This is a genomic window from Williamsia sp. z71 (assembly GCF_059553375.1).
Window position 1 is genome coordinate 1 of record NZ_JCANWX010000015.1, and the last position, 45,460, is coordinate 45,460.

The 45,460-nt window shown below is 65.2% G+C and carries 40 protein-coding genes; 25 read left to right on the top strand and 15 right to left on the bottom strand.

What is annotated here, in order from left to right:
• Positions 1-48: 48 nt before the first annotated feature.
• Positions 49-444, top strand: coding sequence for a hypothetical protein (locus tag AC51GR_RS25080; RefSeq protein WP_496324071.1), 396 nt, complete (start codon positions 49-51; stop codon positions 442-444).
• A gap of 122 nt (positions 445-566) precedes the next feature.
• On the top strand, positions 567-1,463 hold the full coding sequence (locus AC51GR_RS25085) for a transposase (RefSeq protein ID WP_496324072.1): 897 nt from the start codon (positions 567-569) through the stop codon (positions 1,461-1,463).
• A gap of 100 nt (positions 1,464-1,563) precedes the next feature.
• On the opposite strand, the gene AC51GR_RS25090 is transcribed toward AC51GR_RS25085, so the two are convergent.
• Positions 1,564-2,919, bottom strand: a complete 1,356-nt coding sequence (locus AC51GR_RS25090; RefSeq protein WP_496327373.1) for an ROK family protein — start codon at positions 2,917-2,919, stop codon at positions 1,564-1,566.
• Between the two features lie 443 nt (positions 2,920-3,362).
• Here AC51GR_RS25090 and AC51GR_RS25095 point away from each other — a divergent pair, with 443 nt between their 5' ends.
• Genes AC51GR_RS25095 through AC51GR_RS25105 form a run of 3 tightly spaced genes read left to right on the top strand, consistent with a single transcriptional unit; the run spans position 3,363 to position 6,917 of the window.
• The gene (locus AC51GR_RS25095; protein ID WP_496327374.1) at positions 3,363-4,541 is read left to right on the top strand and encodes an LLM class flavin-dependent oxidoreductase; all 1,179 of its coding nucleotides are present in this window, start codon (positions 3,363-3,365) and stop codon (positions 4,539-4,541) included.
• A gap of 34 nt (positions 4,542-4,575) precedes the next feature.
• Positions 4,576-5,694: a dimethylsulfone monooxygenase SfnG gene (sfnG, locus tag AC51GR_RS25100; RefSeq protein ID WP_496327375.1), complete on the top strand. Its 1,119-nt coding sequence runs from the start codon at positions 4,576-4,578 to the stop codon at positions 5,692-5,694.
• On the top strand, positions 5,691-6,917 hold the full coding sequence (locus AC51GR_RS25105) for an SfnB family sulfur acquisition oxidoreductase (protein ID WP_496327376.1): 1,227 nt from the start codon (positions 5,691-5,693) through the stop codon (positions 6,915-6,917). Before sfnG ends, AC51GR_RS25105 begins: the two co-directional genes overlap by 4 nt.
• A gap of 82 nt (positions 6,918-6,999) precedes the next feature.
• Here AC51GR_RS25105 and AC51GR_RS25110 read toward each other — a convergent pair whose 3' ends face one another.
• The 3 genes from AC51GR_RS25110 to AC51GR_RS25120 all read right to left on the bottom strand — a co-directional run bounded on the left by AC51GR_RS25110 (position 7,000) and on the right by AC51GR_RS25120 (position 9,674).
• On the bottom strand, positions 7,000-7,701 hold the full coding sequence (locus AC51GR_RS25110) for a hypothetical protein (RefSeq protein ID WP_496327377.1): 702 nt from the start codon (positions 7,699-7,701) through the stop codon (positions 7,000-7,002).
• Between the two features lie 86 nt (positions 7,702-7,787).
• On the bottom strand, positions 7,788-8,783 hold the full coding sequence (locus AC51GR_RS25115; protein ID WP_496327378.1) for a YihY/virulence factor BrkB family protein: 996 nt from the start codon (positions 8,781-8,783) through the stop codon (positions 7,788-7,790).
• 87 nt (positions 8,784-8,870) lie between these two features.
• Entirely contained in the window at positions 8,871-9,674 is an 804-nt protein-coding gene (locus AC51GR_RS25120) for a DUF72 domain-containing protein (protein WP_496327379.1), read from the bottom strand.
• 45 nt (positions 9,675-9,719) lie between these two features.
• Here AC51GR_RS25120 and AC51GR_RS25125 point away from each other — a divergent pair, with 45 nt between their 5' ends.
• The 5 genes from AC51GR_RS25125 (at position 9,720) to AC51GR_RS25145 (ending at position 14,023) form a co-directional block, all read left to right on the top strand.
• Positions 9,720-10,196 carry a nucleoside deaminase gene (locus AC51GR_RS25125; protein WP_496327380.1) on the top strand — a complete coding sequence of 159 codons (477 nt, stop codon included), beginning with the start codon at positions 9,720-9,722 and terminating at the stop codon, positions 10,194-10,196.
• Between the two features lie 56 nt (positions 10,197-10,252).
• The gene (locus AC51GR_RS25130) at positions 10,253-11,290 is read left to right on the top strand and encodes a sigma-70 family RNA polymerase sigma factor (RefSeq protein WP_496327381.1); all 1,038 of its coding nucleotides are present in this window, start codon (positions 10,253-10,255) and stop codon (positions 11,288-11,290) included.
• 60 nt (positions 11,291-11,350) lie between these two features.
• Positions 11,351-12,610 (top strand): sensor histidine kinase, encoded by a 1,260-nt coding sequence (locus AC51GR_RS25135; protein WP_496327382.1) that lies wholly within the window; start codon positions 11,351-11,353, stop codon positions 12,608-12,610.
• A complete protein-coding gene (locus AC51GR_RS25140) occupies positions 12,607-13,281 on the top strand; it encodes a response regulator (protein WP_496327383.1) in 675 nt (224 codons plus the stop codon). Before AC51GR_RS25135 ends, AC51GR_RS25140 begins: the two co-directional genes overlap by 4 nt.
• Before the next feature lie 82 nt (positions 13,282-13,363).
• Complete coding sequence (locus tag AC51GR_RS25145) at positions 13,364-14,023, top strand: NADPH-dependent F420 reductase (RefSeq protein WP_496327384.1); 660 nt, start codon at positions 13,364-13,366, stop codon at positions 14,021-14,023.
• 3 nt (positions 14,024-14,026) lie between these two features.
• On the opposite strand, the gene AC51GR_RS25150 is transcribed toward AC51GR_RS25145, so the two are convergent.
• Positions 14,027-14,641, bottom strand: coding sequence for a TetR/AcrR family transcriptional regulator (locus AC51GR_RS25150; RefSeq protein WP_496327385.1), 615 nt, complete (start codon positions 14,639-14,641; stop codon positions 14,027-14,029).
• Positions 14,642-14,855: 214 nt separating this feature from the next.
• Here AC51GR_RS25150 and AC51GR_RS25155 point away from each other — a divergent pair, with 214 nt between their 5' ends.
• Genes AC51GR_RS25155 through atzF form a run of 5 tightly spaced genes read left to right on the top strand, consistent with a single transcriptional unit; the run spans position 14,856 to position 21,697 of the window.
• Positions 14,856-16,442, top strand: coding sequence for an amino acid permease (locus AC51GR_RS25155; RefSeq protein WP_496327386.1), 1,587 nt, complete (start codon positions 14,856-14,858; stop codon positions 16,440-16,442).
• Positions 16,443-16,481: 39 nt separating this feature from the next.
• On the top strand, positions 16,482-17,342 hold the full coding sequence (locus tag AC51GR_RS25160) for an urea amidolyase associated protein UAAP1 (protein ID WP_496327387.1): 861 nt from the start codon (positions 16,482-16,484) through the stop codon (positions 17,340-17,342).
• Positions 17,342-18,031 (top strand): urea amidolyase associated protein UAAP2, encoded by a 690-nt coding sequence (locus tag AC51GR_RS25165; protein ID WP_496327388.1) that lies wholly within the window; start codon positions 17,342-17,344, stop codon positions 18,029-18,031. The genes AC51GR_RS25160 and AC51GR_RS25165 overlap by 1 nt, the downstream gene beginning before the upstream one ends.
• A 4-nt stretch (positions 18,032-18,035) precedes the next feature.
• Positions 18,036-20,039: a 5-oxoprolinase/urea amidolyase family protein gene (locus AC51GR_RS25170; protein WP_496327389.1), complete on the top strand. Its 2,004-nt coding sequence runs from the start codon at positions 18,036-18,038 to the stop codon at positions 20,037-20,039.
• Positions 20,036-21,697 carry an allophanate hydrolase gene (gene atzF / locus AC51GR_RS25175; RefSeq protein WP_496327390.1) on the top strand — a complete coding sequence of 554 codons (1,662 nt, stop codon included), beginning with the start codon at positions 20,036-20,038 and terminating at the stop codon, positions 21,695-21,697. Before AC51GR_RS25170 ends, atzF begins: the two co-directional genes overlap by 4 nt.
• Here the strand turns inward: atzF and AC51GR_RS25180 are convergent.
• Positions 21,669-22,556: a TIGR03621 family F420-dependent LLM class oxidoreductase gene (locus AC51GR_RS25180; protein WP_496327391.1), complete on the bottom strand. Its 888-nt coding sequence runs from the start codon at positions 22,554-22,556 to the stop codon at positions 21,669-21,671. The genes atzF and AC51GR_RS25180 overlap by 29 nt on opposite strands.
• Before the next feature lie 199 nt (positions 22,557-22,755).
• On the opposite strand from AC51GR_RS25180, the gene AC51GR_RS25185 reads away from it, so the two are divergent.
• On the top strand, positions 22,756-24,042 hold the full coding sequence (locus AC51GR_RS25185) for an HNH endonuclease signature motif containing protein (RefSeq protein ID WP_496327392.1): 1,287 nt from the start codon (positions 22,756-22,758) through the stop codon (positions 24,040-24,042).
• A 185-nt stretch (positions 24,043-24,227) separates the two neighbouring features.
• Here AC51GR_RS25185 and AC51GR_RS25190 read toward each other — a convergent pair whose 3' ends face one another.
• On the bottom strand, positions 24,228-25,283 hold the full coding sequence (locus AC51GR_RS25190) for a class I SAM-dependent methyltransferase (RefSeq protein WP_496327393.1): 1,056 nt from the start codon (positions 25,281-25,283) through the stop codon (positions 24,228-24,230).
• Positions 25,270-27,981, bottom strand: a complete 2,712-nt coding sequence (locus AC51GR_RS25195) for an HAD family hydrolase (RefSeq protein ID WP_496327394.1) — start codon at positions 27,979-27,981, stop codon at positions 25,270-25,272. The genes AC51GR_RS25190 and AC51GR_RS25195 overlap by 14 nt, the downstream gene beginning before the upstream one ends.
• A 192-nt stretch (positions 27,982-28,173) precedes the next feature.
• Here AC51GR_RS25195 and AC51GR_RS25200 point away from each other — a divergent pair, with 192 nt between their 5' ends.
• From AC51GR_RS25200 to AC51GR_RS25225, 6 genes are all read left to right on the top strand, one after another.
• Entirely contained in the window at positions 28,174-28,851 is a 678-nt protein-coding gene (locus tag AC51GR_RS25200) for a histidine phosphatase family protein (protein ID WP_496327395.1), read from the top strand.
• Between the two features lie 52 nt (positions 28,852-28,903).
• On the top strand, positions 28,904-30,259 hold the full coding sequence (locus AC51GR_RS25205; protein WP_496327396.1) for a DUF2867 domain-containing protein: 1,356 nt from the start codon (positions 28,904-28,906) through the stop codon (positions 30,257-30,259).
• Between the two features lie 49 nt (positions 30,260-30,308).
• Complete coding sequence (locus AC51GR_RS25210; protein WP_496327397.1) at positions 30,309-31,931, top strand: LuxR C-terminal-related transcriptional regulator; 1,623 nt, start codon at positions 30,309-30,311, stop codon at positions 31,929-31,931.
• 126 nt (positions 31,932-32,057) lie between these two features.
• Positions 32,058-32,489 carry an ester cyclase gene (locus AC51GR_RS25215; protein ID WP_496327398.1) on the top strand — a complete coding sequence of 144 codons (432 nt, stop codon included), beginning with the start codon at positions 32,058-32,060 and terminating at the stop codon, positions 32,487-32,489.
• Positions 32,489-33,664 carry an acyl-CoA dehydrogenase family protein gene (locus AC51GR_RS25220; protein WP_496327399.1) on the top strand — a complete coding sequence of 392 codons (1,176 nt, stop codon included), beginning with the start codon at positions 32,489-32,491 and terminating at the stop codon, positions 33,662-33,664. Before AC51GR_RS25215 ends, AC51GR_RS25220 begins: the two co-directional genes overlap by 1 nt.
• Positions 33,665-33,710: 46 nt before the next feature.
• Entirely contained in the window at positions 33,711-34,823 is a 1,113-nt protein-coding gene (locus tag AC51GR_RS25225; RefSeq protein WP_496327400.1) for an FAD-dependent monooxygenase, read from the top strand.
• Between the two features lie 27 nt (positions 34,824-34,850).
• Here the strand turns inward: AC51GR_RS25225 and AC51GR_RS25230 are convergent, their stop codons facing one another.
• The 4 genes from AC51GR_RS25230 to AC51GR_RS25245 all read right to left on the bottom strand — a co-directional run bounded on the left by AC51GR_RS25230 (position 34,851) and on the right by AC51GR_RS25245 (position 38,611).
• On the bottom strand, positions 34,851-35,594 hold the full coding sequence (locus AC51GR_RS25230) for an SDR family NAD(P)-dependent oxidoreductase (RefSeq protein ID WP_496327401.1): 744 nt from the start codon (positions 35,592-35,594) through the stop codon (positions 34,851-34,853).
• A gap of 11 nt (positions 35,595-35,605) precedes the next feature.
• Positions 35,606-36,628: a phosphotransferase family protein gene (locus tag AC51GR_RS25235; RefSeq protein ID WP_496327402.1), complete on the bottom strand. Its 1,023-nt coding sequence runs from the start codon at positions 36,626-36,628 to the stop codon at positions 35,606-35,608.
• Positions 36,625-37,839, bottom strand: coding sequence for an acyl-CoA dehydrogenase family protein (locus AC51GR_RS25240; protein WP_496327403.1), 1,215 nt, complete (start codon positions 37,837-37,839; stop codon positions 36,625-36,627). Before AC51GR_RS25240 ends, AC51GR_RS25235 begins: the two co-directional genes overlap by 4 nt.
• A 109-nt stretch (positions 37,840-37,948) precedes the next feature.
• Positions 37,949-38,611 carry a TetR/AcrR family transcriptional regulator gene (locus AC51GR_RS25245; protein ID WP_496327404.1) on the bottom strand — a complete coding sequence of 221 codons (663 nt, stop codon included), beginning with the start codon at positions 38,609-38,611 and terminating at the stop codon, positions 37,949-37,951.
• Between the two features lie 102 nt (positions 38,612-38,713).
• On the opposite strand from AC51GR_RS25245, the gene AC51GR_RS25250 reads away from it, so the two are divergent.
• Positions 38,714-39,985 carry an MFS transporter gene (locus AC51GR_RS25250; protein ID WP_496327405.1) on the top strand — a complete coding sequence of 424 codons (1,272 nt, stop codon included), beginning with the start codon at positions 38,714-38,716 and terminating at the stop codon, positions 39,983-39,985.
• On the opposite strand, the gene AC51GR_RS25255 is transcribed toward AC51GR_RS25250, so the two are convergent.
• The gene (locus tag AC51GR_RS25255) at positions 39,924-40,556 is read right to left on the bottom strand and encodes a TetR/AcrR family transcriptional regulator (RefSeq protein WP_496327406.1); all 633 of its coding nucleotides are present in this window, start codon (positions 40,554-40,556) and stop codon (positions 39,924-39,926) included. The genes AC51GR_RS25250 and AC51GR_RS25255 overlap by 62 nt on opposite strands.
• 111 nt (positions 40,557-40,667) lie before the next feature.
• On the opposite strand from AC51GR_RS25255, the gene AC51GR_RS25260 reads away from it, so the two are divergent.
• Complete coding sequence (locus AC51GR_RS25260; protein ID WP_496327407.1) at positions 40,668-41,549, top strand: oxygenase MpaB family protein; 882 nt, start codon at positions 40,668-40,670, stop codon at positions 41,547-41,549.
• A 74-nt stretch (positions 41,550-41,623) separates the two neighbouring features.
• Here AC51GR_RS25260 and AC51GR_RS25265 read toward each other — a convergent pair whose 3' ends face one another.
• Positions 41,624-42,940, bottom strand: coding sequence for an alpha-hydroxy-acid oxidizing protein (locus AC51GR_RS25265; protein ID WP_496327408.1), 1,317 nt, complete (start codon positions 42,938-42,940; stop codon positions 41,624-41,626).
• Between the two features lie 101 nt (positions 42,941-43,041).
• Between AC51GR_RS25265 and curA the strand changes: the two genes are divergently transcribed.
• On the top strand, positions 43,042-44,061 hold the full coding sequence (curA, locus tag AC51GR_RS25270) for an NADPH-dependent curcumin/dihydrocurcumin reductase (protein ID WP_496327409.1): 1,020 nt from the start codon (positions 43,042-43,044) through the stop codon (positions 44,059-44,061).
• A 78-nt stretch (positions 44,062-44,139) separates the two neighbouring features.
• On the opposite strand, the gene AC51GR_RS25275 is transcribed toward curA, so the two are convergent.
• On the bottom strand, positions 44,140-45,195 hold the full coding sequence (locus AC51GR_RS25275) for an IS110 family RNA-guided transposase (RefSeq protein ID WP_496323328.1): 1,056 nt from the start codon (positions 45,193-45,195) through the stop codon (positions 44,140-44,142).
• Positions 45,196-45,460: the final 265 nt, after the last annotated feature.

Here is a 45,460-nt window from a genome sequence, read left to right on the forward strand (position 1 = left end):
CCCTCCGTGTCAGCCTCAAGGTGAGTCACCGCACCGAGAGGAAGCCCGATGCTCGCCTTCACCACCGATGAGAAACGAGAGTTCGTCCTCGATTACCTGCAACAGCGCCACGGCAGCAAGACCGCCTGGCTGCAGGACAAACCGTTCAGCCTCCGACAGTTAGCACGCTGGCGCAGCGCCTATCTCCACGGCGACCTTGACCGCGACCTCGTACCTCGCAAGACTCGAGGAATGACCAGCCACCCTGCTCGACTTGAGGATCTGGAAAAACTCCTGACCCAACAACAACGCGAACACGACGCGCAACTGGCCGAACTCCACGAGGAAAACTCCTCCTTACGAGCGGCCAACGACGCGTTGGGAAAAGCTATCGGGCTCATGCACAAGTGGAGCGAGCACACGCCCGACGACACCCCCACTCCACCCGAGCCACCCAGTTCCTGACCTCCGAAAACATGCTGGTCACCCTACTTGCACAGTTACCCGGGATGAGCCAACGCAAAGCCCTTGCCGTACTGAATATTTCACGGTCAACCTGGCAATACCGCCAACGCCCCCGAAACCGGGTGAGCAACCCGATCTCACACCCCCAACGCCACCAACCACACGCACTGAATCTGACCGAGATCACCACGATCGAGGAGCACGTACTACGGGCCTGGACGCGCGGCGACTCCGTCGACCAGGCCTACGCCACCGCCTGGGACCAGGGCATAACAGTCGGCTCACGCCGCACCTGGTGGCGCTACGCCGCAGCCTTGGAACAATCACAGCGACCAGTCAAAACCCACCGCACCAAAACCGGGCCCCGCGAAAAACCTGTACTGCTGGCCACCGGACCGAACCAAATCTGGTCCTGGGATATCACCGACTTCAAAGCCCCTTACCGCGGACAAGCATTCAAGGTGTACTCAATCATCGACATCTTCTCCCGCAAGATCATCGCCAACCGCGTCGAAAACCGTGAACTCGACTACATGGCAGTGGAAATGTTCGAAACCGCATTCACCACAGAAGGAACCAAACCCCAATGGGTACACGCAGATTCAGGATCAGCGATGCGCTCCGATGCCATGAAAACCATGCTCGGCAACAACAAGATCAACGAATCGCACTCACGTCCCAGCGTCTCTAACGACAACCCGTACTCCGAGTCAGAGTTCCGAACCCTCAAACACCGCAAACATTTCCCCGGCATCTTCGAAACCCTCAACGACGCCCGCGACTACGTCACCACCTACACCGACTGGTACAACAACCACCACCGCCACAGCGGCATCAGCCTCTACACACCCAACGACGTCCACGACGGATCCTGGCGAGAAACCCACCGCCGCCGGCAACAAGCACTCGACGCCTACTACACCGAACACCCAGACCGATTCCGCCAACCACCAACCGCCCCACCCGCCCCGAACTGGTCAGGAATCAACTCCACCGGACCCCAACCCGCCACAAAATGACTCCACACAGGTTGACATCTACCGTGCACAGGTGATTTCGGCACGCTCGGCGGTTTTTTCGGCACGGTCGGCGGTTGTTTCGGCCCGCTCGACGGGGGGGTTATGCGGTGCGGGCGAGGGCTTCGATGGGGTCGCTGTAGATCGCATCGAGTGAGACCGCGCCGGCGGCCTGCTGCTGAACCGTTGCGCCGGAACGTGATACGCGCACGTCGCGTCGCGGGGCGACGGAGGTTTCCCGAACCGCCTGGGCAACCATCGGAAGCGTCGAGGGTGCATCGGTGAAGGCCTGGCCACCGAGGACGACGTGGTCGGGATTGAAGATGTCCCCGATCAGACCAACTGCGCGGCCCAGGACCGCAGCCCGCTCGGCCAGGATCGCCCGGGCGAGATCATTGCCCTCGGCCGCCAGCGAGTGCACCTCGTCGATGTTGCCGATCGCGAGTCCGGCCGCAATCGCGGCATCCACGATGCCGGTGTCGGTGACTGTCGATTCGAGTTGTCCGGTGCCCGACGGATCGAGCAGTTCGGTCTTGCCGACCGGGAAGTGCCCGATTTCCGGCGGGCCACCGGCCGGCGTGTAGACGCTGCCACCCACGGTGAACGCGATACCCACCGATTCACGGGCGTAGAAGTAGACGAAGCTGCCGCCTTCTTCGGCCGGGTCCACCAGCAGTTCGGCCTGGGGGTTGAGCAGCAATTCCGCGGCGGCCATGGCCTCGACGTGCGAGGCCACCGAGATCGGCAGTCCGATGACCGACGCCAGTACCTCGCCGACCGGGGCGGATTCCCACGGGAGACGCGGGTGGGTGTTTCGGCCGGCCTTGTCGACCCGACCGGCAAGCGCAACGCCGGCCCACAACATCTTCTTGTTCGGCCAGCGAGACAGGAAACGCTTGGTGCTCAGGCCGATCGAGGTCAGGGACTGTTCCGGTGTGTCCGCCACCGGCGTCGGGATCTGAATGGCACCGACCACGCGGTGGAAGAGGTCGTGGGTGGTGATCGAAGTGACCTTGAGGCCGATGTGGATGCCCACGGTCAAGAAGTCGGCGGTGTTCAGTTCGAAGGGCAACCGCGGACGCCCGATGGCGCCCGCCGGGGCCAGATCGGCGCGCTCACGCAGCAAACCGGACTTCAGCAGTGCACTGACCTGGCGGTTCACGGTCGAGATGCTCAATCCAGAGGCGCTCGATGCGGCATCCCGGAACACCGGTCCGTGAAGACGCGCAGCCCGGAGCACAACCGCTGCCGGCTTGGTCGAGAGATGCAGCTGCGGGTTCGCGATGTGAATCTTGGGTGCCTTCTTCGGGCCGGGAACACCCAGCGGACGGGCAGGACGCCCGGGCGCGGTGACGCGGGAGCCGACCAGGGGTCGCGATCCGCTTCGCTCGGACGGACGGGTGACGGTGGAGCGGGCGGTGGAGCCGGAAACAATGCGGTGATCAAGTGTTGCAGTCATTTAAATGTCCTCGTCGGATGATCCCACCCGAAGAACCCATGGGGGTTCCGGGGCGAGAAGTTGTCAGATTCGAAAATGCCGCGAGCGCGGCGAGATCAGATCAGGACATTCGACAACAGAGGACGCGAGCAAAAGGCAGACGACATCCCAACGCGGTGGTCACATAGGTGACCTCCGGGATGTGGTGACCAGAGCTCGACATAGGCGCAAACATAGCAGTGACACAACCCCGCTGCAAACGATCGACCAGTGGGTACGAGCCGAAGTGAACCGGTCGCACCCACCGGTCGAACCCGGGTCGGAGACGAGCTCACCGGCGACAATAGCCCCGGCGCCGACCTCCACGTCGACTTGAAATCACGGCGAACGAAATTGTGGAAAGGAATCCCGAATACAGCCCACACTGGGTTGCGTTCCTCGTTTCCCACAGAAAGGCACCCGCCGTGTCCCTGCATTTCCACTGGTTCCTGCCGACGTACGGCGACTCCCGGAATCTGATGGCAGGTGGTCACGGTTCGGACATGTCAGGCGATCGTCCGGCAACGCTGCGTTATCTGAACCAGCTGGCCGGGGCTGCCGAGGTCAACGGTTTCGAAGCCGTCCTCACCCCGACCGGCCTGTGGTGTGAGGACGCCTGGTTGTCGACGGCGATGTTGCTGGAGACCACCGACACCCTCAAGTTCTTGGTTGCGATGCGTCCGGGGCTGATCAGCCCGACCCTGGCGGCACAGATGGCGGCGACCTACCAGTGGCAATCCAAGGGACGCCTGTTGCTCAACGTCGTGACCGGTGGCGAATCGTCCGAGCAGCGCGCATTCGGCGACTTCCTGTCGAAGGACGCCCGTTACGAACGCTGCGGCGAGTACCTCGACATCGTCCGGCGCCTGTGGACCGAGGACGAGCCCGTCGACTTCACCGGCAAGCACCTGCGGGTGCAGGGCGCACAGCTCGCCCGGCGCCCCGATCCACTGCCCCCGGTCTTTTTCGGCGGATCCTCGCCGGCCGCGGGCGCCGTGGCCTCGAAGTTCGCGGACACCTACCTGACGTGGGGCGAAAAGCCCGACGCCGTCGCCGCCAAACTCGACTGGATCCGCGGACTTGCCGCTGCCGAGGGACGCGAGCTGACGTACGGCATCCGGCTCCACGTCATCTCCCGCGACACCTCCGAACAGGCCTGGGCCGAGGCAGATCGGCTTCTCGGAGCCCTTGACCCGGCGGTGGTGGCCGGTGCCCAGAAGAACCTCGCGCAGTCGGAGTCCGAAGGACAGAAGCGGATGCTCGAACTCCACAGCGGCGGGGCGGCTTTCAGTTCGACCACCGACGCCCGCTCCCTGGAGATCTACCCCAACCTGTGGAGCGGGGTGGGTCTGGTCCGCGGCGGCGCCGGAACCGCACTCGTCGGGTCGCACGACGAGGTCGCCGACCGGATCGAAGAATATGCCGCGCTCGGACTCGACCACTTCATCCTCTCCGGGTACCCGCACGTCGAAGAGGCCTACCACTTCGGTGAAGGCGTCCGTCCGCGTCTGGTCCGGCGCGGCCTGCTCGATGCCGGCGATCACGCCCACGAACCGGTTCGCGGCGTGTTCCTGAGTTCGTATGAACCGGCCGGCGCCTCGTAAATCTGCCTCCACCTCAACTTCTGGAGATGAACCCATGACCACCGAGAAGATCGCCGACCAGATCAAGTTCGCCTACTGGGTGCCCAACGTCAGCGGTGGCCTGGTCACCAGCGACATCGAACAGCGCACCGGCTGGGACTTCGAATACAACAAGAAGCTCGCCCGGACCGCCGAGAACAACGGTTTCGATTACGCCCTGTCCCAGGTGCGCTACATGGCGTCGTACGGTGCCGAATTCCAGCACGAATCAACCTCATTCAGCCTCGCACTGCTCGGTGCGACGGAAAAGCTGAAGGTCATCGCGGCGGTCCATCCCGGACTGTGGCATCCCGCGGTCCTCGCCAAGTTCGGCGCCACCGCTGATCACCTGTCGAATGGCCGATTCGCGATCAACGTGGTGTCCGGATGGTTCTCCGGTGAGTTCAAGGCGCTCGGAGAACCATGGCTCGAGCATGACGAACGCTATCGACGTAGTGCCGAGTTCCTCGAGGTTATCCGGAAGATCTGGACCGAGGACAACGTCGAATACGCAGGCGACTTCTACCGGATCCGCGACTTCACCCTCAAGCCGAAGCCGCTCAACACACCGCAGCGCCCGAATCCCGAGCTGTTCCAGGGCGGTAACTCCACCGCGGCCCGAAACAACGGTGGCCGTTACGCCGACTGGTACTTCTCCAACGGCAAGGACTTCGACGGCGTCACCGAGCAGGTCGAAGACCTGCGAGCGGTGGCACGGGCACACAACCGCGAGGTCAGATTCGGCCTCAACGGTTTCATCATCGCCCGGGACACCGAGGCCGAGGCGCACGAAACCCTCCGCGAGATCATCTCGAAGGCCAATCGTCCTGCGGTCGAGGGCTTCCGTGACGCGGTCCAGCAGGCCGGCGCGTCCACATCCGATCACAAGGGCATGTGGGCCAATTCGTCGTTCGAGGACCTCGTGCAGTACAACGACGGCTTCAAGACCAAGCTCATCGGCACCCCTGAGCAGGTCGCCGAGCGAATCGTCGCCTACAAGCGACTCGGGGTCGACCTGGTACTCGGGGGCTTCCTGCACTTCCAGGAAGAAATCGAGTACTTCGGCGCCAAGGTGCTCCCGCTGGTTCGTGAAATCGAAGCAGCAGACGAAGCCGCCGGTGTCAGCGCGTCGTGAGCAGCACCGCGATAGCAACCCGTATCGACTCTGCGGCACAGGCGCTTTCGACGGCACGCACGCTGGCGGCACATTTCGCCACCGGGGCCGCTGCCCGCGACCGCGACCGAAAACTCCCCCACCGTGAGATCGACGAGCTCTCCGCCAGTGGACTGTTGGCGATCACCGTCCCCGCACAGTTCGGTGGAGCCGACCTGACGCCAGGTGTCGTGGCCGAGATCGTCCGGATCCTGGCCACAGCCGATCCGAACATCGCACAGATCCCGCACAGCCATTTCGTGTATCTGAACCTGCTGCGGCTGGCCGGTACCCCGACCCAGCAGCGGGACATCTTCTCGGATGTCCTCGGCGGTGGCCGTATCGCCAACGCACAGTCCGAGCGCGGCGGCAAAACGATCGCCGACATCTCGACGACGATCACACCGGTTTCGGGAGGCCTGCAGCTCGACGGTTCGAAGTTCTACTGCACGGGCTCCCTCTACGCCCATACGCTCGCCGTACTCGCACGCCTGGAGGACCCGGACGGCGAATCCGGGCTCGAGCCAGGCGAATACGTGGCGTTCATACCCGCCGATGTTGCCGGGGTCCGCATCGTCGACGATTGGAACGGCATCGGACAGCGCACCACCGGCAGTGGGACTATCACCTTCGAAGCCGTCACCGTGCAACCCCGGCACCTGGTGGCCCGCGCCAGGGCACTCAACGCCCCGGCCGGGTACGGGGCCTTTGCCCAGCTGCTGCACGTGGCGATCGACGCCGGTATCGCACGCGGCGCCCTGCGCGCCGCAACCGATTTCGCGCGGACAAAGAGCCGACCGTGGTTCGAGGCCGGAGTCGACCGGGCCATCGACGACCCACTGTTGATCCAGCGTTTCGGGGAACTCGCGGTCGAGGTCCGAACCGCCGAGGCGACCTTGTCCGTGGCCGGAAACGCGGTGGACGCAACCTTTTCCGCGACGGCAGAGAACGCGGCCGAGCGAGCGGCCGAGGCCTCGATCGCCGTCGCGACGGCCAAGATCGTCGCGGACCGGGCTGCGAACGAGGTCTCCTCGGCCCTGTTCGAGGTGTCGGGCACACGCAGCGCCGCAGCCGATCTCGGACTCGACCACTTCTGGCGCAACGCCCGAACCCACACCCTGCACGACCCGGTGCGCTGGAAGTATCAGCACATTGGAAAGGCTCTGCTCCACGACGCGCCGCCACCGCTGCACGGCGTCATCTGATCGCCCGAACAGCACTCATGTCCATGCACACCGCGGTGTGCATGGGCATGAGTTTTATGCGGGTTTGCCCGAAAGTTTCGGTCTAGCTGCTCGCTGCCTGCCGGAGCATGGAGGTGGCAGCACCGTCGGTGTTGGTCTTCAGATCCACCGTCAGGGTGTTACCGGGGCCCGAAACCAGCGAGTTGAGCACGGGACCGACGAGGTTGCCGCAGCCGGTGAACGCCGGGATCTCGTAGGTGCCACTGAGAACGGTGTCGAGCCCCTCGTTGAGGTTGGCCGTGCCGCTCAGGTCGGCCGTGGTCAACGACGTCACACAGTTCGCCTTCGGGGGCAGCAGGTTCAGATTTGCCGAACCCGTGCTGATGCCCAGCGGCTGAATGCTGTCGATCTTGATCTTGAAACTCTGCTGAGCCTTCAGGGTCACGTCGAAGGTCTCCATGTCGATCCCCGCGGTGCCGGTGACCTCGGAGGGATCAACGATCGACATTTTGATCGTTGCCAGGTTCAGCGGGCCGAGCTTGAGGTCGGTGCTGGTGGTGGGGAGATTCAACTGGCCACTGAGCGTGCCCTTTTCGAGGCTGGGGAACTCCAGGCTCAGCGTCGTGGCGAGGGGGGTCGCCGGGAAGTCGACCTTCTGGTTGAGCTTCTTGATGACGGTCGAGGTGTTGGCGGTGTAATCGACCTCGAGTTCGATGGTGTCGGCAGCGGCCGGGCCGGCCAGTGCAACACCGAGGGTGAGGGTGGCGGCCATCGCTGCGGCCGAAGAAACAACACGGGTCTTCATCCCCATTTTGTGTGGAGCCTTTCTGATCACTGTCTTGATGCTTGCTGCATACGAACTCACTGCAGCGTAAGTTCCCGCACCGGATATTATTGCTTTTGCGAACCTTTATCTGTTTCGTCCGATTGATCAGGCTTCTCAAAAGTGACCGTGACCTGCTCGAATCCCTTGGCCCGCTGCGCCTTCGCCTGCCGCGTGTAGGTCTTTCGATCACCCCGGGTCAGATCGACGTTGTCGGTGAACGGGGTCAGCAATGCCCGGGGATAAAGCCGGTGCTTGCGCACCACGTTGATCTCAGCGGACAGGACAACGGCGATCGCCGCCAGATAGAAGTATGCGAGAAGACCCAGGACCACCGCGAAGACACTGTTGGTGGTGCTGGCGTTCTTGACCACGCCCGTCACGTACACCGCTCCAAAGGTCTGCAACAGCTGCCACACCACACCCATCACGATCGCGCCGGGCAACACGTCGCGATAGCTCACGCTCTTGGAGGTCGTACTGAGCCGGAAGGCAACGGCAAAGATCGCCGAGTTGGTCAGCACCGCGGCCAGCCCCACCCAGAAGCTCTGCCACGTACTGAGCGGGCCCGAGAGTCCGCCAAAGGTCGTCAGGACCGTTGTCGCGACGAGCGCCAGCGCAATGAGTGTGAGCAACAGCAGACTTCGTACCCGCGACAAGATCGGATTCGGCCTGCTGTTGCGCGGTACCTGCCATGCCGTGTTCATCGCGTTCTGGGTCGCCTGACCGATACCTGAGGCGCCGTAGATGGCACCGACAAGACCGATGATGATGCCCGCGACACCACCGCTCAGTTCCTGCGGTGTCCCGAGTTGGTCACCGATGACCGGGAACTGACTCAGGGCCGAATCGATCACCGTCCGCTGCAGTTCGGGGTTGCCCTCCAGAACGATGCCGACGGTGGTGGTCAGCAGGAGCAGCAACGGGAACATCGACAGGAAGGCGTAATAGGTGATCAGGACCGCGAGGTATCCGCCTTGATCATCGACGAACTTGTAGATGACGGCGATCCCGAAACCCAGGACGGGGTGCCGCCGCTGCAGCCTGTCGAGTCGGTCGATCATCGAAGCACCTCACGTCGTACCGACACATCTTGAAAAGTGGCGCCGTTTGCAAGCGAGTGCGCTGTTCGACAACGCTACCCGAGGACCTCACCCGAGCCGATCGAGCAGTGCCCGCGCGTCGTGGGGTGCACGCACTTTGGCGTCGTTGTCGAAGTAGACGTAGACATCGCCGACGGTTGCCCGTTCCCGAAAACGCGCCGCCCACCGGTCGAGGGAATCGTCGGTGTAGCCACTGGTGTACAACTCGTGCTCACCGTGCAACCGGGCATACACGAAATCCGTGGTCACCTCGTCGATCACCGGGAACTTGCCCGCCGAATCCGCCAGGACCAGCGCGATGCCTTTCTCCCGCAACAGTTGTGGGAACTCCGGAGTTTCGAAGCTCGGGTGGCGTACTTCCATCGCGTGCCGCAGTGGACGCTCGGCATCGGTGCTCGTCCAGGCGCGTCCGTCGACCTTGTCGCCGTGATTCTGGGACATTTCCGCGGCTTCCGTGGTGGTCCGCGGCAACAGATCGGCGAACGCCGACACGACGTCGGGGTCGAACGGCATGTTCGGGGGCAGCTGCCAGAGCATCGGTCCGAGCTTGGGACCCAGCGCCAGGACGCCGGAGGCCAAGAACGTCGCAAGCGGTTGATCGACGTCGACCAACCGCTTCATATGCGTGATGAACCGCGGTCCCTTCACCGCGAAGACGAAGTCGTCGGGGACCTGCTCCGCCCACCGCTGATAGCTGGTGGGGCGTTGCAACGAGTAGAAGGAACCGTTGATCTCGACCGAATTGAGGGTGCGGGAGAGGTATTCGAGTTCGCGACGCTGCGCCAGGCCCGGCGGGTAGAACTCGCCGCGCCACGGCGGATACACCCATCCGGAAGTCCCGATTCGGATCACCCCTCCACAACTACACCACAGACCCCACCAGGCACACTCATACCCATGACCGATATCGACGACCACCTGTTGCGCCGCACCGTTGCCATCGCCCGAGAGTCCCGTGAGTCCGGGAATCATCCTTTCGGCGCACTGCTGGCGACCCGCACCGGAGAGGTTGTCCTCGAGGCACAGAACACGGTGGAAACCGGAAAAGACGCCACCGGACATGCGGAAACCAATCTCGCCCGGATGGCCTCCGGCCGGTTCACGCCCGCCGAACTCTCCACGATGACCATGTACACCTCGGCCGAACCCTGTGCAATGTGCTCGGGCGCGGTCTACTGGGCCGGGATCGGAACGGTCGTCTACGCCCTGTCGGAGGCCGACCTGGCCGTCATCACCGGCGCCGACGAGCAGAATCCGACCATGGCGCTCCCCTGCCGGGAGGTTTTCGCAGCCGGCCAGCGACCCACCGCGGTGCACGGTCCCATCCCGATGCCCGAGGCCGCCGAGGTGCATGAAGGGTTCTGGAACAACTGAGCGATCGTGCCCTTTTGGGCTGGCTGGTGTCCGACTGCTCCCGTAATCTGTGTCACATGACTGTCGAGGCGCCAGCGGATTCAGACTTCCTGGAGGTCACCGAGCCGTTCCGTCGTGAATTGCTGGCGCATTGCTATCGGATGATGGGGTCGCACCACGACGCCGAAGACCTGCTCCAGGAGACCTTCATCCGGGCGTGGCGCGGGTACTCCAAGTTCGACGGCCGTTCCTCGGTCCGTACGTGGCTGTACAAGATCGCGACCAACACCTGCCTGACTGCGCTGGGTTCCAAGCAGCGCCGGCCGTTGCCCTCCGGCCTCGGTGGTGACTCGTACGATCCCGAGGCACCGCTGCTGCAGGACAACGAGGTTCCCTGGCTCGAGCCCTTCGCAGACTCCGACGAGACGCTGTCCGAAACCGCGGATCCGGCAACCATCGTCGGGGCCCGCGAATCGATTCGCCTCGCATTCATCGCCGCCCTCCAGCATCTGCCCGAGCGCCAGCGCGCCGTGTTGATCCTGCGTGACGTGTTGCAGTGGCGGGCCGCGGAGGTCGCCGAGACGCTCGATCTGACCACCGCGACGGTCAACAGCCTGCTGCAGCGGGCGCGGGCACAGCTCAAAGAGGTCTCTCCCGAGCGCGATTCGATCACCGAGCCCGAGGACCAGGCGCAGCAAGAGATGCTGCAGAAGTGGGTCGAGGCCTTCGAGACCTACAACATCGACGCCATCGTGGCTCTCTTCACCGACAAGGCCATCTGGGAGATGCCGCCGTTCACCGGTTGGTACCAGGGCCCGTCGATCATCGGCCGTCTCATCGAACACAACTGTCCGGCCGAGAAGGCCGACGACATGGTGCTGCTCCCCACCACCGCCAACGGCCAGCCGGCTTTCGGGCTGTACATGCGCGATCCACAGGACGGTGTGCATCGCCCTTTTCAGCTACAGGTCCTCGACATCACCCGGTCCGGTGTCGCGCATGTCGTGGTGTTCTTCTCCGAAACGATGGTCGAAGATTTTGCCCGATTCGGGTTGCCTGCCACCGCATCGCCGACAACCCGGACGGTTGCTGCTCAGCCCTCGATCGCCGACTGATCGATCCAGCTCAGACTTTCGCCTGATGCATCTGCGGCCGGAACCGGACACCATCGTGGGATGAGTCGCTTCGGTGCACAGTCAGAAGGCAGCGGCTGGGACAGCTTGCCCACGCGCCCGGCATGGATGCCCGGCGCGGTGCGCGAGACCCTCGAGGCCGATCCGCATCCGCTGACGGGTCGACGCACCACCCGCGATATCACGATCGACGTGCTCATGGTGTTGCTCGCCGCGGGGATCGGCGGTCTCACCATCGGTGGTCGGCTCGAGAACTGGGGTCCGCTTCTGGCCGCCGACATCGTTCTCGGTCTCTTCGGCTGTATCGCCCTGGTCTGGCGCCGCCGGTGGCCCGTGGCCGTCGCACTGATCCTCACCGTCGCGTCCGGATTCGCCTCATTCATCACCGGCCCTGCGTTTTTGGCCCTGTTCTCGCTCGCGGTCCACCGACCCTTGCGCTATTCGTTGGCCATCGGCGCACTCGGTATCGGTGCCGCGATGTCGAACTATCTCCTGTACCCCGACGCCGAGCAGGATTCCTGGAGCCTGATCCTGGCGTTCTCTGTGCTGCTCACCGTCGCCGTGCTCGGTTGGGGAACGATGGTGCGTAATCGCCGGCAACTGCTCATCTCGCTGGCCGAGCTCGCCCGCAACGTCGAGTCCGAGCAACGCGAACGGATCGCGCACGCCCGCGCCACCGAACGCGAACGTCTGGCCAGGGAGATGCACGACGTGCTCGCGCATCGCATGAGTCTGCTGTCGGTCCACGCGGGCGCCCTCGAGTTTCGGCCAGACGCCTCCCCGGAGGAGATCAGCCGGGCGGCCGGCGTGATCAGGGCCGGAGTCCATCAGATGCTCGTCGATCTGCGGGATGTGATCGGCATGCTCCGCGAGGAGACCGACGACGACCTGGCCGAACCGACCAGGTCCCTGGCCACTGTGCCCGAACTCTTCGACGAAACAGAACTGGCCGGAAGCGCGGTTGAGGCGACCGTCGACGTCGGCGACGTGGAACTGGTGCCCGCCGTGGTCAGTCGCGCGACCTACCGCATCGTCCAGGAAGGGCTGACAAATGCCCGCAAGCACGCCGGGGCGGTGCCGGTCACCGTACGGATCGTGGGGTCGCCAGGAACCGGGTTGACGATCACCATCGCGCAACCACTGAACCCGGGCATGTACCCGTCGATCCCGGGAACCGGATCGGGGCTGGTCGGCCTGAACGAGCGGGTGACGTTGGCCGGTGGCACGCTCCACCACGGCATCGTCGACAGAAGGTTCGTGTTGTCCGCACGGCTGCCCTGGGAGGGAGAGTGTCTGCCGTGAGCGACGAACCGGGTACCGGCATCCGTCTTCTGTTGATCGACGACGAGTGGCTGATCCGTGCGGGGCTGCGGACCATGCTGACCGGCCAGCCCGACATCACGATCGTCGGTGAGGCCGCAGACGGGGCCGGCGTGGCAGAGCTGGTTCGCGAGACCGACGCGACCGTGGTCCTGATGGACATCCGGATGCCGAAGGTCAACGGACTCGACGCCACCACCGTGCTGCGGGCACTGCCCGACCCACCGCACGTCATCATGCTGACCACCTTCAGCACCGACGACCTGGTCCTGCGATCCCTGCGTGCCGGGGCGAGCGGATTTCTGCTGAAAGACACACCCCCTCGCGATCTGATCGCGGCATTACGCAAGGTGGCCGCGGGCGAACCGATCCTCTCACCCGCCATCACCCGCAAGCTGATTCAGCGTTACACCGAGCCCAACAGTCGCAGCAGCCGCGGCGCAGAACAGTTCGGGCAACTCACCGCCGGTGAACAACGGGTCGCGGTGGCGGCCGCCCGTGGGATGTCCAACGCCGAGATCGCGGCCGGACTCCACGTGTCCGTCGCCACCGTCAAGACGCACATCTCCCACATGCTCGACAAGCTCGGCTTCAACAATCGGGTGCAGATCGCGCTGCTCGTCCACGATGTGCTGCCGGACGAGGTCCGGTAGCGATCGAGACACGGAATGATCCGGTGATCAGACCGGTTGAACTTCCCGACACGTGGTCGTCCATCAGCGCAAGGGGTCAGTTGTGAGAATCGGGATCATCGGTGCGGGTTTCATCGGCGGGACGCTGACCCGCCGACTGACGCGGTTGGGGCACCAGGTACGGGTCGCCAATTCACGGGATCCGCAGACCCTTGCCGAACTGGCCGCAGAAACCGGCGCTGAAGCGGTCTGGGCGAAGGACGCCGCCCGAGACGCAGACCTGGTGATCGTCAGCATTCCGCAGAAGAACACCCCTGACCTGGCGCCGGGAATCCTATCGAATCGCAAACCCGGGGCGCCGGTGATCGAGACCAACAACTACTACCCGCAGCAACGCGACGGGAAGATCGACGCCATCGAAGACGGGACGCCGGAAAGTGTCTGGGTCTCCGAGGTTTTGAACGAGCCCGTCTTCAAGGTCTTCAACGGCATCTACTGGAAGCACCTGTTGGAGAAGGGGACCCCGCCCGGAACGAAGGGCCGGATCGCATTGCCCATCGCCGGCGACGACGCCGAGGGCAAAAAGATCGTGTCGGCGCTGGTCGACGAACTCGGTTTCGACCCGGTCGATGCCGGATCGTTGGCACAGTCGTGGCGGCAACAGCCCGGAACCCCGGTGTACGGCAAAGACTTCGATGCGGAAGCCACCAAAAAAGCACTCGCGCAAGCGAGCCCGGAACGCACCGCCGAGTGGCGCGCCTGACCGCTACTTCAAGACCAGTTCGGCGCTGTCCACGAGCACCGTCACCAGGTCTTCGAGTGAGTCCGCGCCCAACGCGCCGACCATCTCATCCGATCGCATGCTGATCACCGATTCGACGAGCCGGAACGGCAGGTGCCGGCGGGGATCGGTGTGATTGCCCAGGACCTCTCCGGCCAGTTGCGCGTAGATTCGTGCCAAGTCACTTCGGGCACTGCGGAACTCGGCGAAACGCTCGGTCCGAAGTTCCGGCAACGAGTACAGCGCACCGAGATTCCAGCGAGAGCCGGCGAGCTGCCCGGCGTCGAAGCGCGCCAGTCGCTGCAGCCGCTCCAGCGCTGACCCGTCGGCTTCGAGCAGGGCGGTCGCCACCTCCAGCGGCGCGAGCACGGTGTCCTGCAGAAGCGCCTCGAGGATGTCGTCTTTGGTCTTGAAGTGGTGATAGAGCGAGGCCTGCCGGATCCCGACGGCCTCGGCGATCATCCGGGTGGACGTACCCGAGTACCCGCGCGTGGTGAAGAACTCGGCGGCGGCGTCGAGGATCTCGTCGCGCGCGGTTGCCCCACGGCGGCGCTGCTCCACCAACCGCGGGCGCCCGGGCCCTGCCGCAATCTGACTCACAAGCACTTACCCTACTGTCGCCCGGCCGCTTTCGGGCAGGACCAATCCTCAGCGCAAGCCCCCGACCTGCGGCGCAGTGTGGTTTGCGAAACCTAATCGTTTCACGTGGTAGCACCCTGGTAACAAACCTGTCACTCGATAGAAATCGCTTCACGATTATCTATCACTCGACAGGTTAATCGGGCCGCAGCGCCCACGACCAGGAAGACCCGCCATGACCGCAACAGCGCAACCACCCTCGGCGCCGAGCGCCGGGAGTGCCTCGAAGATCGGCGATTCCGACGATCTCTCTGCCTTCGGTTACACACAACAGTTGCACCGGTCATTGGGGACCTTCGCATCCTTCGCTGCAGGATTCTCGTTCGTATCGATCCTGACCACGATTTTCCAGCTGTTCGGCCTCGGCTTCTCTTTCGGCGGTCCGGCGTTTTTCTGGACCTGGCCCATCGTCTACGCGGGCCAGTTCCTCGTGGCGCTCTGTTTTGCCGAAATCGCCGCCAGGTATCCGATCTCGGGTGCCATCTACCAGTGGGCACGGCGCATGGGCGGTGAGGTCATCGGGTGGTTCGGCGGCTGGTTCATGATGCTCGCGCAGATCGTCACCGCATCGGCTGCGGCCATCGCGTTGCAGGTGGTCATGCCCTCCATCTGGGAAGGCTTCCAGCTCATCGGCGACGACTCCGCCCTGACCAGCACCAGCGGAGCGTCCAATGCGGTCCTGCTCGGCTCGATCCTGCTCGTCGTCACGACCTTCATCAACTGCATCGGCGTCAACTGGATGAGCCGGATCAACAACATCGGCGTCACCTGCGAGATCGTCGGTGTGATCGCGGTGATCCTGGCGCTGTTCACGCACGCCGAGCGTGGACCCGACGTCGTCTTCGACACCGGCCTCCCCGGTGAACAGCCCGGCTACATCTGGGCGTTCATCGTCTCCGGCCTGATGGCCGCCTACGTGATGGTCGGCTTCGGTTCCGCAGGCGAACTCGCCGAAGAGACAAAGAATCCGCGTCGGGTCGCTCCGCGCACGATCCGTCTGGCACTGACGGTTTCGGCGATCGGCGGCGGACTGATGCTGCTCGGCGCACTGATGGCCGCACCCAGCCTGGGTGAGGAACTCGCCGTCGGCGGTCTCCCCTATGTCCTCGACTCGGTCCTCGGATCCTTCTGGGGCAAGGTCCTGCTCTGTGACGTGGTGATCGCGATCTTCATCTGCACCTTGGCAATTCAGACCGCCTGCTCGCGGTTGATGTTCTCGATGGCCCGTGATGACCGGCTGCCGGCCTCCAGGATCCTCTCTCATGTCAACCCGAAGACCGGAACCCCGATCGCACCGTCGATCCTGATCGGTGTCCTGTGCATCGGTGTGCTCGTGGTCAACGTCGGCAACTCCGCCATCTTCGCGACCCTGGCCAGCGTCTGCATCATCTTGATCTACCTCGCCTACCTGTCCGTCACCGGTCCGATGCTCTGGCGCCGCATCAAGGGCTGGCCCGGCGAAGACGTGCGGGTGGATCGCGGCGGAGCCGCCCCTACTGACGCCGAGGGAAAGAAGCTGTTCACGTTGGGACGCTTCGGGATCCCGGTCAACATCTTGGCCGTCGTCTACGGATTCCTGATGGTGATCAACCTCGCCTGGCCCCGCGAAGAGATCTTCGATCCGGCCGGTGAGATGCCGATCCTCAAGTGGGCAGGCCCGATCTGCATCGTGGTCGCGATCATCGTCGGTATCGCCTGCTTCCCGCACGGCAAGAAGCACCCGATGCCGGTCCCGGCGCCGTCAGCTGCAGCTTCCGAGTAGCAGACCGTTCAACCCACCTATCGCACAAGGATATTCATCATGACTGCAACCGGAGCCACCACCGGAACCACGGCGGGCGCCCGCGAACACGCCCGCGCTCAGGCCCAGACGATCACCGACTCCATGCCGGTCGTCCCCGCCTCGGCATGGCCCGCGATTCCGGAAGAGACCGCACCACAGGACATGACATGGGCCGAGACCATCCCGGGCGGCCGTTACACCGTCAAGGTCCTGGCCCGGGGCACCCGCCTCCGACTCCGCGACGTGACCGGCACCGGATGTGCGCATCTGCTGTTGTGGCGTTCCGATGCCCCGTGGGAGCGGCTCAATGTCGCCGACACGGTGAAGGTGCCATGGCAGGCGTACCTCGGCACCGGTCACCCGCTCCTCAGCGATCAGGGTCGGGCGCTGGCGACCATCGTCGAGGACACCTCGGGCCATCACGATGCCCTGTGCGGCACCACCACCCTGTCCACCAACACCGAGAAGTATGGTGCCGGTGAGGTCCATTCACACTCGCCGGCGGGACGTGAGTTGTTCACGCTGGCCGCGGCCAAGCAGGGGCTCACACCCACCGACGTCGTGCCGTCCATCTCCTTCTTCCACAGCGTGGTGGTCGAGGCCGATGGATCGCTCACCTCCAAAGGATCTGCCGGACAAGACAAGTACGTCGACCTGCTACTGCACCTTCCGTGCACCGTGGCGATCGTCAACACCGCCCACCCGCTCGATCCCTCACCGACATTCGACGTCGGCCCCGTGGAGGTGCTGGCCTGGAAGGCACCTGCCGACCTCGACGCCGCGGTGACCGGGCTCGGCGACACCGACCCCGAATACCAGCGCGCGGTCCTCAACTCCGAAGACGCCTGGAACGCCGCCCATTTCGAAAGGACCGTCTGATGTCCACCACCGCAACAACATCCGCCGCCACGGCATCGGCCGACGAATTGGCCCTGATCCCCGGCGAGGTGATCTCCGATCACGTGATCGGAGACCGCGCACCCTGGTCGGGTGTGGTCGCGGCCGGTGATGTGCTGACCATCGTCGATCTCCACGGCAATCAGGCCGTCGACACCCTGTTCTTCGGCGCCCACGATCATGCGGTCCGCTACTCCGCTCAGGCGACGATCGCGGCACAGGGCAACATCTTCCTGACCACCGGCAGTGTCATCCGCGATCACGAGGGCGCCCCGCTGATGACCATCGTGGCCGACGAGGTCGGCAACCACGACACCGTTGGTGGCGCCTGTTCACAGGAATCGAACACGCTGCGATACGGACACCACACCAAACACCAGCACGCCTGCGTCGAAAACTTTCTGATCGGTGGCGCACCACACGGTTTGGGCAAGGCCGATCTGGTCGGCAACGTCAACTTCTTCATGAATGTGCCCGTCGATGCCGACGGTTCGCTGGGCATCGTCGACGGGTTGTCGGCACCGGGACTGCGACTGGCACTGCGCGCCGAGGTCGACACCCTGGTCCTGATCTCCAACTGCCCGCAGATCAACAACCCCTGCAACGGATTCGACCCCACCGCCGTCCGCGTCATCGTGACCCGGCCGGCAGCAGTTTCGAAAGGCGCCTGAAGCAATGTCGACGATCTCGGTCCTGCGGGCGGGTCCGCAGACCACCATCCAGGATTGGCCCGGACGTATCCGGCACTGGCAGGTCGGTGTCCCACCGTCGGGGCCGATGGACGACCTGTCGTTCCGCCTGGCGAACGTGGCGGTCGGAAACCCCGAGGGCGCAGCCGGACTCGAATGCACCCTGATGGGGCCGCGGTTGACGTTCGCCGAGGACACCGTCGTCGCGGTCACCGGTGCGCCGGCCGTTGTCACCGTCGGTTCGATTCCGGTGCCGCAGTGGGCCCCGGTCACGGTGAAGGCCGGGGAGATCCTCGACATCGGCGCGGCCGGACCGGTCGGGATGAGGGTCTACGTGGCCGTCGCCGGTGGTGTCGAGGCCGAGGAGTACCTGGGTAGCCGTTCCACGTTCACGCTCGGCAAGTTCGGCGGCAAGGACGGCCGTCCGCTCACCGAGGGCGACACCCTCACCTGTGCCGGTGCCGACCTGGTCACTGCGCCCCGGCGCATCCTGAACGAGGAGAAGCCCGCGCTCACCGAGAACTGGCACCTCGCGGTGACCGTCGGACCGCACAGCGCACCCGAGTTCTTCACCGTAGAAGACATCGACGACCTCTACAACACGCCCTACGAAGTCCACTTCAACTCCGACCGGACCGGCGTCCGGCTCGTCGGACCCCAGCCGCGCTGGGCCCGCACCGACGGCGGCGAGGCCGGTCTGCACCCGTCGAACATTCACGACAACGCCTACTCGGTCGGTGCGCTGGATTTCACCGGCGACACCCCCATCCTGCTCGGGCCCGACGGTCCGAGTCTGGGCGGCTTCGTCTGCCCGGTCACGATCACCACCGCCGATCGCTGGAAGATGGGACAGCTCAAACCCGGCAACACCGTGCGCTTCGTCCCCGTCCGTTCAGCGCAGACGGCCAGCCCCGCCGACCTCGGTTCGGCCCGTCGCTCCGACATCAGTGTGGTCTTGTCGTCCGGCGGCGACCTCGACAACGGTGTCCTGGGGTCCACGATGACCGCCGACGGCAGCACCGTGGTCACCTACCGGCGCAGCGGTGACGACAACATCCTGGTCGAATACGGCGACATGACGCTCGACCTGGCGCTGCGGGCCCGCGTCCACGCACTCGCCCAGCGGATCGAAGCGGATCGTCCGGCCGGACTCATCGACCTCACCCCCGGCATCCGGTCGTTGCAGGTCAAGGTCGACCCGACCAAACTGCGGCAATCGGTTCTGCTGGACTGGCTGATCGAGTGCGAGGCCCAGTTGCCGGCCGCGTCGGAACTGGTGGTCCCGAGCCGGACCGTCCACCTACCGCTGTCCTGGGACGATCCGGCAACGCGGGAGGCCATCGAGCGATACATGCTCGGGGTCCGCTCCGATGCCCCGTGGTGCCCCTGGAACATCGAGTTCATCCGGCGGATGAACGGACTCGACTCGGTCGACGATGTCCACCGCATCGTCTTCGACGCCTCGTACCTCGTGCTCGGCCTTGGCGACGTGTACCTCGGTGCACCGGTTGCGGTCCCCCTGGATCCCCGCCATCGGCTGGTCACCACCAAGTACAACCCGGCCCGCACGTGGACACCGGAGAACGCGGTCGGGATCGGTGGCGCCTACATGTGCATCTACGGCATGGAAGGTCCCGGCGGCTACCAGTTCGTCGGGCGCACCACCCAGGTGTGGAATCATCGGCATCCACTGGAAGCGGCCGGATTCGACCCCGAGCACCCGTGGTTGCTGCGCTTCTTCGACAAGATCAGGTGGTACCCGGTGAGTGCGGACGAACTGCTCGACCTGCGCGCCGACACCGCTGCCGGTCGTGGTGAGGTGAAGATCGAGCACGGGACGTTCTCGCTCGCCGAACACCAGCAGTACCTCGACGAGAACGCCGCCGACATCCTCACCGAGCGAACGGCGATGGAGATCGCCCGAACCGAAGAACGTCGACGCTGGTCCGAAGGTGGCGAGTTCGCCATCAAAACAGGAAGGGTGGCATGAGCCGCATCGCCGAGATCTACGCCGCGATCGCCGCGGCCGATCGCCCGGAAGTCTTCATCACACTGCGTGAGCAGGCCGACGTAACCCGCGAACACGCCGCATCTTTGGCCGCCGGCGGTCCGCTTGCCGGTGTGGTCCTGGCAGTGAAGGACAACGTGGACGTGGCCGGGCTCCCGACCACGGCCGCCTGCCCCGGCTACGAATACCTGCCAGAGGTCGACGCTGTCTCGGTCGCCGCGCTCCGGGCCGCGGGCGCGGTGGTCATCGGCAAGACCAATCTCGACCAGTTCGCGACCGGGCTCGTCGGAACCCGTAGTCCCTATGGCGCGGTGCGTGATTCCCGTCGCGACGACCGGATCTCCGGTGGATCCAGTTCCGGATCGTCCGTCGCCGTCGCCCTGGGTTTCGCCGACATCGCGATCGGCACCGACACCGCCGGATCCGGTCGGGTGCCGGCCGGTTTACAGGGCATCGTCGGCATCAAGCCGACGCTGGGCGTGGTCAGCACCACCGGTGTCGTACCGGCGTGCGCGAGCTATGACTGCGTCACGATCCTGGCCGCCGACCTCGACCTCGCCAACCGCGCGATGGGCGTGATGTCCGACGTCGGAACATGGCCCGCCGATACCAATTTCGCAGCGGCCGAGCACCCGGTGGTTGCGGTCCCGGAGACGCTGCCCGCCTTGGACGAACGCTGGCAGGCCGCCTTCGCAGCAGCCGTTGAACAGGCTCAGTCGGCGGGCATCGTGGTCAAGCGCATCAACATCGACGACTTCCTCGCCGCCGCCAAGCTCCTGTACGAGGGCGCTCTGGTGGCAGAACGGTACGACGCGGTCGGCGAGTTCATCACGGCCGCCGACGATTCGGCTGGTCTCGACCCGACGGTGGCCGGGATCATCGGTGGTGCCGACCGCTTCCGGGCCACCGAGCTGCTGGCCGATCGTCGACGCGTCGAGGAGTTGCGTTTCCGCGCACTCGAGGCCCTCGGCGACGCCGCGGCCCTGCTGGTGCCGACGGCCCCGATGCATCCGACCCTGGCGCAGGTGGCCGCCGATCCGGTCGGGGTCAACGCGACGATGGGCACGTACACCAATTTCTGCAACCTCTTCAACCTGTGCGCGGTGGCCGTCCCGGCCGGGGAGGTCATCGAATCAGATGGCAGCACAGCGCAGTTCGGCATCACCGTGATCGGACGTGCCCATGACGACGCCGTTGCACTCGACATCGCCGGGCGCATCGGCAGCAGCCTGCCTGCCACCGGTCCGTCGTGGCCGGAGCGAGCGGGTGCCGATGTCACCGAGGTGTTCGTTGTCGGGGCCCATCTGCGGGGACAGCCCTTGGACAGTCAGTTGACCAGCCGCGGTGCCCGATGGTCGGGTGAAGCCGCGACCGCGCCGGAATACCGTCTGGTCGCGCTCGACACCCAACCGGCCAAGCCCGGACTGGTCCGCGACAGCGACCACGGCAAATCCATCCGCGGCGAACTCTGGACCCTGTCCCCGGCGGCCCTGGGCGAGTTCCTCGCAGAGCTGCCCGCGCCGATGACACTGGGTCCGGTTGAGCTCTCCGACGGTCGCTGGACTGTCGGCTTCGGTTGCAGTCACGATGCCGTGGCCGACGCCGAACCACTCACTGCGACACACTGGTTGGAGCGCTAGGCTGCCCTCCCCGCAGTTCTGAGATGACCCGCCCGTACGCCTGCAGATCGGCGGCGGGCGGGTCTATCGGCGTCAGGTAGCTGATTCCGAAGCGGTCCCGTAGTTCCCTGATCCGGGCAACGACCTCGGCATGGCTGCCGCGCAACCCGTTTGGCAACGCCAGGAGTTCGGTATCGGTATCCGTCGGTCGATGACTCCGCAGGACGTCGAGGTCGGGTTCACGATCGATGGCGAGATCAAGAATGATCAGATTGATCTCGAGTTGATCGAACCGGTCACCGGCCGCGGATCGGATGAAGCCGACACGCTCGGCGAGCACCTCGTCGTCGGCGACCACGGCGAGGGCGACGATATCGGCGTGCCTCGCCGCGAACGTGAGGATCTTGTCCCCGGTTCCGGCGATCATGATCGGCGGGGGCTTCTGCACCGATGGCGGCTCGTGGTCGTCACGCCCGAGAAGGTCTTTGAGTGCCAGCACCGTATCGCGTAGATGCTGCACCCGCTCACCGGGTGTCCCGAAAGGTAGACCGGCAGCGTCGAACTCGCTCTCCACATAGCCGGCGCCGATACCGACTTCGAAACGTCCCCCGCTGAGCTGATCGATACTGGCGACCTCTCGGGCCAGCAGGGCCGGACGATAGAAACCGGCATTGAGAACGAACGTGCCGATCCGGACAGTGGGCGCGACTGCCGCTGCGGCGGCCAACATGGGAAACGGGGCCCCGAGCTCAAGATGATCCGGCAACAAGATGACATCGACGCCACCCCGCTCGGCCTCACGAACCTGGGCCAAGAACTCAGCCGCACCACCACGACCCAGTAGGTTCACGCCGAACCGAAAGTCACGTGTTGTACCCATGCATCTCACCGTATCGAAAGACCAAGCGGTCCGGGCCCGTGTCGATCATCCCGCCGATCTTCCGCACACAGTAGCAATGTCAGACCCCTTTATTACACTGCCCTCCCCAACCGCGAGTGTCCCGAAACATTCTGCGCTACAGCGAAATAGAACTATTCGAAAGCTTGTGCGAACAGCGCCGGCGGCGTAAACTCGACTCATGGACTTCGGGGGAATGTTCGCCAGGTTGTCAGATCTGGCAGGGGATGCAACTTTGGTCGCCGGGGATGATGCGCAGGTTTCATCACACACGGTGGCGGTTATTCGACTCAATCACGTTGTGGAACAGATACTTTTCCGGCTGGTCGGCGAAGTCGACAAGCGTGGGTTGGCGCAGAAATCGGGTGTGCGATCCACCGCCAGGCTGCTCCAGCAGGAGGGGATGGCGCCGGCGGCGGCCCATCGATATGTGCGGGTGGGCAAGGCGCTCGGCGACATTCCCTCAGTGGCGGCCTACGGTGTGGACGGAACGCTGTCGGGCGAGCATGTGGACTCGATAGTGAAGGGTATCAACCACATTGAACGACGAAATCCAGACTTACCCGACACTGAACGAGACGATTGTGTCCGAGGCTTGCTGACCGAAGCGTTGATGGCCAGTCCGGCCGCGGTGTCGGAACGGGCGCGGCATATCGCGATCGTGTTGTCGCCACCGGACAAGCCGATCCCGGACGCCGAGAACCATGAGCTCAACGAGTTCACGCTGGGGAACGGTGACGATGGACGCAGCCACGGCACCTTGGATCTGGACAACCTGCTGGGCGAGAAACTACGGGTCGCGCTCGATCCGTTGTCGACACCGGTACCCGAACCCGACGGATCACCGGATCGCCGATCGAATGCCCAGATCCGCGCCGATGCTCTTGAGCGACTTCTCGATTCGTATCTCGATCAGGAAGACCGACCGTCGCGTGGCGGCGCAAAGCCCCATGTGGTGGTGACCGTGACCCCAGAACACCTGCAGGAGTTGCAACTACGCGGCATCCCAGGTGCCAAGGCGCCCACGTTGGCACCGGCCTTCGAATGGACCGGACCGGCATCAGCATCGACCGCCCAAATGGTGGCATGTGATTCGGTGATCACGAAGATCCTGCTCGACAACAATTCGGTGCCGCTCGATGTCGGCCGCGATCAACGGACAGTGACGCCGGCAATCCGAAAGGCCTTGATCGCCCGCGACCGGGGCTGTGCGTTCCCTGGGTGTGATTGCCCGCCCGGACGGACTGACGCCCACCACATTGACTTCTGGAGCCATGGTGGTGGGACCAGCATGATCAACATGGTTCTGCTGTGTCGGCGACACCACCGCTACATCCACCACCGTGGCTGGGAGGTCTTTATCAATCGCGATGGTCATCCGTGGTTCATCGCGCCGGACGACCTCACCAGGACCCCGATCCGATCCAACGCCCGCCGCACCCTGACTACCGAGCTCACCGCAGCCTGATCAACCCGCAGTTTTTCCATCCGCAACACGGCTGCCCCGTGCACTGCAGGATCTTTGACAACTTCACAGTGAAAGGCAGGTCGCCAGAACCCCGGTCGGTCGGATGAAACCCGCAAGATGATCGAGGGTTCCTCCGGGCCGGCCGGGGCCTGGTCCCGATACGGAAACTGCCGGGGCAGCGACCGCTAGTGTGAAGATCTGTCTCGACCAACCGCACGTATCCCGCGGACAGCTTTGCGCGCGGCACGTCGGGTCACGTTGCGGATCGAGATGGGTGGATTGGCCCGTAGTGCGGCCAGCTCTTCATGATGGCGGCGCTCGAGTTCGGCGACCTCGTCGCGTTGCTGCGCCCGTTGCAGTTCGAGCCGGTGCACGAGTTCGTCACGTTTGTCGGCGGCGTCGGCCATCTCGTACTGCATCGCGAGAACGCGGGTGTACAACGCGATCCGATTGTTCTCCATGGCCGCCAGCAACGGCGAGTTTCTGTACGGTTCGAGTGCCGCGCGAAGCCGATCGGACCGTTCCGGATCTCCGGTCGGATAGATGATTCCGAGGCCGAAGATGGCCGGCACCAAGGCAAACTCGTGAGTGCCCGACGGCTGCGCAGCGAGTGCGTCTTCGACAGCAGTCAATACGCCGTTGCGCTCACCTCCGGCCTCGATCGCGGCGGTGAAGTGCCCCAAACCGACAAACCCCGCCGGAGTGACCTCGTCGTGCCACACCGTGGGCCCGTCATCACCGTTCTCGTGAACACCGTCTGCGTTGACAGCATCCGCGTTGTAGTACTGATCTCGTCGGCCACAAGGCCACAACACGTCGTGGAGTATGACGATCGCGTCGGGAGCCTTGGCCAGGATCCAGTCGAGTTCAGCACGGACAGTGGCGTAGTTGTGATCGCCATCGAGGATGTAGACATCGCCGAGCGGGAGATCCCCGAGAATGTCCGGCGAAAACCCCTCAACCAGATGAAGATTGGGATTGTCCGCGAGAGCTTTTCGCATCTCCTCGGTCGGACTCGATTCGATGCAGTACACGTCGCCGGCACCGCGATCGAGATAGATCGAACTCGCCCCGCCGGATTCGACCCCGACCTCCACCACGATCGCCGGGGGCGACGCCGCAAAGATACGACCGATCACCTCTGAGAACAGGGTCAGCGAATGCAGGAGCAGGGGCGCTTGACGCGCAGTCCGCGCCTGCGCGTGTGGATCGCTTCGATCCCCGAACTCAGGTGTTGTCACGGTCGTCGTCCTCATCTTTCGGCGGAGGTGGCGGACTCCCGGCGCGAGCGACGATGCGGGCCACACCGGCGGCCAGTGCCAGCGGCCCACCCGTCCGATATTCGCCCTTGGCGCGAGCGGTCAATCTGGTGAGGCGCGGCCCGGGTGGCGGTCGATGCTGTAGACCCGACAACGACTGCGGCAGAACAGCAAACGCGATGGTTACCTGAGCCGTGCTGATCGGGGCCCCGGCCCGGGCGGCCAGCGGTATCCACACCGCCGAATGCGGGGCATGGAACTCGATCAGATTGCCGCCCAGCCATGTTGATTCCGCGTACACGAGGCCGGAGAAGTCCCCTGGGTGTTCCCAGCGCAACGGTTCCGCCAACCTATGTCCGCCGGCGGTGACGGTGGCCTCGATCCAATCGACCCGCACCAGCGCCGGCCGTCCGGGGATCGCGAGCGCGATGTCGGTCGCGTCGAACGCCTCGAAGTTCAGGCGCGCGAACGACAATCCGTTCCGGTTGATCCGCAGCGGAACCTTCGGTCCGTCATGCCACTTGCCGTCGCCCGTACGAAAACGCAGGAACGTCTTGCTACCGGGTTCGTCCGGCTCGAAAACCTCCGGGGGTACCGCACCGGAGTTCACGGCCTCCACGGCTGCGGCCAGCTTGGGATCGCTTGCCGCCAGCACCTGCGGCCAGAAGGAATCTCGCATCAGCAGATCGGTGACATCACCGGGCGACATGTATCCGACCGCGGGCAGGAGGTCCACCGGCACAACGTGACTCACCAGGTCCGAGCCGAAGTTGTCCTCGTGCTCCCAGGCCCCGAAGACCGCGGCCTCGTCAGCGGTGGGCGAGATGATCGACGAGGCGAGGATATTGCCCAGCAGTGGCACCTCACCACCGTTGAACGCCGGCCACTCCGTCGACGCCGAAGCGTAACGAATCCACTCGCCCTGAAAAGCGTGGACGGCTTCGTGGAGGGCTGCACGCGCATGTATCTGGGTTGCCGAACCCGCGATCGGTCCGAGGATCGGTTCACCGTCGGGGGTGAAGTCGAGCAGCGATCCGCAGAGACTGCTCACGCCCTGTTCCAGAACCTCCGGACTCCGGACGAGCGGACCGACGATGTCGACGGGCTCACCGGACGAGCCGAGATAACCCTCGAGGCGCAGACCACGCAGCGCGACCGCGGTACTGCGGGTATCGGTCGCGAGATACAGACCCGCAGGTGTGATCGGGATTCCGGCCAACTCCAAGGCCGTTGCCAGCTGGCTCTGGATGGTGGCACCCCACCCCAGGTCCACCAGCGTGATGTCGCCCGAGTCGAGAGCACCGACCGATCGCAGGTGCGCCAGCAGCCGTTCGCGGGTGGCTGTTGCGGTGGTGGCGATCCGGTTGCGTATCGCCGGAGACTCGGTCAGTGCGGTGGCCACGTCGTCGGCGATGACCCCGTTGTCGAGCACCGTGCCGAGTCGGGCCGACAACGCCGGCACATCACCGGGCCGCAGCTGGAGGATCCCCAACAGTCCGCCGATGGTCATACCGTGGCGGCGCCGCATGAACTTGTGGATGCTGTCCTGATCGACGAATCCCAGTGCGGCAACCGATGTCAGATGTCGGGACAGCCATACCGGCTTCGCCGTGACATCGAAGCCATGCAGGCGGGCGGCATTGTTGATCAGCGTCGAAAGCATCTCGCCTTCGCGCATCGGACACCAGAGCACCGAGGTGCCCTCTTCGTGAGCCCGGCGTGCAGCCCATTCGGCAAAACCGGTGAGTACCGGTCCGAGCACCGACGCACCGTAGCGCCACGCACAGGCCACATCGGGCGCGACGGCATCGAGCTGCGCATCCTCGATCAGCTTGGCTCGCAGACTCGTGATGCCGAAGTCGCCCTGCCTCAGATCCAGGCGGGGTGCACTGGCACCGAACGGTCCGAGGGGACTGCGCTCGCGGCGCAGGATCGGCTCGTAGCGCTCCCCGATGCGGGTGAAGTGCACGGTCCGGACACCCAACTTGCCGGGCACTGTCACATCGGGACGCTTGTTGTCGCCGATGTGCACGATCTGGCCGGGCAATACCCCCAACGCCTTGACCACGATCTTCCACAGACCTTCGGCCTTGTCGACACCGTGCTCATGAGAGCGGAAGAACCTCGCGGACTTGAGAGGTTCGAGTCCGGGCCGGTCCAGGAACCGGTCGAGGTGCTCCTGCAGGAAGTAGGTGTCGGACACCATGACGATCGGGATCGAGTGCGCGTGGGCGGTGTTGATGACCTCGGCGATGTCGAGGTCCGGCACCAGGGTCCGGTATTCCTCATCGATCTCTGCCTCGACGTAGAAATCGATGTCACCGGCCGTCATGATCGCGGTGGGCATCTCACGCCAGATGTCGTAGATCGACACCTCCGGACCGAGTGCTCCTCGCCGCTCCCGCGAATCCGACTCGGCCACGATCCGCATCCTGCGGAAGGTGGCTGCGTCGACCCAGGACGGCAAGGCGCCCTCCCTGGCGAGACGCTCGCCCAGCAGTGCGAACAGGTCGGTCGGACGCGGAACCCGTCGCCACAACACCGTGTCGAAAATGTCCAGTGACAGGACGGAACACGATCCGTCCCGCAGCATCTGCTGTACATCGGCGAGGGTGGTCCGGCCGCGACGCACCACCTGTTTGCTGGGTTCCATCACTTCGTTGATCAGCGTTCTGTCCAATCCGGTTTGTCTGGTTCAGCACATCCTAGTGACGAAGCACACCCCCGGGGCGAATCACAGATTGCCGTCTCGCCGAAGCACAACCGCCGCAGCGTCGATACTTGAAATAGGAAATTTGCGCCTACAGATGGCTCGCGGATCTTCAAGTGGGCCAACATCTCGATCGTCGACCGGTACCGGCAAGATGGGGCGATGGGTGTCATCTATCTGGTCCGGCATGGTCAGGCCGGCGTCGACGAAAACGGCTACGGCAGTTTGACGGAGCTCGGGCGCAGGCAGGCCCGCAACGTCGGTAAGGCGCTCGCCGCCCGCGCCGGCAAAGTGGACTTCACCGTCTCGGGAAACCTTGCACGCCAACTCGAGACGATCGAGGAAATCGTCGCGCAGTTCCCGAGCGGCATGGCGCCGGAGCCGGTGGTGAACCCCGGCTGGAACGAGTACAACCTCGAGCGTCTGGCCCAAACCCACGTACCGCCTCCCGGCAACGCACCGGACGCGACGTCGGCGCAGCGCGGGTTCCAGCGCAATCTCGACGACGCGTTGATCGAGTGGGCGAATGCGGCCGACGGTTCGTATACCGAATACCGCAACGGTGTTCGACAAGCGCTGGCCGAGATCGCCGGACACGCCGGGCCCGGACAGGTGGCGATCGCGGCGTCCTCCGCGGGAACCATCGGCGCGGTGATCGCCGACCTCTGGGGCATCAGCCCGGAGAACTGGCCCGCGGTCTCCCGGACGATGGTGAACGCATCGGTCACCAAACTCCTCGTCGGTCGCTCGGGTATCAATGTCATGTCGGTGAACGATCACGCCCACGCCGACATCGACGATGACACCGACGGCACGCGGCCCCTGGTGACCATGCGCTGACCGGAGGCCAGGTCAGCGGGGGTACCCGGTCGCTTCGGGCACACTGGGGCGTATGCAGCCGCAATCGACGCAGGCCCGCAAGATCCTGGTCACCGGCGCCACCGGATACATCGGTGGCCGTCTGGCACCGCGACTCATCCAACGTGGGCACGACGTCCGAGTGCTGGCGCGAACGCCCGACAAGCTGACAGGCGCCCCGTGGGCCGAACACGCCACCGTGATCAAGGGCGACCTGTCGGATCCGGAATCCCTGGCCGAGGCGTTCCGGGATATCGACGTGGTCTATCACCTGGTCCATTCCATGGGCGGGACCAAGGACTTCCGGGCCGAAGAGCAGCGCGCCGCCCGCAACGTGGTCTCCGCGGCCGAGGTCGCCGGGGTCAAACGCATCGTCTACCTGAGCGGACTGCATCCCACCGGTGTCGAACTCTCTGAACACCTCAGTTCACGCACCGAGGTCGGTGAGATCCTGATGGACTCCGGCATCGAGACGATCGTGTTGCAGGCCGGCGTGGTGATCGGTTCGGGGTCGGCGTCGTTCGAGATGATCCGGCACCTGACCGAACGCCTACCGGCCATGACCACGCCCCGGTGGGTCCACAACAAGATTCAGCCGATCGCGGTGAACGACGTCCTCCACTTCCTGATCGAGGCCGCAACCGCCCCGGTGCCCGCGTCGCGAACCTGGGACATCGGCGGTCCCGACGTCCTCGAATACGGCGACATGATGCAGGTGTATGCCGAGGTGGCCGGCCTCTCCAAGCGGCGCATCCTCGTATTGCCGCTACTCACCCCAACTCTCGCGAGTCGATGGGTGGGCACCGTGACCCCGATTCCGGGTGGGCTGGCCCGGCCGCTGATCGAATCACTCGAACACAATGCTGTGGTTTCCGAACACGACATCACCACCGTGATACCCCCTCCCACTGCGGGATTGACGTCGTACCGGACATCTGTCGAACTGGCGTTGGCCCGGATCGACCGCGGTGAAGTCGAAAGCACTTGGCAAAACGCATCTCCCGATCATCCGCCGGCCGATCCCATCCCCACCGACCCCGGATGGGCAGGCGAACAGGCTTACACCACGCACCATTCCGGCGACACGACGGCCGATCCGGAAACGGTGTGGAAGGTGATCGAAGCCGTTCGGGACCGCAAGCACTGGCAGGTGGACTCGTCCACCGATGGAAAGGTGTTGCGGCTGCGGTCGAACCGTGCGCCGGGCACCGCCTGGCTCGAGATCGAGGTGTCCGGCACCCACGAGGGAACCCACCTCGATCTGCGCACCGTGTTCTATCCACGGGGCGTTGCCGGCCGGACCTATTGGTACGCGACCTTGCCCCTCCACCGGAAAAGATACGACGCCATGACCACCGAGATCATCCGACGGGCCGAAAACCGATCCTGACCCATGGGTTTCCATCGCCGACGTGCAGGTGGAAGGCCATACTGGACCGATGGAGAACGCTCCGGATCCTGGCGGTGAGGCGTTCGGCCGGCTCGCCTGGGAGACGGCGTACCAGCAGCTGTCGGCGGCGGCCAACTATGCACCGCTGGGTGTCGATGATCTCGAACGCCTCGCTGTGACCTCGTGTCTCACGGGGCGTTACGCAGAGAGCACGGGCATGTGGGAGCGGGCACATCAGGTGGCGCTCGCATCGGGTGATGTGGTCCGGGCGGTCCGCTGTGCGGCGTGGTTGGCGTTCGGCTTGATGAATCGCGGCGAGTTGGCACGCGGCGGCGGCTGGGTTTCGCACGCGCAGCGACTGCTCGACGATGCCGGTGCCGACTGTGTGGAGCGGGGATTCCTGCGGTACCTCACCGCGGTGAGGCTCTATTTCGAAGGAGACGCCGACGGCGCTCATCGCGGTTTCGTGCAGGCCTGCGCCACGGGCGAGCAATTCGACGATGCCGAGTTGGTCGCGCTCGCGAGGGTCTGTGTGGCGCGTTGCCAGATCAACCGAGGTCAGGTCACCGAAGGCGTCGCCCTGCTCGATGAGGTGATCGTTGCGATTGCCGCACAGCACGTTTCACCGATCGCCGTCGGCGACATCTATTGCACGGCCATCGACGGCTGCCACGAACTCTTCGACCTCCGGCGGGTACAGGAGTGGACAGCGGCCTTCGGTCGCTGGTGTGAGAACCAACCCGAGCTGGTGCTCTACCACGGGCAGTGCCTCATCCACCGCGCCGAGATGCTGCTGCTGCACGGCCGCTGGGCCGAGGCCGACGACGAGGCCGAACGGGCATTCGACCGGTTGTTCAGTCACCCGGCTGTCGGCGAATCGCTGTACCTGAGGGCCGAGTTGCACCGGCTGCGCGGAGAGCCGGCCGCCGCCGAGGCAGCCTATCGGCAGGCGAACCGTCAGGGACGGCAGCCGCAACCCGGGCTGGCGCTGCTGCGCCTGGCCCAGGGTGATGTGGAGGTGGCCGGCGCCGCGATCCGGCGCGCACTTGCCGAGGCCACAGCACCGCCGGCCCGGGCGGCACTGCTCGCCGGCTACGTCGAGATCGTGCTCGCCGGCGGTGATGCGCTCGCCGCCCGAGCCGGGGCCGACGAACTCGCGGCGCTCGCCACCCGGTGGAACAGCGCCTTCCTGCGCGCCGCGGCCGACCACGCCACCGGCGCCGTACTCCTTGCCGACGGATCACCCGAGCAGGCCCTGATCGCCCTGCGGCGGGCCGTCGCGGGATGGCGCGACTTGGGTGTCCCGTACGAACGGGCCCGGGCCATCGTGCTGATCGGCCGCGCCTGCCATCGGCTCGGCGACTCCGAGGGCGCCGAGATGGAGTTCGCCACCGCCCACGCCCTCTTCGCCGAGCTTCGTGCGGCCACCGACCTCGTCCGACTCAAGGCCACCGCGACGTCTGCCCGGCAGGGCTCGGCGCTCGGGCTGAGCCCCCGCGAACTGGAGGTGCTCGCCCTCGTGGCCACCGGCGCGACCAACCGAGCGATCGCCGCCGACCTCGTGATCAGCGAGAAGACCGTGGCCTCCCATCTGAGCAACATCTTCACCAAACTGGGTCTGTCGTCGCGGGCGGCGGCAACGGCCTACGCGTATCAGCACGATCTCATCTGACCGGCCGCCGCACACTCCGCAGAATCACCCAGACACGCCGCCGGGCCAGAATCGGTGATTTGCCCGATGTGGACGAGCCGCGAGCTTTCGTACGGTTGTTTCAAACCCGCAACCAAGGGAGCCATCATGAGTGACGAGGACATCGCCGTCGTGCGGCGTTTCACCACACAGGGATGCGTCGGCGGCCTGCTCGGTGTGATCGACGAAGTGTTTGCCGAGGACTTCGTCAACCACGACCCGATGCCGGGACATGACACCGGCCGGGAAGGCATGCGGCAGACGATCGCCTTGCTGAATGACGGGCTGTCCGACCGGCGGATGCTGCTCGACGAGTACCGGTCGGCCGGCGACACGGTCGTCGAGAATGCTGCGGTCGGCGCGATCCATACTGGCGAGATGCTCGGGATTCCCGCGTCCGGTACCGAGGTGACGGTGCGCAGTATCGAGATCTGGCGCGTGGCCGACGGCAAGATTGCCGAACGATGGGGTGTGGTCGACGTCGCCGGGTTGCTGGCGCAACTGAGTGCCACCACCGCCTCGGCCGGTGCGGTGTCGTGATGTCCGCCATTGCCGCCGCCCGGCCGCCGTCGCTCGAGGCGGCCGCAATCCTCGACGGCGTAGCAACGCTGGCCCCGACGATCTCCGATCGGGCCCGCGAGATCGAGTCGGCACGACGATTGCCCCCAGACCTGCGCGCGGAACTCGAACAGACCGGTTGTTTCCGGATGCTGTTACCCCGGAGCCACGGTGGGCTCGGTATCGAGTTGCCTTCGGCGATGCAGGTCCTCGATTCCCTGGCGCAGGCCGACGGGTCGGTGAGCTGGACGGTGGGGATCGCCGCAAGCGGCTGGCTCGACGTGAGCCACCTCTCGCGGGCCGCCTTCGACACCCTGTACACCGACGGACCGCAGGTCATCGTCGGCGTCTTCAACCCGAGCGGGGTGGCGATGCGCGAGGGTGATGCCTATCGCGTGAACGGTCGTTGGGCCTTCGCCAGTGGTTGCCAGGACGCCCGCTGGCTGTTCGCCAACTGCCTGGAGGGCGACGGCTCTGACGGCTCAGATCCGCAGATGCGGCTGGTGGTGCTCTCGCCCGAACAGGTCGAGATCGAGGACACCTGGACCGCGTCCGGGCTCTGCGGCACGGGCAGCCACCATTTCTCGGCACGAGACGTGCTCGTCCCTGCCGAGCGTACCGGCCTCATCATGGTCGACGAACCGTGTCTCGACGAACCGCTGTTACGCATCCCCGCACCAGCGGTGTTCGCACTGGAAATCGCCAGTGTAGCAATCGGAATCGCCACCGCAGCACTCACTGACATCATCACCCTGGCGACGCGGAAGGTACCGCTTCTCGGCCCGGCAACGCTGGCGTCCAACCCGCTGTTCCAGCACCAGCTGGGCGTCACCGATGCGAAGCTGCGCGCCGCGCGCAGCCTGTTGTACGCCGACGCCGACTCCGCCTGGGTAACAGCTTTGGCCGACGACGAGTTCACACCCGAGTTTCGGGCTCATCTGCGCGCCGCGTGCACGTGGGCGGTGGCCACTGCGGTCGAGGTGGTCGACACCGCCTACACCGCCGGGGGTGGCACCGCGCTGTACTCCGATCATCCACTCCAGCGCAGGCTGCGCGACGTTCATGCGATCACCCAGCATTTCCTCGTAAAGCTCGACAGCCTCACAACGGCGGGTGCGATACTTGCCGGACAAGACGTCGACCTCACCGTTTTCTGACAAATCCGGTCCACGGGCGTCGTTGTGGGTGACGGAGGTGGTCACCATGCACGGTGACGGAGTACGTGTCCTGATAGTGGGCGCCGGTATCGCCGGTCCTGCCACCGCACGCTTGTTGCATGACTGGGGCGCGTCCGTCGAGATCATCGAGCGAGCCCCGATCCCTGTTCCCGAAGGCACCGGAATCTACCTGCTGGGCAACAGTGTTCGAGCACTCGAGGCGATCGGACTCGCGCGTCCGGTGGCCGGTCTGGCCGCTCACATTTATCGCCAGCGCACCGCCGACCACCGTGGTCGTCTGCTGTTCGACGTCGACGTCGACGAACTCTGGGACGGGATCGGGTCGTGCCTGGCCATGCCCCGTGCCGACCTCCACCGAGTGTTGATCGACGGGGTCGCCGATGTGCCGATCCGGTGGGGTGATTCACCCGCGGTGATCAACTCGGACGGACCGGACATCACGGTGCGAACGACCGCGGGCCATGTCGGCCACTACGACCTCGTCGTGGGCGCCGACGGTGTGCACTCCACGGTTCGCAGGCAAGTTTTCGATGTCGACGCGACCACGCCGGTCGGCCAGTACGCGTACCGCTTCCTCGCCCCGTGGGACGGTCCGCCGGGACTGTGGTCGGTCCGGCTCGGGCCGGGTTCGGCATTCCTGATGATCCCGATCGGGCAGGGTCAGGTGTACTGCTACTGCGACGGGCCGATCAGCGACCCGGCGATCCCGCTGCGAAATGTGTTGTCGGACTATGCCGAACCGGTCCCGACCGTGCTCGATGCGCTGGACAAAAGGGGCCCGGAAGCAGTGCATGCCGGCCCGGTCGAAGAAGTCGTGCTCGACCGGTGGTCGCGCGGCAACGTCCTACTCATCGGTGACGCCGCCCACGCCACCTCACCCAATATGGCCCAGGGCGTCGCAATGGCCCTCGAAGACGCCATCGTGCTGACCGAATCCCTCACGGCAGCCACGAATACCACCGAGGCATTGGCGGCATTCGAACAGCGCCGCCGACCGCGGACGGATTGGGTTCTCGCCCAGACCCACCGCCGCGACCACGCACGCAATCTGCCACCGCTGATCCGCAACGTCGTGCTCCGCGGATTCGGGAAGCGCATCCTGCAGGCCAACTACCGGCCCCTGCGCGGCGCCCCTTGAGTCACAGCGACGACGATCTCGAACTACTCAGGCCCGGCCGAGGTTGGTCCCCGGCCGGCTCAGGACCACACCGGGAAGTACCGCATACCGGGACAATTGGGTCACTGCCATCGCGATCGTCGCAACATCGGCCGCGGTGATCATCTCTTCCGGCGGGATCGCGGTCCAGGACGACATGTCGGTGTTCACATATCCAGGCGAGATCGTCGACGCGGACACGCCGCGGACCGACTCCTCCAGATTGAAGGTCTCGCACAACGAGATCAGCGCGGCCTTGGTCGCGCCGTACGCGGCGAGGTCGGGTTCGGGATGAACTCCGGTGATCGACGCGATGGCGATGACCTTTGCGGCACCGGCCAATTCGGCCGTGCTGCGCAGCGTCGGAAGCAGAGACTGCAACAGCACATATGCCGACCTGACGTTCACCTGATAGAGCTTGTCGAAGCGGCGGGCGGGCAGGTCGCTGATCGGACCCTTCTGGCCCATCCCGGCATTGAGTATCAGCGCGTCGAGCCGGCCGTACTCGGTGGCGTGCACCGCCGCCAGATGCATCAATTCCTCTTCGACGGCCGCGTCGGCGGTGACCACCTCCACCCGCCCCCCGTGTGTGTTCACCAACCGGGTTGCCAGCTCCTGCAACGGCTCCGGACTGCGCGCACTGATCGTCAGGTCCCAGCCGTCGGCCGCGAACCTCGACGCGATCTCGGCACCGATACCCCGTGAGGCTCCCGTCACCAACGCGACTTTGCGACCCTTGTCCTGCTTGACCACCGGAACACCCCTCAGTACTTGTTGTTGATCGCCCGCAGGCCGGCCGCCATGAACTCACCCGTTGCGTTGGCGGCACTTTCGGCACCTTCACCCGACGACGAACCGCTGCGCGCGCGGTGGGTGATGCCCTCACCGATCACGCCGAGCTTGAAGTTCGCCAGCGCCAGATAGAAGTTCCAGTCCGACAACTCGCGACCGGAGACCCTGGCGTAGCGCTCGGCGAGATCGTCCGGCGACGGATAGCGGTCGCTCGTCCAGGCGGCTTCCATCCCGAGCACGGCGTCGAAGACCGGCGCGCGGTAGACGCACATCAGGGCCACGTCGGTCAGCGGGTCCCCCAGCGTCGACATCTCCCAGTCGACCACTGCCTTGATCTTGCCCGGATCACTCGTGTCGAGAATCGTGTTGTCGACCCGGAAATCACCGTGCACGATCGAATTCGTGGTCTGTGCCGGAATCGCTTCACTCAGTGCCGCATACAGTGTGGCGACATCGTCGAGTTCACGGGTCTTCACGTGTTCCCACTGCCGCGCCCACGTCTTGACCTGCCTGGCCACGAACCCGTCCGGGCGACCGAACTCACCCAGGCCCACCGCCTGGTAGTCGACCGCGTGCAGGTCGGCGAGCGCCCGGATCAGGCCGTCGACGTTGCGCTCGATGTCGTCGCCGCTGAGCGCCTCGAGGTCATCGGCGCTGCGCACCACCAACCCGTCCACGAATTCGACGACGGTGAACGGCGCGCCGAGGACCTCACCTTCCTGATCGAAGGCGACGGTGCCGGCCACCGGAACCGCAGTACCCTGCAATCCGTTGGTGACCGTCCATTCTCGATTCATGTCATGCGCCGACGGGGTCAGGCCACCGGTCGGCGGTCGCCGAACCACCCAGTGCGAGTTGTCATCACGAGCAGTGAAGGTCAGATTCGACCGTCCTCCGCTGATCAGTTCGACAACCAGGTCGCCGGTGACCGGAACACCGCTCTCGATCAGGTATGCGCGAAGCCTGGCAACATCCATCCCGGGCAGCGAGGTCATGACACCTTCCCGGCGGCGATGGCCTTCTTGGTCTTGCCCACGGCGCGCTTGGCGATGGCCCAACGATGCACCTCGGACGGACCGTCGTAGATCTGGAACGGGCGGAGCTCACGCTGCAGACGGGCCAGCGGCAGTTCATCGGAGACACCCATGCCGCCGCACATCTGGATCGAACGGTCGACCACGCGGGAGAATGCCTCGGCGCCAAATGTTTTGGCAATCGACGTCTCATCACCCGCATTGGAACCCTGATCGAGGGCCCAGCAGGCCTTGACCAACAGCGCCCGAGCAGCGGCGAGGTCGATCTCGTTGTCGGCCACCATCTTCTGGATCATGCCGAGGTCACCGAGCTTGCCACCGAAGGCCTCACGCTGCGCGACGTAGTTCAGCGCGACGTCATGGGCCCGGTTGGCGCTGCCCATCCAGCGCATCACGTGGGTCATGCGGGCCGGGCCGAGACGCACCTGCGCGTAGCGGTATCCCTCGTCGACCTCACCGAGGACGTCCTCGTCGGGAACGAAGACGTCCCGGAAGGCGACCTCGCAATGTCCGCCGATCATCGCCCGGTCGATCGTGTTGATGTGACGTCCGACGGTGATGCCCGGGGTGCCTGCGGGTGCGAGGAACATCGTGGCCCCGCCGCGATCGCCGGGGGCACCGGCAGTGCGGGCCATGATGATGAAGAATCCGGCGCCGTCGGCTCCGGTGATGAACCACTTGTCGCCGTTGATCTTCCAGCCACCGTCGACCTTGGTGGCGGCGGTGCGCAGGGCTGACGGATCGGCACCGGCACCGGGTGAGGGCTCGGTCATGGCAAACGCCGAACGCTGGTCTCCGGAGGCCAGCGGCGCGAGGTACTTCTCCTTCTGCGCGCCGGAGGCGATGTGGGCGAGCATGTGCACGTTGCCCTCATCGGGTGCACCGATGTGCAGCGCGATGGGCCCGAAGACCGAGTAACCGGCCGCCTCGAAGACCGGGGCTCGGTCCGACATGTTGAAGCCGAGACCGCCGTACTCGACCGGAGCGTGCGGCGCGAAGACACCCGCCTCACGGGCCCGGTCACGCATCTCGAGCCGGCGCTCGTCTCCGCCGGCGGCAGTGATGTCGCCGGCGAACTCGTCCTCGATCGGCAGAACATAGTCGCGGACGAACACACTCGTCTTCTTGACGATGTCCTCGACCTGGGGATCGTAAGAAAGCTGAATCGCCATGGCACCTCCTTGTGCGCGGTGCTCGACGACCCGGAACCGGCCCGACCGAGCGATCGTTCGGTAGGACAACACCGTGCCACGGCGAGACCAGGGCGGTCAAGCGTCCGGCTCATCCGGCGTCGGGTAAAACCCCCACCATCTGCCGTGCGATCAGCAGATATCGCGACACCAACTCGTCGGGACCGAGCCGACCCCGGGGCCGGTACCACGTCGAAACACCCACACACATGGTGGCGACGGCCCGCGCGGCATCCTTGGGATACGGGCCGACGAAGTCCCCCGAGGCCACTCCGGCCTCGACGATGTTGTCCACCATCCGCTGCTGGCGGTCGCGGAGCGCGATGTACTCGAGCCGGAAGTCCGGCTCCAGGCTCCGAATCTCGGTGGAACCGACAAACGCCCGCGCCCGGCGGTACATGTGGAACCGGAGGAGCGATTCGACCACCGCGTCGAACTGTTCCAGCGGGGAAGGTCCGGCCTCGGCCAGCGCGGCCTCCGAACGATCCAGGAGGTCGCTCATCGTCCGTTCGAGCAGGCCCTGCAACAGCGATTGCTTGGACGGGTAGTGGTGATAGAGGCCCGGCACACTGAGCCCGGCGCGGGCAGCGATGTCGCGCACCGACGTGCCGTGGTATCCGTGCTCGGCAAACGCCGCGAGCGCGGCAGCCAGTGGCACAGGGAGGTCTTCCTCGTCCCCGTACTGTCGCCACGCACCGGCGTCCCGCGCATCGTCATCACTGATGTGCGACGTCGGATCGACCCCGGAGTTCATGGATCTCAACCTAGCTTGTCGCGCCGTCGGCCCCATACACACCGCACCGGCGCCCGCATGCCCGATTGGTGATCGGGCCGGATGTTCCGGCAAGCTGACCAAATGCAGGCCGACCCCACCTCCCCCCGGACGGGGCCCGTCGGGATCAGTTCGTCACTGACGCTTCTGTTTGCGCTCACCTGCGGCCTGTCGGTCTCCTCGCTGTATCTCCTGCAACCGGTTCTCGACGAGATCCGCGCGGACTTCGCCGTGAGCACCGCCACTGCGGCACTGGTGGTGACCGCCGCGCAGTTCGGTTACGTCCTCGGCATGCTCCTGCTGGTTCCACTGGGTGACCTGTGGAATCGGAAACTGTTGGCGCCCAGCATGATGACCGCGTCCGCCTGCGCCCTGCTGCTCAGCGGGCTGGCCCCCGGATTCGTCACACTGTTCGCGGCATCGGTCCTGGTCGGGATCAGCGCCGCCACTGCGCAAATCGTCATCCCCTGGTCATCATCTCTGGCACTGCCCTCCGACCGCGGCCGCGTGGTGGGTGTGGTGATGAGCGGCCTGTTGATGGGCATCCTTCTCGCCCGTCTCGTCAGCGGTCTGATCGCCGAATTCGGCGGCTGGCGATCGGTCATGTTCGTCTGCGCCGGACTGATGGCGGTGCTGGCGGTGGTCGTGTACTTCATGACGCCGTCTGATTCCGCCCGGCCACATCAACCGTACGGACATCTGCTGTTGTCGGTGGCCCGGATGGTCCGCACCGAAACGATGCTGCGGCAGCGGATGGCACTCGGGTTCCTCACCATGTTCGGTTTCAGCGCCATGTGGACGTCGACGGCATTCCTGTTGTCCGGCAATCGTGGTGAGCACTTCGACTACTCGGAATCGGCCATCGGCGCGTTCGGCCTGGCCGGTATCGCAGGCGCGGCGGGCGCACCGCTGATCGGCAAGCTCGCCGACCGCGGACATCTGCGCCTGGCGACAACGTCGGCGTGGCTCGTCACCATCGCGGGCTGGTTGCTGCTGGCGTGGCCCGGTACCCCACTGGCCGCCTTCATCATCGGACTGGTGGTGTTCGACCTCGGGGCACAGGCGTCGCAGCTGTCGAACCAGACCGCCATCTACGCCTTGGCGCCCGAGACCCGCAGCCGGGTGACCACCGCCTACATGGTCACGTATTTCACCGGCGCGGTGGCCGGATCGGTGTGCTCGGGGTTTGCTTACGCCGGCGGCGGCTGGGCCACCCTGTGCCTGATCGGCATCGGCGTCTCAGTGCTGGGCCTGCTGCTCTGGATCGGCTTCGACCGCTGGAACAACCACCGGCTCACTGGTGCTGCTCGGCCCGAAGCGGAAACAGCTCCGACACCGCGCCCCACATCATCGTGACGCACAGGTCTATGAGTTCGTCTGTGTTGCAGTTGATCCGACCGTCGATCCAAGCGGACAGGACCTGCCCGAACCCACCGACGTAGAAGTGGGCCGCACCCTGCACCCGGGGTCCGGCATCATCTGCGCCCGAGTTCTGCATCGTCAACGCCGCAAACATCAGGGTGGTGTCCATGCGCTTGCTGGCCAGTTTGCCGCTCAGCAGTGTCTGCGAGAACAGCACCCGCCCCCGCCTGCGGTCGGCGTCGATCCGGTCGACGATGACCCGCACGACCGACGCGATCTGATCGCGGGGCGACCTGCCGCCGGCCAGCACCGCCTCCTGCGCAGCGGTCGCGATGTCGAGGACCACCTCGTCATAGGTGGCCGCGACCAGCGCATCGACATCGTCGAAACTCTCGTAGAAATAGCGGGCCGTCAGACCGGCCTGCCGACAGACCCCGCGCACACTGATCGCCCCGCCGTCGGGCGAACCGAGTATGTCGAGCGCCGCGTCAACCAGCATCGCCCGGCGCCGTTTCACCCGGTCTGCTCCGTTTTCGCCTCCGTACGGGCGTAAGGGGTCAGCCATCCCCCCATCCTCTCACCCCGTGGTGGAGGCGATTGACTTTCGGTCGACAGGTCGGTTGAATCAAACAGACAACGTACGTAGTCACAATGTTCACGGCGGGAAGGGCAGACAATGACGTCTGGGATCACCGATGGAAGTACCGCCCGCTCCGTGGAGCCGTCGGCACCGGTATGGACCCGGGACGAGGCCGACAGCGCTTCCGGTGACCTGCTGGAAATGCCCGGCATCTCGGCTCTCGCCGGCGCCGCGAACGTGATCATGCAACTCGCGCTGCCCGCGGTCGGCTACGGCGTGGCCGAGAGCAAGGTCGACTCCGGCAACCTGTTCAAGCACCCACTCAAACGGGGCCGTACCACGCTGTCGTACCTCGCGGTCGCGGTCAACGGCACGCCTGAAGACCGCAAGGCCTACCGCAAGGCGATCGGCCACGCGCACGCCCAGGTGAGGTCGAGCGAGTCCAGCCCGGTGAAATACAACGCCTTCGATCCGACCCTGCAACTATGGGTTGCCGCCTGCCTCTACAAGGGCTGGGAAGATATGCAGTACCTCTACGGCGATCCCGAAGCGGTCACCGAACAGGCCTACCAACAGGGTGCGCTCATGGGCACCACGCTCCAGATGCCCCGCGATCTGTGGCCCGCGACCCGCGCCGACTTCCAGGTCTATTGGGACACCACCGTCGCCGGACTCGAGATCGACGACACCATCCGCGAGCTGCTGCTCTCCATCTCCAGGTTCGAGTTCCTGCCGCGGCCGATCTCATTCATGATCGGCGGTTATGGCCTGTTCGTCACCACCGGCTTCCTGCCGCCGGAGTTCCGGGACAAGATGGGCCTGGCCTGGCCCGACCGGAACCAGCGGGTGTTCGACGTCCACAACCGCGTCGCCAAGACCGTGGCGACCCGGCTACCGAAGCCGCTGCGCGCCTTCCCTTTCAACGCCTATCTCTGGGATGTCCGGCGCCGGATCCGGACGGGTCGCGCCCTGACCTGATCCGGCGACACGGCCGTCCTGCCGTTGAGCACATACACGCTGACCACCGGTGTCCATTGACAGCGGTTCTCAGTTCAGCCGATCCTCTTCAGCGACGAGGGAGTCAGGTCCGCGACACTTGTGTGGCCCGACAATCCCAGCGTCAGATCCAGTTCGGCGATGATGTTGGCGACCACATCGCGGGCACCCTCGGCGCCCGCCAGGGCCAGCCCGTACATGTGTGGCCGACCAACGCAGACCGCGTCGGCGCCGAGTGCCAGCGCCTTGAACGCATCGGCACCACCGTGAACACCCGAGTCGAGCAACACTTTTGCGCGGCCCTGCACCGCCGCGGCAACATCGACCAGCGCGTCCAGGGACCCGATCGCCCCATCGACCTGCCGGCCCCCGTGGTTGGACACGAGAATCCCGTCGACCCCCAGGTCGACCGCCTGCAGGGCGTCGTCGGGATGCAGGATGCCCTTGAGCACGATCGGTAACGACGTGCGCTCGCGGAGTCCGGCGATGTCGGCCCAACTCAACGACGGCCGTGAATAGATCTCCAGAAATGTCTGCACCGATTCCCGCGGAACGGGCGAAACCAGGTTGCGCACAACATCACCCGGGGTGTTGCGGGCCATCGACACCAGCGACTTGATGGCGCCGGCGGTGATCTGCGGCCGTTCCCGCGGGAGTCCTGCGGCGATCCGCTCTCGGACGATGTCGATGAATCGCGGGTCCGAGGTGTACTGGTCGATCCCGAGCCCCTGGGCGAAGGGCAACGACCCCAGATTGAGGTCTTGCGGACGCCAGCCCAGCATCGTGGTGTCCAGGGTGACGACTATCGCTGCGGCCCCGCATTTTTCGGCACGAGTCAAGAAGCTGTCGACCAGTTCTTCGTCGGTCGACCAGTACAGCTGGTACCAACGCGGCGCCCCGGCGGCAACGTCGTCCATCGCGGCCGCGGTCTGTTCCATCGGCGCGCTGCCCTGGCTCGAGAAGATATAGGGCACGCCGAGTTCGGCTGCGGCGCGTCCGATGTGGATGTCGGCCCGAGGGTAGGCCAGAGCGCCGGCACCAACGGGAGAGAACAGGATCGGCGCCGGCAGCTGCTGCCCGAACAGTTCGGTCGCCAATGTCCGCTTCGAGACATCCCGCAGCATCCGGGGCACGATCGCCCACCGGTCGAATGCCCGGCGATTTGCCGACATCGTCCCGCCGTCACCGGCCCCACCGGCCACATACGCCCAGGCCTTCGGTGACATCCTCTTCTTGGCCGCGCGTTCGAGGGCTTCAAAGTTGGTCGGTACCTTCGGTTTTCGACCGAATACACCGTCCGAGTAGATGATGTTCTGGCGGGCCCGGCCCACCGAATCCGTCCCGCCCACCGAATCTGACTCCTCGCTGCTCATCGCTTCACCGTAGTGACACTACGGTCGCGGGAACAATGGTTGACGGAACACGCCACCACGGGCACGGTGGATGTACACGGTCGATCTCGATGAGGAGACATATGACGAACGCCACCCGGATCGTGCTGGCCGCGCGGCCACACGGTGAGCCCAAGGACTCCGATTTCCGTTTCGAGGAGTTCGGTCTGCGCGAACCACAGGACGGCGAGGTCTCGTTGCAGACGCTCTACCTCTCGCTCGATCCATACATGCGCGGCCGGATGAGCGCCGCGAAGTCGTACGCGCCGCCGGTCGAGATCGGCGACCCGATGGTGGGGGCAACGGTGTCCCGCGTCATCGAGTCCACCGTCGATCGCTTCGCGCCGGGGGATGTCGTGCTGGGTTACGGCGGCTGGCAGACACATTCGGTGGAGCCGGCCAAGCAACTCCGACTCCTCGACCCGAAGACCAACCCCCCATCGACCGCTCTGGGTGTACTGGGCATGCCCGGGTTCACCGCATACGCGGGCCTGCTGACCATCGGCAAACCCCAGCCCGGCGAAACGGTGGTGGTTGCTGCCGCAGCGGGTCCGGTGGGGTCGGCCGTCGGCCAGATCGCAAAGATCAAGGGGGCACGCGCCGTCGGCATCGCCGGCGGCCCCGACAAGGTCTCCTATCTGCTCGACGAACTCGGCTTCGATGCCGCGGTCGATCATCGCGCCGACGACTTCGCCGAGCAATTGGCGGCCGCCACACCCGACGGCATCGACGTCTACTTCGAGAATGTCGGGGGCGCGGTTTTCGACGCCGTCCTGCCCCGGATGAACCTCTATGGCCGCATCCCGGTCTGCGGACTCGTCGCGAACTACAACCTGACGTCGCTTCCCGAGGGACCGGACCGGACCGGGCAGTTGATGGGGATCGTGCTCGCCCAGAGCCTGACGATTCGCGGCTTCATCCAAACCGAGTTCGCCGCCGACCAGATGCCGAAGTTCCTCGACGAGGCCTCCGAATGGGTCGCCGACGGTTCCCTGAAGTACCGGGAAGACATCACTGAAGGCTTCGACAATGTCCTCGACGCGTTCCGTGGCCTCCTCAAAGGCCGCAACTTCGGCAAAGCCCTGGTCCGCGTCGCCGACTGACCGCCCCCAACCCCCCCGAAAGTGTGCCCTTTTGGCGAACAAAACCCCAGGTGGGCACCGCCAAAAGTTGCTCCTATGTCAAGCGGCGGCGGTCTGAATGGCTCGTGGTTGGGGCGCAGTGTCGGTGATCAGGCGTTGATAGACGGTGCGGACCAGGCGGCGTCGGAGTGCTCGGAGGGCTGCGGTGGTGGAGTCGCCGGCGGCGCGGCGTTTGCGGTAGTAGGTGTAGCCGTCGCTGTCTTCGAGTCGGGTTTGGGTCAGGGCGATGCGGTGCAGGGCGGTGGTGAGTTGTCGGTTGCCGCAGCGCGGTAGCCGGACGCGGCCGGCGGTGTTGCCGGACCAGACCGGGATGGGGGCGGTGCCGGCGTAGTTGGCGTAGGCGTCGGCCGAGTGGAAGCGGGCGATGCCGGCGGTTTCGCCGACGATTTTGGCTGCGGTGAGTTCCCCGCAGCCGGGTAGCTGTAGTAGCGAGGGAACCAGTTCGCGGACTCGTTTGCCGATCTCGGTGGCCGTGGTGTTGATCCGGGTGGTCAGGGAGATGATCTCGTCGAGTTCTTCGCGGGCGATGTCGGCCAGCAGTCCGGTCTCGGTGGCCAGCTGTGCGGCGAGGATCTGTTGGTGTTTGTGCATGCTCAGCGAGCGTGGTTTGGGGGCGTAGGCGGGGTTGATTTCATGGACTCGCCACAGCAGTCGGTTGATTGTTGAGGTGCGTTGTGCGACAAACACTTCGCGTCGATCGACTAGTAGACGTATCTCGCGGGATCGGGGGTCGGCGCCGGCGGCGGGCAGGTTCGGTTCGCGCAGCACTGCCCGCGCGACGGCCAGAGCGTCGATGGGATCTGATTTGCCGCGGGTACGTGCCGAGGCACGGGTGTGGGCCATCATTTTGGTGGGTACCCGCACGGCGGTCTGGCCGGCGGTGAGTAGGTCGCGTTCGAGGCGGGTCGACATCTGTCGGCAGTCTTCGATGCCCCAGAGCAGGTCGGTACCGAACTGGGTGTGGGCCCATCGCATCGCGGCATGATGGCCGGCGGTGGTGGCCGGGGCGGTGAGTTGGCCTAGCTTTTTGCCGACGGGATCGACGGCAACAAATGTGTGTGAGCTCTTGTGTACATCGACTCCAACTACAACCATGGTGGTTGCCTCCTGATTTCAGAAACAGGGACCAGGGACGGTTGGGCCGGTCGGTGGGCAATCCTCAGTTGGGGGCGTTGCCACGCTCCTATCAAGCCACATCGGCCGGTCCTTCCCACCTGGTGTTGGCATAACTTTTGCAAGACCAGACATGCGCATCAATGCGATGCCGGCAGGCACATCAAGAGCCAAACACCAGGTGACCAGGACCCAACCACCGCTCAGGCGGCAACACAAGAGTCACACTGAGGGCACATCATCGGGG

Coding starts and splice junctions, on each gene's coding strand:
- AC51GR_RS25265 (WP_496327408.1), bottom strand. CDS start 42,940: ATGAGCAGCGAGGAGTCAGATTCGGTGGGCGGGACGGATTCGGTGGGC.
- AC51GR_RS25160 (WP_496327387.1), top strand. CDS start 16,482: ATGACTGCAACCGGAGCCACCACCGGAACCACGGCGGGCGCCCGCGAA.
- AC51GR_RS25090 (WP_496327373.1), bottom strand. CDS start 2,919: ATGACTGCAACACTTGATCACCGCATTGTTTCCGGCTCCACCGCCCGC.
- AC51GR_RS25115 (WP_496327378.1), bottom strand. CDS start 8,783: ATGATCGACCGACTCGACAGGCTGCAGCGGCGGCACCCCGTCCTGGGT.
- AC51GR_RS25125 (WP_496327380.1), top strand. CDS start 9,720: ATGACCGATATCGACGACCACCTGTTGCGCCGCACCGTTGCCATCGCC.
- AC51GR_RS25235 (WP_496327402.1), bottom strand. CDS start 36,628: ATGACCTCGCTGCCCGGGATGGATGTTGCCAGGCTTCGCGCATACCTG.
- AC51GR_RS25215 (WP_496327398.1), top strand. CDS start 32,058: ATGAGTGACGAGGACATCGCCGTCGTGCGGCGTTTCACCACACAGGGA.
- AC51GR_RS25275 (WP_496323328.1), bottom strand. CDS start 45,195: ATGGTTGTAGTTGGAGTCGATGTACACAAGAGCTCACACACATTTGTT.
- AC51GR_RS25080 (WP_496324071.1), top strand. CDS start 49: ATGCTCGCCTTCACCACCGATGAGAAACGAGAGTTCGTCCTCGATTAC.
- sfnG (WP_496327375.1), top strand. CDS start 4,576: ATGACCACCGAGAAGATCGCCGACCAGATCAAGTTCGCCTACTGGGTG.
- AC51GR_RS25170 (WP_496327389.1), top strand. CDS start 18,036: ATGTCGACGATCTCGGTCCTGCGGGCGGGTCCGCAGACCACCATCCAG.
- AC51GR_RS25205 (WP_496327396.1), top strand. CDS start 28,904: ATGCAGCCGCAATCGACGCAGGCCCGCAAGATCCTGGTCACCGGCGCC.
- AC51GR_RS25180 (WP_496327391.1), bottom strand. CDS start 22,556: ATGGGTACAACACGTGACTTTCGGTTCGGCGTGAACCTACTGGGTCGT.
- AC51GR_RS25240 (WP_496327403.1), bottom strand. CDS start 37,839: ATGGCGATTCAGCTTTCTTACGATCCCCAGGTCGAGGACATCGTCAAG.
- AC51GR_RS25210 (WP_496327397.1), top strand. CDS start 30,309: ATGGAGAACGCTCCGGATCCTGGCGGTGAGGCGTTCGGCCGGCTCGCC.
- AC51GR_RS25165 (WP_496327388.1), top strand. CDS start 17,342: ATGTCCACCACCGCAACAACATCCGCCGCCACGGCATCGGCCGACGAA.
- AC51GR_RS25260 (WP_496327407.1), top strand. CDS start 40,668: ATGACGTCTGGGATCACCGATGGAAGTACCGCCCGCTCCGTGGAGCCG.
- curA (WP_496327409.1), top strand. CDS start 43,042: ATGACGAACGCCACCCGGATCGTGCTGGCCGCGCGGCCACACGGTGAG.
- AC51GR_RS25250 (WP_496327405.1), top strand. CDS start 38,714: ATGCAGGCCGACCCCACCTCCCCCCGGACGGGGCCCGTCGGGATCAGT.
- AC51GR_RS25130 (WP_496327381.1), top strand. CDS start 10,253: ATGACTGTCGAGGCGCCAGCGGATTCAGACTTCCTGGAGGTCACCGAG.
- AC51GR_RS25155 (WP_496327386.1), top strand. CDS start 14,856: ATGACCGCAACAGCGCAACCACCCTCGGCGCCGAGCGCCGGGAGTGCC.
- atzF (WP_496327390.1), top strand. CDS start 20,036: ATGAGCCGCATCGCCGAGATCTACGCCGCGATCGCCGCGGCCGATCGC.
- AC51GR_RS25245 (WP_496327404.1), bottom strand. CDS start 38,611: ATGAACTCCGGGGTCGATCCGACGTCGCACATCAGTGATGACGATGCG.
- AC51GR_RS25255 (WP_496327406.1), bottom strand. CDS start 40,556: ATGGCTGACCCCTTACGCCCGTACGGAGGCGAAAACGGAGCAGACCGG.
- AC51GR_RS25135 (WP_496327382.1), top strand. CDS start 11,351: ATGAGTCGCTTCGGTGCACAGTCAGAAGGCAGCGGCTGGGACAGCTTG.
- AC51GR_RS25110 (WP_496327377.1), bottom strand. CDS start 7,701: ATGAAGACCCGTGTTGTTTCTTCGGCCGCAGCGATGGCCGCCACCCTC.
- AC51GR_RS25225 (WP_496327400.1), top strand. CDS start 33,711: ATGCACGGTGACGGAGTACGTGTCCTGATAGTGGGCGCCGGTATCGCC.
- AC51GR_RS25220 (WP_496327399.1), top strand. CDS start 32,489: ATGTCCGCCATTGCCGCCGCCCGGCCGCCGTCGCTCGAGGCGGCCGCA.
- AC51GR_RS25185 (WP_496327392.1), top strand. CDS start 22,756: ATGGACTTCGGGGGAATGTTCGCCAGGTTGTCAGATCTGGCAGGGGAT.
- AC51GR_RS25200 (WP_496327395.1), top strand. CDS start 28,174: ATGGGTGTCATCTATCTGGTCCGGCATGGTCAGGCCGGCGTCGACGAA.